A 43911-nucleotide genomic window follows, 5' to 3' on the forward strand; every position below is an offset into this window, starting at 1 on the left:
GGCGACCTCGGTTCCGTCCTGCGCCTCGCCGACGACCTCGAGGTCGGGCTCGGCGTCGAGGATCGCGCGCAGCCCGATGCGGACCAATGGATCGTCGTCGACGACAAGGACGGCGATCATGGCACTGCCTCCGGCCACGGGAGTGTCGCGCGCACCGACCAGCGATCGCTCGAGGCGCCCGCGCGCAGTTCGCCGCCGAGCATGAGGACGCGTTCGCGCATACCGATCAATCCCCGCCCGCTCGCTCCGCGGCCGCGCCCGGCGATCACGCCGTTGGTCACCTCGAGTCGCACGGTGGATGGCGTCGCCCGCACGACGAGGTCGATCGGTCCGCCGTCGCCGTGTCGGACCGCATTGGTCAGAGCCTCCTGGAGCACCCGGAACGCCTCGCGAGAGACCAAGGGCGGCACCGCGTTCAGATCCCCGGTCACTGTGCTGAGCACCTGTGCCCCGGCATAGCCCGCCGTCAGCCGGTCGAGGCCGGCCAGCGTCGAGCCGGACAGTTCCTCATCGACGCCGCGGCGCAGCATGCCCAGCGCCTGGTCGAGTTCGCCGAGAGCGCTGCGGCCGGTCTCCTCGATCAGATGCAGTGCCCGGCGCGCGAATTCCGGATCGTCGTCCAGTACCCGTCCGGCCGCACCCGCCTGCATTGTCATGGCGGTCAGGGCATGGCCGATCGAATCGTGCAGTTCCCGCGCGAGCCGATTGCCCGCGGCCAGTTTGCGCTCCTGCCGCCGCAGCGCGGCAACTTGATCGGCCTGTGTCGGTCCGAGCAGTAGCGGAGCCGCCCTGGCCAGCAGTGCCCCCGCACCCGCGAGCAAATACACCGCGGCACACAGCAACACCGCACCCGCACAGCCCATCAGAATCGCCGCCGGGGTGCTGTGCGCCGCGGGCGCGAACCGCCGGGTCAAGGTCAGGGTCACCGTGTGCGACCGCGCGAACGGCACGAGCAGCATGGTGACCCCCAATGGAATCGCCATGATGACCAGGCTCGACACACAGCCGCCCACCACCAGCGTCAGGAAATAGAAGACCGAGCCGCGCGTCCGCGCCTCCCACGTCTGACGTGACGCCGGGTCCGGATCCGGCAGCTTCACACCCAAAAGCGCTCGTACGGTGACGATTTCGAGTGCGCGCACGCCGGGCAGCAACGTCACGGCCCCGCCCCCGACGACGGCGACGACGGCCAGCGCGAGGATCAGCGCAGTGCCTCCCGCGGTCGCGTCGCGACGCAATCCGATCACGAAAATGACCGCCAGCACTGCGTACGGAATACACACGACTCCGCCGAAGAACACGTACACGCCACGGGCATACGTCGAGGATCGCGCCAGCGGACCCACCGCCCGGCGCAACATCCGCACACCCACGCGCATACGCCGATCATCCCAGAGCGACGGTCACCGCCGATTCCCCCGTGCGAGGGAGGTGAATTCACTCGGTGGCGGGAAGCGCCGCCGAGACCGGTCCGGCGACAGTCGAATCCATGAAAACCAACACCCTCGACAATCCCGGAGCGGTCATGTCGGCCGGACGGCACGCGACCACCGGAGGTGCGCGATGAGAATTCCCACCGATACCCATACCGCCCGGCCATGGCGAATCCATGAGTTCACCCGCGACTTTCGGGTCGAGGACGTGTGGTCGTTCCGCACGCCGGGTGCCGGGCCGGACGACTTCCCGCTGATGCTCGCCGCGCTTCGCGCGTACGCGGGGCCTGCCAAAGACTCTCTCGCGGTGCGGTTTCTGTTCGCGGCCAGGTGGAAGCTCGGCGCCGTGTTCGGATGGGACAAACCCGACAACGGTTTCGACGGGCGAGTTCGTTCTCTGCGCGAAAGCCTGCCGCCCGATATCCCCGCATCCCAGGACAACTACGTCGTCCCCGGCACACCGATGACCGAGTTGTATGTACTCGACAACGAATCTGCCATGGAGCTGGCGAACAAGACCGTCCACACGATCATGCACCTGGGCTGGGTACCGGGTGAGGACGGCGACTACGAGCTGCGGATGGCGGCCCTGGTCAAACCCAATGGAACATTCGGGCGGCTGTACATGGCCGCCATCAAACCGTTCCGCTACCTGATCGTCTACCCGGCGTTGACACGGCAGTGGGAACGGGCTTGGCACGACCGCGACCGACTTGCCGGAGGGCGCGAATCATGACCACGGCCTCAGATTCAGCGCAGCGGGGCCGACCAGCGGAGGCGGGTGCCCGTGTCGTCGGGGTTTCCCAGGATGGCGAATTCGCCGCCGACCTCTTCGGCGCGGCGGGTGAGGTTGGTCAGGCCGCTGGGGGTGATGTCGTCGGGGATGCCGCGGCCGTCGTCGGTGACGACGATGGTGAGGTCGTCGGCGACGTCGATGGCCACGGTGAGGGTTTGGGCTCCCGAGTGGCGGACGGCGTTGCTGACGGCCTCGCGGACGACCGCCTCGGCGTGGTCGGCGAGGATGGGGGCGACGACCGAGAGCGGGCCCGAAATCCGAAGGGAGGTACGGATTTCGGTGTCGGCGGTCTGTTGGGCGATGGCCTGTTCCAGGCGCTGGCGCAGGCGGGTGCTCTGGCCGTTGCCGCCGTGCAGGTCGAAGATCGAGGTGCGGATCTCCTGGACCACGTCCTGCAGATCGTTGACGACATCCGCTAAGCGCTGGCGAATTTCGGGAGTTCGCGCACGGGCGATGGTGCCCTGCAGGCTCAGACCCGCCGCGAACAGGCGCTGAATCACGTGATCGTGCAGATCGCGGGCGATGCGATCGCGGTCGGTGAGCACATCGAGCTCACGCATGCGCTGCTGCGCCTCGGCCAACTGGATGGCGAGTGCGGCCTGATCGGTGAAAGCCGCTGCCAGTTCCAGGATTTCGTCGGAGAACGACAGGGCCGCCAAGGGCCGCACCATGACCAGCACACCGAAGGTCGAACCCTGCGCGTGCAGCGGCAGAAGCAGTGTCGGGCCGGGGCTGTCGAGGGGTTTGCCGAGATCGATGTCGGCGGGATCGTCGAACCGCAATGGGACGCCCTCGGCGAACACCCGCCCGATGGCGGTGCCCTTGGTACGGACCGTAAGGCTGCTCGGCCCGCTCTCGGGACCCGACCACCGGGCGATCCGCAGCTCGATCGTCTCCTCGGGCGGGCTCTCCGGATCGTCGGTGATGGCCAGGAACGCGCGCTCGGCATCGGTCAGCGCCCGCACGTGGTCGACCACGTGGCCCAGCACCTCGTCGGCGTCCGTGCCCGCCAGGAATTCGGTCGAGATATCGCGGGTTGCCTCGATCCACGCCTGCCGCGTGCGCGCCGATTCGTACAGCCGCGCATTGTCGATGGCGATACCGGCCGCGGCGGCCAGCGCCTGCACGATCACCTCGTCGTCCTCGTTGAACGGCAGACCGTTCTTCTTCTCGGTGAGGTACAGGTTGCCGAAGATCTCGGTGCGAATCCGCACGGGCACACCGAGGAAGGAGTGCATGGGCGGGTGATTGCTCGGAAAACCGACCGACGCCGGATGATCGGCGATGTTGTCGAGCCGGATCGGCTCGGGCTGCACGAACAGGACGCCCAGTACACCGCGCCCGGCGGGCAGATCACCGATCAGGGCGGCGGTCTCGTTGTCGATGCCCTCGTGAATGAACTGGGTCAGATGCGCGTCCACACCTCGGACGCCGAGCGCGCCGTAGCGAGCGTCCACCAGGCTGATCGCCGTGCGGACAATGGTGCGCAGCGTTTGGTCCAGGTCGAGCCCGGCGGTCACCGACAACATGGCGTCGACCAGACCGTCCATCCGGTCGCGCGCGTCGATGATCTGATCGACTCGATCCTTGACCTCGGTCAACAATTCCCGCAGCCGGAGCTGTGAAAGCGTGCTCCGAACCGAGTAGGAATTGCCGGGAACCTCGGTCATGTGAAGGGTGTCCTGTACTTCGGAGGGGCGGTACGCACGGATGTGACGTACCGGCTCCTCACAGTGTATTGGGGACGAGGAGTCAACCTCGTATCCTGCACATGGCGGGTTGGATGCACCTTGCCGTTACCGCGCGCCGTTCATGGTGTGGGCGTGTTCCAGCAGAATTCGGCGTTCGGCGGCGGCCACGGCGCGGCGGGTCGCGGCGACGGCGTCGGGGGTCACCGACACCGAGGTGATCCCCATGCGGATCAGGTGTTCGGCGAATTCGGGCCGGGTGGAGGGTGCCTGCCCGCACAGCGAGGACGTGATGCCATTGGCGCGCGCCGTCGCAACGATCTGCTCGATGGCTTCGAGGACGGCGGCATCGGATTCGTCGAAGAGCTCGGCGCATTCCTCTGAATCCCGGTCCACGCCGAGCATCAGCTGCGTCAGGTCATTGCTGCCGATGGAAACCCCGTCGATGCCCAGCCCGATGTATTCGGGCAGCCGGTAGATCACCGATGGCACCTCCGCCATTATCCACCGGTGCAGGCCGCGCTGGCGGCCCAGCGGGCTCGCGTCGACCAGCTCCAGACAGGCCTCCAACTCCCAGCGGGTGCGCACGAAGGGAATCATCAAGTGCAGGTTGGGGGTTCGCTCACGCACCCGGGCCAGCGCCGCCAGCTCGAGCCGGAACATCTCCGGTTCGCGGACGTAGCGGTAGCAGCCGCGGAAGCCAATCATCGGGTTGTGTTCGGCGGGCTCGTAGACGCTTCCGCCTTCCAGCGCACGGAATTCGTTGCTGCGCATATCGGTAGCCCGGTAGATGACCGGTCGTGGCGCGAAGGCGACGGCGATGCGACCCAGCGCCTCCGACATGTGTTCGACGAATCGCTCGCCCTCGCCGCGCGCGATGAGATCGCGGGGGTGGCGGCCGCCCAAGGCCTCGGTGAGCAGGGTTTCGGCCCGCAGCAGCCCGACCCCGTCGACATCCTGACTCGCGACGCGTTCGGCGATCTCGGGCAGCGCGAGATTGACATACACACGCGTGCCGGTGGTTTCGGCCGCCGCCACCGGCGGTGCCGCGGGTCGCGTGGTGACGGCCTGCGGTCGTCCGTCGCGTCCGGCGCGCACCACTCCGGTCGAGCCATCCACGGTGACCTCGGTGCCGGTGGCCAGATCGGTTGTCCCCGTGCGAGTTCCGACCACGCACGGCACTCCTAGCTCACGGGCCACAATGGCGGCGTGGCAGGTCATCCCGCCGCTGTCGGTGACCACGGCGGCGGCCCGGGACAGGGTGGGCAGCCAGTCCGGATTGGTCATCGGCGCGACCAGCACCTCACCGTCGCGCAGCCGCGATCCGTCGGCCGGTGACCGCAGCACCCGCACCGCGCCGAACGCGGTGCCGGGTGCGGCGGCGAGGCCGCGGACAAGCAGGTGACCCGGTTCGGCCACGGCCATGGGGGTGGCCGAACCGGCGTAATCGGGAAGCATGGTGATCGGGCGGGCCTGCACCAGCCATACCGTCTGGTCGTCGTAGGCCCACTCGACATCCTGGGGTCGTCCGTGATGCTGCTGCACCGCCAGCGCCAGCCGCGCGACCTCGACCGCCTCGTCCTCGGTCAGCACCGGTTTGCGGCTCTCGTCGGGATCCAGATCGACCCGGCGGTCACCGTCGTCTCCGGCGACAATGGCGAAACTCTGCTTCCCCTGCCGGGTTTCGAGCAGCGTCGGACCCGAGGCGTCCAGCAGGTAGGTGTCGGGTTCGGTGGCACCGGACACCACGACCTCACCCTGACCCCGGGCGGCGTCGATGACCACGCGGTCGCGGCGGCCGGTGGCAGGATCGGCGGTGAACGCGACGCCCGCACATCGCGCGGCGACCATGCGCTGCACGATGACCGCCATGACGGGACGGTCGTGCATGCCGCGCCGGGCGCGATAGGTGAGCACGCGGGGCGTGAACAGCGAGGCCCAGCAGTCCACGACCGCGGTCATGAGTTCCTCGTCGCCGCGAATATTGGTGCGGGTCACGTTCATTCCAGCGAAGGACGCGGTCGCGCCGTCCTCGCCCACGGCCGACGAACGCACCGCGACCGGCGGCGCATCCCCGAGACCGTGGTAGCCGCCGACGATGGCGTCGCGGATGGCCGCGCCGACGGGCGTGGCGTGCACGAGTTCGCGCATGCGGCGGCACAACTCCTCGAGCTCCTGGCCCGGGGCGGACTCGGCCGCGACGTCGAGCGCCTGGGAGTGCAACCGGTCGAGTTCGTCGCCGTGCGGTCCGGCGCAGACCGCCTCCTCGTAGCAGGACTTGAGTGCCACGAAGCCGGGTGGCACGGGCATCTGCGTCACCACGAGTTCGCCCAGGTTCGCGCCCTTGCCTCCGGCGCGGTCGGCGTCCGCCAGCCGCAGCTCCTTCAGGTCGGCCACATAGTCGCCCATTACCGCTCCGATCGTTCGCGTGCTGAGGTCAGCCGTGCGCGGGTGTTGATTTCAGCGTCGGCGTTGGCGGTCGGTGACGGCAGGGGAGAAGGTCCCGGCCTGGGCGGGCGTTGGGCCCATGCGGGCTGGATGGTGGATACCGCCCGGAATCCTATGACGACCGTCACATCGGTCGATTGCCTTCGCATCTCGTACCGGGAGCCGACCCGGCAACACGCTGAGAGGATCAGCCTTACTTCCGAATTCAGGTAACCGTCATGACCGGACTACGCCCCCTCGACGCGGGCTTTGTCGAACTCGAGGATTCCGATCGCCACATCAGCCTCGGTATCGGTGCCGTCGCAATACTTTCCGGACCGCCGCCCACCCGCGCGGAATTCAGCGCCCTGCTCGCCGAGCGGGTGTCGGGCAATGCCCGGCTGCGAGAACGGATCCACCGGGCCCCACTCGACCTGGCGACGCCGGTCTGGGAAGAGGACCCGGGATTCGATCTGGCACACCACATCCGCTGGGTGGCCCTGCCCGAACCAGCCGACGACGAGGCCCTGTTCGAGCTGATCGCCACGGAGGTGGCCGCACGGCTGGACCGCGACCACCCGCTGTGGCAATGCGTGGTGGTGGAACGGCTGACGCAGGGGCGGTGGGCGCTGCTGTTGAAGGCGCATCACAGTGTCGTGGACGGGATTTCGGGGGTCAATCTGCTGGCGGAGCTGTGCGATCCGGACGGCGCGGGGAACACCGCGGAGGCCGCCGATCCCGAGGCGACGAATGGCGCACGCGGCTGGATGGACTGGACGCGTGCCGCCGTGCGGCTGCCTTTCGACATGCCACGCGTCGCCCTGCGCACCGTGCGCGGCCTCGCTCCGGTCGCCGAGGCGCTGGTCAGCGCGACAGCCCAATCCTCGCTCATCGGTGCGATCGGGCAGCAGCGGCGCTATACGGTCACCCGGGCCTCGCTCGCCGAAATCAAGGAGATAGGAAGCGTTTTCGGCACGACGGTCAACGATGTGGTGCTGACCGCCATCGCCGGTGCCTACCGGGCGCTGCTGCTCCAACGCGGCGAGCAACCCACCCACGACACCTTGCGGATGCTGGTGCCGGTCTCCATGCGAGCGCCCGACGCGATGCACGTGCTCGACAACAGGGTCACCGCGATGCTGTCGTATCTGCCTGTGCACCTGGCGGATCCGGTCGAGCGCCTGGCCGTCGTCCACGAGCGAATCAACCAGCACAAGGGGCGCGGGGAGACCACCGCGGAGGGCCGACTGCTCGCCCTCGCCGGTTGGATCCCGTTCGCGACCGTGGCCTGGACCCTGCGCCTGGTGGCCCGCCTGCCCCAGACCAGCGTCACCGCCCTGGCGACCAATGTGCCCGGGCCCCGAAAGCCGTTGTCCCTGGCCGGTTGTCCCGTCCTGGAACTCCTGCCGGTCCTGCCGATCGCCATGCGCCTGCGCAGCGGCATCGCCATCCTGAGCTACGCCGACCACCTCACCTTCGGCATCACCGGCGACTACGACACCATGCCGGACCTCGGTGTGATCGCCGCGGGGATCGACACCGAGATCCGAGACCTGTTGTCGGCGGCTCGAAATCGATGAAAGCGCCCGCCGCCGAGGACGCTCGGCCGGGCTACCGAAGCGCCCTGGCGGACGGGGCGACCGGCAGCCCGAGGGCCGAGCGATCGGCGGCGAGTACCAGATCGGTGGTGGTGAGCAGGCCGATCAAATGCCCGGCGATATCGACCACCACGATGGCATCGAGGTTGGGGCGCAGCATGACTCGGCACATCACGTCGGACAGCAGCTCGTCGGGGCGGGCGATGGCGGCGGGTGTGAGCTTGCGCGCGAGGGTGGCGAGTTCGACGGTGGGCCGCTGGGATTCGGGTATCGCCGCGAGATCCGACCAGGCCAGCACCCCGAACGGGCGGCCAGCCGCGTCCACGACCGGGAACACCCGATGCGAGGTGTGCGGTGCCGGTGAGGCGAGCAGGTCGGGCAAGGTCCATTGGGTCGATATGGCGATCGGATTGGGGGTCATGGCCGCGCGAACCCTGGTGTCGCCCAGCCGATGCCGCAATCCTGCTCCCACCAGCTCGCTCTGCGCGGCGGTGCGCAGGAACCAGCCCAACAGCACCAGCCACAGGCCGCCGAGCTGACCGAACGCCAAGACCTCGGCGACGCCCAGCAGAACCAGTATGGTTCCGATCATCTGCCCGCTGCGGGCCGCGGTGGTCGCGGCGCGCAACCGGTCGCCGCTGTGCCGCCACAGAATGGCACGCAGCACCCGCCCCCCGTCCAGGGGAGCGCCGGGCAGCAGATTGAACACCGCCAGCACCGCGTTCACCGAAGCCAGCCACACCAGCATGGCGGTGACCACACCCGCGTGGGTGATCAGGTTCGACAGCGCGGCCGCGGCCAGCGCTACCAGCGCGATGGCCAGACTGGTGGCGGGCCCGGCGGCGGCGACGGCCAGGTCGGTGCGCGGGTCCGCGGGTTCCTCTTCGATCTCCGAGACTCCGCCGAGCAGCCAGAGCACGATCCCGCGCACGCGGATTCCCTTGCGGCGTGCGAGAATCGAGTGCGCCAGCTCGTGCGCGAGCAGAGACGCGGTCAGCAGCAGCGCACCGGCGACCGCGGTGACCCACAGGCCCGCGCCGTGTCCGGACCCGGACAGGTATACCCCGAGTATCCAGGTGAACAGCCCGATCGTGACCAGCGCCGACCAGTGCGCGCCGATGCGGACGCCCGCGATCCGGCCGAGTGGGAGGGTTGCCTCGATCATTTCGAATCCTTGGTGTTCGGGAGGAGCAGCAGCAGGAGAATCGGTGCGGCGGTGAACATGACGGCGGCCTGCAGCGCGATGGCGGGTGCTCCGACCATGGCCAGCACGGCAACGGCGACGGGCAGGGCGAGGATGAACAGTGGTGCGTGTCGGATGGTCATGGGCTTACCCCCTGGTGGAAAGGGTTGGCGGACTTCGCGATTCAGGGACGCGCGCGGGATCAGGGATGGGTCGGAATCGCCTGCGGTTCGGGTAGTCGCAGCGAGTCCGCGATCGAATCCGACCAGGCGGTAATCGCGTGCCAGTCGCGCACGTCGCCGTAGCGGGTGCCGCCCATCAGGCGGAACAGGGCCCGGGCCGGTAGCGAGACCCCGGCACGTTCGTAATGCCCTGCGAAGGCCCGGTATTCATGTGTTCCGAGGGAGTCCCGCACGGCGGCGATCTTCTTGGGCACCACTCGGCCGAGGCGGCGGCCGATCGGACCTTTCAGCGCAGGCCCGAGGCCGACACTGAACAGCCAGACGGTACGCGCGTTCAGTTCGTCGCGGTGCGAGCGGACATACTCCTCGATCTCGGGCAGCAACGCCATATTGTGCACGGCGCTGCCGATCACGACGGTGTCGAAACGGGAGAGGTCGGGGGCGTGTTCGGCGTCGGCGACCTCGACGGTCGCGCCGCGCGCGGTGAGGTTCGCGGCCAGGAATTCGGCGATCTCGCGGGTCGATCCCTGCGCGCTGGCGTAGACGACCGAGACCCTGGGTGAAGTGTGCTGTGTCATGCCATCGAGCCTGCTCGCGGCCGTGGAATCCGTTGAGAGGCCAGATGCCTCGGTGCGAAGGCCGATGGTCACGAGATCAACCCGCGGCGGCCGCCGGGCTGTGCAGCGAGTCCAGCGCCGCGACCAGCAGGCGACGGGCCTCGGCCGCGACGGGCAGCAGCTCTGGCTCGGCGAGCACCCGCACCTGGACCTCGGGGTCCGCGGCCTCGACCAGGACCCCGGTCTCATCGCTTCTGAGTACGACCGGGCACGGCAGCATCAGCCCGGCCTGCCGGTCTGCCGCCAGCGCCTGGGCCGCCAGGCGCGGATTGCACACCTCCAGGATGAGGTAGTCCTCGATGTGCTCGCCCACCTTCTCGCGCAGGATGGCCTGCATGTCGAGTTCGCTCAGCACCCCGAATCCCTGTCGGCGCAAGGCTTCCCGGGTCTGCTCGGCGACGGTCGCGAACTCGCCGTCGAGGTGGGTGGCGATCGCGGGAGCCGGAGCGACCGGGATACGAACCTCTGTGATCAATTGCCTCGGGTCGCTGACTTCGTCGGGGCCGATGAGATACGCCTCGGTCGGCGGCCCGATCGGCCGGTAGCCACCGGCGTGCACCCAATCGCGCAGCGCCCGGTAGGCGGCGTCGAGTTCGCCGTAGCTGCCCCGGTGGCAGGTGCGCGCCACCAGCGTCGGAGCCTGCACCACGAGGTCCGCGCCCGAGCGCGGGCCCAGGGTCGGCGCGGCCTCGATGGGCAACCCGAAGTCCACGGTGATCGCGTCGTCGGAGGGCAACTCCCGGTGGAAGGTGATGGTCGGCGCGCCAGAGGCGGTGAGCCCGGCCTGCTCGGCGACCTGCGCGACCCGGACCATGCCGGCGACAATGCCCTCGCTCAGTTTGTCGGGGCGAATCTCGAGCGGAATCCGCAGCACCGTCTGCGGCGCCGTCTCGCACAAACCCACTCGGTACTTCATCACATGTCTCCTTCGGTCCGATATCTCCCCAGCGTCGGCTCGGCGCGCGGTGTGCCACAGAGGAGAAAGTCCTGCCCGAGCGGGCAAAACCGCAGTAGCACAAGGGGACCGGAGGAGGGGTCGCGGGACGGCGACCGAGGACCGCCGAAGGACCATCGCAGGCCGCCGAAGGGCCATCGAGAGAATGACCTTCGATTCTGTGGCGGGTTCCAGTGCGGGCGGACGATCGGTACATGGAACGAGCGAAGCGAACGGGCGTCAATGGCGTCGCCCGGGAGAGTGAGACCACCCCGATGTCGTGGTGGTCGATCTTTCGTTTCGCATTGAATTGGGCGAACGTCCGGAAGAAAGCGCTGTTGAGGACCTTCGGCCCTGTTGAGCGCGGCGAGTTCGGTGCTGACATGGAGGTCGTTACCGAACCATCCGATGTCGTCGAGAAGGGGGCGCCACACCGTGCGTTCGTTCGAACCGTCGCGCCGGGGCCGCCCCGGATTCTCCGCGCGCCCGCTCGGCGCGCGCGATCTACGGGCGATGGCGCGGTGAGCGGCTTCCCCTCCGGCGACCTGGTCCGCGGCGTCGTGGATCTCTCGCGCGGTGAATCCCTACGCCTGCTGGCCAGCGTGCCTTTCGGTCGCGTGGTCTTCACCCGCGACGCCATGCCCGCGATCCGGCCGGTCAACCATTTCGTCGATGAGGGCGAAATAGTGATCGTACGAACGAGATTGACTTCCCGACTCACCTCCACCGTGCGGGCCGACCACCATGTCGTCGTCGCCTACGAGGCCGACGACATCGACAACGGCACCCAGCTCGGCTGGTCGGTCGTCGTCACCGGCATCGCCCGCACGGTCACCGACCCGGAACGGGTGGCGCGCTACGAGGCCCGCCTGCGCCCCTGGGTGGAGGGCGTCATGGATGCCGTCGTCGCCATCGAACCCACCCTGGTCACCGGGGTTCGACTGATCGAGAAGGGCGCACCGGACGCCCGCCCCGCCGCGAGCTGAACCGTGCCGGGGACGAAATCCCTTGTCTCGTTGGCTCTTCGGCCCTAACGGCGCGATCGCGGAGCGGCAATTCTCGGTACATGACAAGTGAGATCGCCGCGGCCTTGTCCGCCTTCCGGGATACCCTGCGACGCCGGATCTCTGGGCCCGTCGCACTCGTGACACTGACCGGTGTGCTCACCGCTATCGGGCTGGCACTGCGACCGGTGAGCCGGGAAATCGCCGACGGCCTATGGCTGGCGGCCACCGCCCTCGCGTTGCTGCCCGCGGTCTTATGGGTGTGGCACGACTTGCGCAAGGGTCGTTACGGCGCGGACCTTTTGGCCCTGCTGGCGCTGGCGGGGTCGGCCGCGGTTGGCGAGTATTTCGCCGGTGCGCTGATCGCGCTCATGGTCGCGACGGGCCGGGTCCTGGAGGCGTACGCGGCACGCCGCGCGGGCGCAGATCTGTCCGAGCTATTGCGACGCGCGCCCGCGCAGGTGCACCGCCGGACCGCCGACGGCGTCGAGACCGTGCGCGCGGATGCCGTCGCGGTCGGGGACACCGTGGTCGTGCTCCCCGGCGAGGTGGTTCCGGTCGACGGAATGCTTGCCACCCCTGGCGTTTTCGACGAGTCGGCGCTGACCGGCGAATCCGCGCCGGTGGTGCGGCGGGTGGGCACGCCCGTCCGCAGCGGGGTGGTGAATGCCGGTGCGGCGGTGGATATTCGCGCGACCGCCGTGGCGGAGGCGAGCACCTACGCCGGTATCACGGCCCTGGCGCGGCAGGCGGCCGCGGAGGTGGCCCCGGTCGCCCGACTCGCCGATCGGGTGGCGGTGTGGTTTCTGCCGCTGGCGCTCGGTGTCGCGGGCGCGGCCTGGGCCTTCAGCGGCAGCGCGGTACGCGCGGTCGCGGTCATCGTGACGGCCACCCCGTGCCCGCTGCTGCTGGCCGTACCGGTGGCCATTACCGCGGGCATGTCCCGGACGGCTCGCGCCGGTGTGGTGGTCAAGAACGGCGCGGCACTCGAAACGCTCGGGCGCGCCAGCACTTTGGTGATGGACAAGACCGGAACCGTCACCGTCGGCCGCCCGGAGGTCATTGATATTCGCACCGCACCCGGCGTGAGCACCGAGGACGTGCTGCGGCAGGCGGCCGCCGTGGAACACCTCTCGCCGCATGTCCTGGCCCATGCAGTGACGACCGCGGCGGCGCTGCGGGAAATCCCTATCGTGGTCGCGGACAACGTTTCCGAGATCCCGGGTGAAGGTGCCACGGGAACCGTTGCAGGAAAACGTATCCGGGTCGGCAAGCGGCCCGCCGACACCCCTCTCGCACCCTGGGTGGAAGCGGCGGCGCGCCAGGCCCGCCTGGATCTCGCCAGCATCGTCTGGGTGTGCGTCGATGAAATCCCGGTGGGCGCGTTGCTGGTTCGGGACCGGCTGCGCAACGATGCGGCCCGCACCATGCGCCGGCTGCGCGCGGCGGGTCTGCGTCGGCTGGTGCTGCTCACCGGTGATCGGGTCGAGAACGCCGCCGACGCGGCCTCGGCACTACAGTTGACCGAGGTGATCGCGGAGGCCGATCCCGCCGACAAGATCGCGGCCATCCGCGCGGAACGACAGGCGGCGGTGACGGTCATGGTCGGCGACGGCGTCAACGACGCCCCGGCGTTGGCGGCCGCGGATGTCGGAATCGCCTTGGGCGCACGGGGTTCGACGGCCGCTGTGCAGGCGGCCGACGCCGTTATCGTCGACGACCGCATCGACCGGCTCGCGGACGCCGTGGACATCGCCCAGCGTTCGCACCGGCTGGCCGTACAGAGCGCCGCCGCGGGCATGGCCATGTCATTGGCGGCCATGATCGCCGCCGCGACCGGGTACCTCGCGCCCAGCGTCGGCGCGCTGGTCCAGGAGGCCATCGACATCGCGGTCATTCTGAATGCCCTGCGCGCCTTGCGAACCGGGGCGCACGGCCGGGCCACGACCGCCATCGACCCGCTGGTCGCGCGCTTCGAACGCGAACACGACCGCATGCACACCGCGCGGGAATCGGTCCGCCAGGCCGCCGACGCTCTCGCCGACGGCCCCACCTCGCGTGCCGAGGACGCTGTGCGGCGCGCGGCCACGCTCCTCACCGAGCAGGTTCTCCCACACGAGCACGCCGAGGAGCATGAGCTCTACCCCGCCCTGTCCGGTTATCTGCGCGACCCGGAGGCCTTGGTCACCATGAGTCGTGAGCACACCGAGATCGAGCGGCTGATCGCGCGTCTCCACCGCCACCTCGACAGTGCCACCAGCGGCTTGCGGGCCGACCAGATCGACGACCTGCGAGCCACGCTCTACGGTCTGGACGCCATCCTGACACTGCATTTCGCCCAGGAGGACGAGGCCCTGTTCACCCTCGCCCGGTGATCGTGAAGCGGGCGGCGCGGCGGCGGACCCGATGGCCGGGGCGGCGGGGACGCTGGGCGGGGGTTTGCGGTTGGGCGCGGAAGAACCAGTGTTTGGCGGTCTCGGCCAGGGCCAGATAGACCACGATCATGAGGGTCAGCGCCAGGAAGAAGGTGCCGGGCAGGGGAGTGAAACCGAGGTCCCGGGCCAGTGGGGTCGAGGGCAGGAGTGCGCCGACACCGACCGCGGTCAGACCCGCCAGCAGCAGCGGGGTCGACGGGTGGCTGCGGAAGAAGGGGGTGCGGCGGGTGCGGATGACGAACAGCACCAGGGTCTGGGTGGCCAGCGATTCGACGAACCACGCGGTGTGGAAAAGGGTTTCGCCAGCGTGGAAGAGCCACAGCATGATTCCGAAGGTGGCGAAGTCGAACAGCGAGCTGATCGGCCCGAAGACGAGCATGAAGCGCTGGATCAGGCCGATGTCCCAGCGCGAGGGCCGGGCCAGTTGCTCGGCGTCGACGGTGTCGGTGGGTATGGCGAGCTGGCTGGCGTCGTAGAGCAGGTTGTTGAGCAGGATCTGCGAAGGCAGCATGGGCAGGAACGGCAGGAAGGCCGAGGCCCCGGCGGCGCTGAACATATTGCCGAAATTGCTCGAGGTGCCCATGAGGACGTACTTCATGGTGTTGGCGAAGACGCGGCGGCCCTGGGTGACACCATCGGCCAGCACGTGCAGATCCTTTTCCAGCAGCACCACATCCGCGGCGTCCTTGGCCACATCGGTGGCGGAGTCGACCGAGATGCCGACGTCGGCGGCGTGCAGGGCGAGCGCGTCGTTGACGCCGTCGCCCAGGAACGCGACATCCACGCCCAGCCCGCGCTGGGCGCGCACGATACGGGCCTTCTGCTCGGGGCCGACGCGGGCGAAAACCGTTGTGGTGGGCAGCTGTTCGGCGATCTGGGTATCGGTCATCCGCTCGAGATCCGCGCCGGTGAGCGCGCCGCCCGGCGGCAGCCCGAGTTGGGCGCACACCCGGGTGGCCACGGCCGGGTTGTCGCCGGTGATCACCTTGACCGCGATGCCGAGCGCGGTGAGGCGGTCGAGGGCGTCGCGGGCGGTGGTCTTCGGCGGGTCGAGGAATACCAGGAATCCGCGCAGGGTGAGCCCGGATTCGTCAGCGGCGGTGAGGGATTGGCTATCGGGCACGGTGCGGGAGGCGACCGCCACCACGCGGTGACCGGCCTCGAATTCCGCCCGCACGACGCGGGCGGCACCCTCGGGCGTGCTCGGGCAGCGCGAAAGCACTTCCTCGGGTGCCCCTTTGGTGATGATCGTCCGCTCCCCGTCGTGCTCCACCAGCACCGAGACCAAGCGGCGTTCATGATCGAAGGGCAGCACGGAGATTCGGGTGTAGTCGGCGACCATGTGCCGGGGTGCCGTCGGGGCGGCCCACAATGCCGTGTCCAGTGGATCGCCGCCCGCCAAGGTCTCGCCCTCGATGAGGGCATCGGTGCACACCAGGCCGAGCACGGCCGCCGCGTCGCAGGCCGCGCCGTCCGGGCCGATCGCCCGCATGAACTCGATGCGACCCTCGGTGAGGGTGCCGGTCTTGTCGGTGAACAAGACCTCCACATCGCCCAGATCCTCGATGCACACCAGCCTTTTCACCAGCACCTTCTGCCGTGCCAGCTGCCGCGATCCGGCGGCGAGGCTGGTGGAGACGACCGCGGGCAGCAACTGCGGTGAGATGCCGACCGCGATCGCCAGCGAGAACATCAGCGCGTCGAGCAGCGGCCGGTGCAAAAGCAGGTTCACCGCGAAGATCCCGACGGTCAGCGCGGCCGCCACCCGCACCAGCAGCATGGAGAAGCGCCGCAGCCCGACCTGGAATTCGGTCTCCGGCTCCCGATGCGCCAATCCCAGTGCGATCCGGCCGAATTCGGTGCGGCCGCCGGTGGCCACCACGACCCCGCGCCCGTTGCCGCCCGCGATCACCGTGCCCATCAGCACACAGCTGTCGAGTTCGGCCACCGCGGACCCGCTCGCCACCGGACCGACACTCTTTTCCACCGGCTCGGATTCACCGGTAAGCACGGACTCGTCGCAGTGCAGCCCGTTCACCGTGAGTAACCGGATATCGGCGGGAACCAGTTCCCCCGAACGCAATTCGACAACATCGCCGGGCACCAACTCGGCCAAATCCAACGGCCGCGTCGCCCCGTCGCGCCACACCACCACCCGATGCCGAATCCGTTCGTGCAGGGCGTCGGCGGCCCGCTCCGCGCGGTACTCGTTGAGCACGCCCAACCCCACCGACATGGCGACAATAACCCCGATCACGATGGCGTCGGTCCGCTCACCGAGAAAGAACGACACGATCGCGGTGCCCACCAACAACAGCAACAGCGGAGACCGCAACTGCCGCACCAACACCGGCAGTATGCGGGCCCGATGCGACCGCACCGCATTGGGCCCGTACCGCTGCAACCGGCGCTCACTCTCCTGCGTCGTGAGCCCATCCTCCGAAACGGCCAGGGCGGCCAGCACATCGGCCCCGGCCCGTGCAGCCGCGTCCTGCGCGGTGAGCATGCCCTCGGCGCTCGGGGTAGTCGGTGTGCCGGCCGCCATGCGGGTCATGGCCGACCCCACAGTCGTAGCGCGGCGGCCAGGGTGTCGGCGATCGGTGTGCCGGTGTCGATGTCGGTGGCACCGGGCCAGTCCGCCGCGGTGGCCGCCATGGCTGCGGCGATTTCGGGTGTCGCTTCGGAATCGCCGTGCGTGCGAGCAAATATGCGGGCGGTGGCGACCTGTGGCGGGCAGTGGCAGCGCAGGGCGAGGAGATCGCTGGCGGTATCGGCGGCGAGTGCGGCTGCGCGACGGCGGTATTCGTCGTCGGTCTAGCTGGCGTCGAGAATGACCGATCGGCCCAGTTCGAGTTCGGTCCGGGCGCGTTCGAGGAGTTGGTCGTAGACGAGTGCGCGGGCGGCGGGCCGGTAGGCGCCCGTGCCGTAGTGGCCGCCCTGGCCGGTGATCGTTCCGGCCGCGCGTAGTTCCGCGCGCACGGTGTCGCTGGAGATGACGCGTGCGCCGGTCGCGGCGGCCAATCGTGTTGCCACGGTGGATTTTCCGGTACCTGGCAGTCCGCCGACCAGGGCGAGCCGGACCGCGCCGCGCTCGAGATGCGCCACCGTGAGGTCCAGATGCCGCCGGGCGTGCTCGGCCGCGTCGGGATCACCCTGGGCGGCGCGAATGCGATCGGTCTTGGCGCGCACCAGCGATCGGTAGGCGATGTAGTGGTGGCGCAGCGAATCCGGGGGCTCGTCGCGAGCGACCTCGAGGTAGGCGTCGAGGAAGCCGGCGGCGAGGTCGGCGCGGCCGAGGAATTCGAGATCCATGGCCAGGAACGCGGCGTCGTCGAGGACGTCCACGGAACGGAGGGTGTCGTCGAAGTCGAGGCAGTCCAGGATTCGGAGACCGTCGGGGAGCGCGAAGATGTCCTCGGCCAGGAGATCTCCGTGGCCGTCGACAATGCGGCCGGCGTGGATTCGGGCGGTGAACAGCCGGTCGCGGCCGTCGAGGAATCGCATCGCCAGGCGATCGGCGCGGAGCAGCCGGTCGGGATCGATGGCCCCGGGTGGCTGTTCGGCCAGACTGTGCAGCAGAACCCGCCACCGGCGGCGCACCGCCGCGGCCGTGCCCTGCTGATCGATCGCGTCCCCGCGCAGGGCCGTGCGATGAAAGTCGGCGAGTGTCCGTGCCAGCGTCCGCAATTCGACGTCGGTCAGCGTGCCCGCGTCGAGCATGGCCGACAATCGCCGGTCCTCCGGCATTCGTCGCATGACCAGGATCGGTTCGCTCGGCCTGCCCGCCGGATCGGACAGGTGGGCTATGCCCACATATACGTCGGGTGCCAGCCGTCGATTGAGTTCGAGCTCGCGTCGGCACGCCCGTTCGCGCCGGTCCGCGGTGGAGAAATCGAGAAAGTCGGTGACGATGGGCTTCTTGGTCTTGTAGGCGCGATCGCCGTAGAGCACGACCACTCCCGAATGCGTTTCATGAACCCTCACGAATGGCGTGTACCCGAGGATATTTCGGGCAAGCGCCCGCTCCTCGACCCTCATCGCGCCACCGTCCGGGTGTCCTCGGCGGTGGCGGCCGCGCTCGGCCGATCCGGGACCACCAGCACCGGGCACGGCGCGTACCGGACCAGATCCTGGGTCACCGGGCCGAGGCGATCCGGGTGCCCGGGCTCGCTGTCGTGCGCCACGACGACGAGTCGTGCTGTCGTGGCGAAGGTTTCGACCGCGGAGACCAGGTCGCCCACGATCGTGACCGGGCGGACCGCGATATCGGGAAACGCCCGCAGACAGTGCTCGATCTGAGCGTCGGAGACCACCGCCGCGGGCGGATTCCACGCCGGTCCCGCCGACCACGAGCGACCATGCCAGATCCGCGCCACGGTCACCTCCCCGCCCCGCGTGCTCGCGGCCTCGAATCCGGCCCGCAGCGCGGCCGGGGCGGTGTTCCAGTCGTCGACGATCACCAATACCGAGCCGTGCTCGGCCCGGGGCTTGCGCACCAGCACCACCGGGCACGCGGCCGCCCGCGTCACCGCCAGCGCCGTCGAACCCAGCACCAGCTGCGACAGGAACCCGGCCCCCGAGCAGCCCAGCGCGAGCAGGCTCGCGGACCGTGATTGGTGAACCAGCACGTGTTCGGGCTGTCCGCGCACCACCAGCACATCGATGCCGAGACGCTCTGGCCCGTCGCCGCGCGGCAGCTCGGTGAGCACGGCCCGCCGGGCCCGTTCGAGGGACTCCTCGGCCTCCCGATACCGCAACCCACCCGGCTGGAACGCGGGTTTGTCGATCTCGGCGACCACCTGTATCAGTCGCAGCGGCACACCGCGTGCGAGGGCCTCACCGCCCGCCCAGACGGCCGCGCGCACGGCGGCCGGGGACCCGTCGATTCCGGCGACGACCGGCAGTGCGGGTCCGCCCGCACTGCTTCGAGATGCGTTGGTGTGCATGTCATTCAGCGTCTACCGCGACCTATGCGCGCGATAGGGGCCGCCCGCACGTACCGGTAGGGTCCTAAGGCCCGTCGAGGAGGGGCGCGCGGGCTCTGGCCACGATCGGAGCGCGTGCCGCACAGTGAGCGGTGCCGACCCACCGAGCCGCGGGTCGGCACCCATTCCATCCCGGGAGACGGCATGTCGATCGTGACGCTGACGATGAATCCGGCGATCGATATCGCCGCGACCGCGGAGCATATTCGCCCCACCGACAAGATCCGCTGTGCCGCACCGCGATTCGATCCGGGCGGCGGTGGCATCAATGTCGCGCGGACCGTCGGTGCGCTGGGCGAGCCGGTGACCGCGGTCATCCCCGCGGGCGGGCCGTCCGGCGCGCTGCTGGAACAACTGGTCGCCGACGCCGATGTCCCCGCCCGGCCGGTCCGGGTGGCCGGTGCGACCCGGGAGAGTCTGGCGGTGACCGACACCGGTACGGGCGAGCAGTTCCGCTTCGTCTTCCCCGGCCCCCGCCTCACCGCACCGGAAGTCCACCGCTGCCTGGCCGAATTGGAGCGCGCCGCGGTGGGCGCTCGGCTCGTGGTGGCCAGCGGCTCCCTGCCGCCCGGAGTGCCGGACGATTTCTATCAGACGGTGTCGGATCTCTTGGCCGATCGGAATATCGGCTTCGTGCTGGATGCCTCGGGCGCGCCCCTGCGGGCCATGCGGCGCGGAGTGCGTGTGCTCAAGCCCAGCGTGCGGGAGCTCGGCGAGTATGTCGGCCATCCGCTGGCGGACTCGGAAACCCGGCTCGCGGCGGTGCGCGAGGTCATCTCGGCCGGGGTCGCGGAGGCGGTCGTGCTGTCACTGGGCGGCGAGGGAGCGTTGGTTGCCACCGCCGAGGGCGCGGAATGGTTCGCGCCGGTGGAGGTGGCGGTGCGCAGCGGGATCGGGGCCGGTGACGCCATGGTCGGCGGCATCTGCGTGGGCCTGGTGCGCGGCTATGTCCTGGGCGACGCCGTCCGGCTCGGATTGGCTTCGGCGGCAGCGGCTTTGGAGACGCCCGGAACTCGGCCCGGGCGTCCGGCCCGAATCATGGAGCGATTCGAGACCGTCGCTCGGGCGCGGGCCTGACACTCAGCCGCGGGACTGGTCGCCGCGCAGTTTGGAGGCGTAGACCGCGGCCTGGGTGCGGCGTTCCATACCGAGCTTGGCGAGCAGGCGGGAGACGTAGTTCTTGACGGTCTTCTCGGCCAGGAACATGCGTTCGGCGATCTGCCGGTTGGTGAGGCCCTCGCCGAGCAGGTCGAGGAGTTTGCGTTCCTGTTCGGTGAGGCCCGCGAGGGGGCCGTCGGGTTCCGCGCTGCGGCGCAGCCGGTCCATCAGGGCGGCGGCGGCGCGGTTGTCCAGCAGGGAGCGGCCGGAGCCGACTTCCTTGACGGCCTTGGCCAGTTCCATGCCCTTGATGTCCTTCACCACGTAGCCGCTGGCACCGGCCAGGATGGCGTCCATCATGGCCTGTTCGTCGGTGAAGGAGGTGAGGATCAGGCAGCGCAGGCCGTCGTTGCGGGAGAGCAGGTCGCGGCAGAGTTCGATGCCATTGCCGTCGGGCAGGCGCACATCGAGGACGGCCACGTCGGGGCGGAGGGCGGGAATGCGGGCGAGAGCGTGCGCCACATCGCCCGACTCGCCGACGACCGTGAGTTCCGGGTCGCTTTCGAGCAGGTCGACAAGGCCGCGGCGGACGATCTCGTGATCGTCGACAAGAAATACCTTGATCATGGCCGGAATCCGATCAGAGAAGGGCTGTGAGGACAAACATAGCGCGCCGTGGGCACGGCAAATGGGGCCTAAGGTCCCGGAAACAAGTGCCCGCGGCGGTGACCTTGGGACACCGAAGGTCACCGTGGCGAACCGGGCTACCAGCGGGCGGGCGGCGGCACGGTACGCAGGATCTCCGCGAGCGGCAGACGCGGTGTCGGCGCGGGGTTCTCGCCCCCGGGCCCGGCGGCCCCGATCCGCACCATGACCTGGGGTTGGGCGTCGAGCCCGGTGAGGGTGCGCACGATGGCCCGGCTGCGCGGCACCTCGGTGATATGGGTGAGCGGACAGGTCGCGTACCCGGCCGCGGTGCTCTCCAACAGCACGTTCGACAGCGCTACACCGCACCGCACCAGGCCTTCGGGGGTATCGCGGTCGGTGGACAGCACCAGGATTCTCGAACGGTCGACCCCGAGTTCGGGACGGCGCGGCGATCCGACCACGGTCGGCAGGGAACGGCCGATGTCGACCCGCTCGCGTTCCTCGGCGGTGATCAGCGCGGCGGCGGGTATTCCGGCGGAGACGAAGGAATGCCCTGTCCACCAGTGCAATTCGGCTTGATAGGACGAGTCGTAGCGGCGCAGCGTGGCGGTCAGCCGGGAGGCGCGGGCCAATTCCGGCCGCGTGCTGTCGGGCAGGACGGTCAGTGTGGCGTCGGCCGGATCGACGACGGTGCGCAGGACGGTGTCGAATTCCGCCCAGCCGGGCGGTGTCTCGAACGGCAGCCGGTCGGTGTGGCGGTGTTCGATGGCCTGGGCGCGGTCGCGATCGGCGTCGGAGATCACCGCGGCCGGTTCGAAGGTCACATTCGCCAGGTGATCGCGTCGGGTCGGATTCGGGAAGTAGGCGACGCGGATGCGCCAGCCGTCCGCGGCCAGCGCGGCCCGCAGATGCCCCAGCGCGACACCGCAGCTGAGCAGCATCTGCCGCCCGGCGGTATCGGTGGCGGGCAGCAGCCGGGCGGGCACGGAGAACAGTCGCAGGGTGGTGCCGTCGAACTCCCAGCGCCAGGGCTGGCTGTTGTGCAGCGACGGTGCGCGCCCGGCCAGTCGCACCGCCCGTTCGATGACCTCACCGGTGGGTATGTCGCTCATATCCCCACGCTAGGCGGCGGTTTCGCGGCGGGGAGGGGTCCAAGGTCCCCGCTCGCGCGGACTCCGGACCCCGGCGGGTCGATATTGGATCGATTCGGGGACCTGTGGCCCTTGGGCTGCCCGGCCCGTCACTTCAGGCTCAGAGGGTGGAATGGGATGCGGCTGGGCCGCTGATCGATTCGCGGCGCTACGACGCTGTCCTCTTCGACATGGACGGGGTGGTCACCGACAGCGCGTCCATGCACGCGGCGGCGTGGACCGAACTGTTCGACGAATTTCTCGCGCTACGGCCCGCCGCACCGGGCGAGGATCACACGCCGTTCACCCCGGCCGACTACCTGCGCAGCGTGGACGGCAAGCCACGATACGACGGCGTGCGCGATTTCCTTGCCGCACGCGGTATTTCGCTGCCCGAAGGCGATCCCTCCGATCCACCGGGAATGGAGACGGTCTGCGCGCTCGGCAATCGCAAGGACCGGCTGTTCCTGGAACGCGTTGCCCGCGATGGAGTTCCGGTGTTCGACACCACCGTCGATCTTGTGCGTGCCCTGCAGGCCGCCGGAATCGGCACCGCGATCTTCTCGGCGAGCCGCAATTGCGCCGAGGTGCTGAGCGCGGCGGGGGTCTCCGAGCTGTTCCCGGTCCGGGTGGACGGCCTGGTGGCCGAGCGGCTGGGGCTGGCGGGCAAACCCGATCCGGCGATGCTGCTCGAGGCGGCCCGGCGATTGGGTGCCGCGCCCGAACGCGCTGTGGTGGTGGAGGATTCCGAAGCGGGGGTGCAGGCCGGACGCACCGGTGGTTTCGGACTGGTGATCGGGGTGAACCGGGGAGGGCACGCGGAAGCGCTGCGCGCGAGCGGAGCGGATGTCGTCGTGTCCGACGCGCGCGAGGTGCGGGTGAACGGCGGCTTCGAACGCATGTCGGCGCTGGCGAACGCGCTGGACTCCTGGGCGCGGCTCGGCGACCAGCTCGATACCGAGAAGATCGCGGTGCTCCTGGATTTCGACGGCACCCTGGCCGAGATCGTGCCGGATCCGGGCGCGGCCACGCTCTCCGAGGACACGGCGGCGGCGCTGCGGAGCCTGTCCGCGCAGTGCCCGGTCGCGATCATAAGCGGCCGCGAATTGGCGGATCTGCGTGCGCATGTCGGGGTGGACGGCATCTGGTACGCGGGCTGCCACGGCTTCGAGTTGCAGGCCCCGGACGGCAGCGTGCACCTGCACGAGGCCGCGCCGGAGGCCGAACGCGCCCTGGCCGAGGCCGCCGAGGGATTGCGCGCCGAGCTGGCCGGGGTGCCCGGAGTTCGGCTGGAGCACAAGCGATTCGCCGTCGCCGTGCACTACCGGCAGGTGCCCGAGGACCGGGTGGGCACGGTGGTGTCGGCCGCGCACGCGGCGGCCGGACGGCTGGGTCTGCGGGCCGGTGAGGGCCGCAAGGTGGTGGAATTGCGACCGGACCTGGACTGGGACAAGGGCACCGCGCTGCGCTGGATTCTCGACCATCTGACCGTCTCGGTGCTGCCGATCTATCTCGGTGACGATCTCACCGACGAGGACGCCTTCGACGCCGTCGCCTCCGACGGGCTGGGCATCGTGGTGTGCCACCGGGAATCCGGCGACCGGCGCACCGCGGCCCGGTACTCGCTCGGCGACCCGGACCAGGTGCGAGAATTCCTCGACGGCCTGGTCACCCTGCTGTACGCCGAACCCGATACGGCCGCCTCGGATTCCTGGCTGCTGACCTTCGACGGCTACGACCCGGCGCGGGAACGACTGCGCGAGGCGCTGTGCGCCGTCGGCAACGGCTATCTCGCCACGCGTGGCGCGGGACCGGAAAGCGTTGCCGGGCAGCACCATTACCCGGGAACCTATGTCGCCGGGGTGTACAACCGACTCTACGACGAGGTCGGCGGGCGCGGCGTCGACAATGAGAGCCTGGTCAATCTGCCCAACTGGCTGCCGGTGACCTTCCGGATCGACGGCAGCCCGTGGTTCGACCTCGACGCTGTCGAAATCCTGTCCTACCGCCAGCAATTCGACCTGCGTCGCGCCGTACTGATGCGCGAAATGCGGTTCCGGGACGCTGCCGGCCGGATTACCTCGGTACGGCAGCGCCGGTTCGCGGCCATGCACGATCCGCACCTGTGTGCGCTGGAAACCGTTGTCACCGCGGAGAACTGGTCCGGACGACTGGTGATGCGCTCGGTGCTGGATTGCACCGTGCGCAATACTCTGGTGGCCCGCTACCAGGGTTTGTCGGATCGGCATCTGCAGCCGGTGCTGGCGCGTGAACTGACGGCCGACTCGGTGCTGGCGACGGTGTGCACCAACCAGTCTCGGATTCCGGTGGCCATGGCCGCGCGGGACCGGCTGTACCAACAGAATGTATCCATCTGCCCGACAGGCGAATTGGTCGACCGCGCCGGTCTGATCGGACACGACCGCGCCGTCTCGATGACACCGGGCGACGAGGTCGCGCTGGAGAAGACCGTCCTCGTCGTCACCGGGCGCGATCACGGCGTCTCGGCACCGGACGAGGACGCGGCTCGCTGGCTGGTCGGCGTCGGACGGTTCGCGGAGCTGCTCGCCGCCCATACCGTCGCCTGGGATCAGCTGTGGGACCGGCTGCGGATCGACCTCGACGACGGCCCGCACGCGGTGCGGGTGCTGCGCCTGCACCTGCTGCACCTGATCCAGACGCTCTCGCCGCATACGGCGGACCTGGATGTCGGTGTGCCCGCTCGCGGTTTGAACGGGGAGGCGTATCGCGGGCACATCTTCTGGGACGAGCTGTTCGTCTTCCCGATCCTCAATCCGCGCTTCCCGTCGCTGACGCGGTCGCTGCTGCGGTATCGGTATCGCCGTCTGCCCGAGGCCCGGCGCAGTGCCGCCGCGGCCGGTCTGAGCGGGGCGGCCTTCCCGTGGCAGTCGGGCACCGACGGGCGCGAGGAAAGCCAGCGCATGCACCTGAATCCGCTGTCGGGACACTGGCATCCGGACCCGAGCTGGCGGGCCCGGCACATCGGCAGCGCGGTCGCCTACAACGTCTGGCAGTACTTCCAGGTGACCGGCGATATCGAATTCCTCACCGAGTACGGCGCGGAGATCCTGGTCGAGGTCGCGCGGTTCTGGGCGAGCGTGGCCGAATACGACCCCGCCGCCGACCGCTACCACCTGCGCGGCGTCATCGGGCCCGACGAATTCCACTCCGGCTATCCGCACGCGCCCCAGGACGGCGTCGACGACAACGCCTACACGAATGTCATGGCGGCGTGGACGATTCGGCGCGCCCAGGAGGCGCTGGCCCGGCTCGCACCGCGCGACCGGGCCCGGCTGCTCGAATCGCTCGGCGTCCAGGCCGAGGAGCCCACGCGCTGGGAAGCGGTGGGCCGCCGCCTTTTCGTGCCCTTCCACGACGGCGTGATCAGCCAGTTCGCCGGATACGATCAACTGGCGGAACTGGATTGGGACCACTACCACGAGGTCTATCCCGACATCGCCCGCCTGGACCGCATCCTCGAATCCGAGGGCGACGACATCAACCGCTACCGGGCGGGCAAACAGGCCGACGTCCTCATGCTGTTCTACCTGCTGTCCGCCGACGAATTGCGCGAGCTCCTCGCCCATCTCGGCTACGAGCTCCCCGGCGAGATGATCCCCCGCACCATCGACTACTACCTGGCCCGCACCTCCCACGGCTCCACCCTCAGCGCCCTGGTGCACGCCTGGGTGCTGGCCCGCGCCCACCGCGCCGACGCCATGACCTACTTCGACCGCGTCCTCGACTCGGATATCGCCGACATCCAGGGCGGCACCACCGAGGAGGGAATCCACCTCGCCGCCATGGCGGGCAGCATCGATCTGGTCCAACGCTGTTTCACCGGCCTCGAACTCCGCGCCGACCGCCTCATCCTCAACCCCCGCTGGCCCGCCGAACTCGGCCCCCTCACCTTCCCCGTCATCTACCGCGGCCACCGCCTGACCATCCGCATCACCACCACCGAGGTCGAGCTCCGCTCCGATCCCGGCAACGCCGCCCCCGTCGAAATCCATTGTGGTGAACGACAAGCCGCCCTCGCGCCGGGGCGCGTGATTCGCCTCGCGATAGATCCCAAGCCGCACTAGGAGGTGAGATCAATGGATATGAACCATGCGGTGGCGCACGGCCCCTCTCGAAGAGGGCCGTGCGCCGATGTTGTGTCGCGGGATTCGCCGGTTACGCCTGGGCCGCGAGGGCGAGGTTGGCGCGGCGTTCGATCAGCAGCGGCACGAAGTTGCGGACCGGGGCGTCGGCGAGGGCCTCGCGGGCGCTGGTAACGATGGCGACCACCGTGGTCGCGGGCACCTCGGGGTGGCGCTGGATCAGGCGTTCCAGGGCGAATTGGATCTGGGTGTCTTCGTCGTTTCGCATGGCGTTCAGTGCTCCGGGGCGGTGACGACGACCTTCAGGGCACCGGTCTGGTCGGCGTTGGCGAAGGTGTCGTAGGCGGTTTCGAATTCGGCCATGGGGTAGTGGTGGGTGATCATGGCGGCTGGGTCGAGGCGGCCGCTGGCGACCAGCTGGATCAGGCGCGGGGTGGAGTAGGTGTCGACCAGGCCGGTGGTGATGGTGAGGTCGCTGATCCAGATCTTCTCCAGATGCAGGGTGGCGGGCTTGCCGTGGACGCCGATATTGGCGACATGGCCGCCGGGACGCGCCAATTCGACCGCGGTTTCGAAGGTTTCGGGGATTCCGACTGCCTCGATGGTCACGTCCGCGCCGAGACCCGCGGTGAGGCGGTGCACGATGTCGAGGGGGTTGTCGCGACCGGCGTTGATGGTGACGTCCGCACCGAGTTTCGCGGCGGCCTGCAAGCGGGCGTCGGCGAGGTCGACGGCGACGATGTGGCCGGGGGAGTAGAGGCGGGCCGTGGCGATGGCGGCCAGGCCGATCGGGCCCGCGCCGACGATGACCACGGTGTCGCCCGGTTCGACGCGCCCGTTGAGCACGCCGACCTCGTAGCTGGTGGGCAGGATGTCGGCGAGCATGAGCATCTGCTCGTCGCTGATCGATTCCGGAATCGGGTGGGTGGAGGTGTCGGCGAACGGGACGCGCACGTATTCCGCCTGGGTGCCGTCGATCAGGTGACCGAAGATCCAGCCACCGCCGCCCAGACACTGGCCGTAGCGGCCCTCCCGGCAGAACCGGCACGCGCCGCAGGAACTGATGCAGGACAACAGCACCCGCTCCCCGACGCGGCGGGTGTGCACACCGGATCCGACCTCGACAATGGTGCCGACGGCCTCGTGACCGAGGATGCGGCCGGGGGTGAACTCGGGGACATCGCCCTTCATGATGTGCAGGTCGGTGCCGCAGATGGTGACCGCGTCGACCCGGACGATGGCGTCGGTGGGAGTCTGGATGATGGGGTCGGGGACCTCGTCCCAGGACTTCTGGCCCGGACCGTGAAAGACCATCGCGTGCATGGTGAATCCTCCTTTGTCGGTTCACCACGAACGCTAGAAGCGCAGGTCGGCGGGCCGCTGCGGTCGTAGGTCCCGAATCGAGGGGCCGTATGCGGGCAGGTTCGCGGCGGCGGTCTTTGGACCCTCACGGCGGTGACGATCGGCCGCAGTGCCCGACTCGCCGGGATTTCTACCGTGGGGGTGGCGGCTCGCCGAGCATGCCTGACCCTCACGCTGGGAGAAGACCATGACAGAGCGCGACTACGACGATCCGCACACCCTCGCCTCCGCGGAAGTGGTTGTGGGCGTGGATGGTTCGCCCGGCGCGGCGATCGCCCTGCGGTGGGCCGCGGACTACGCGGTGCGGCACGGGCGGGCCTTGCGGATCGTGAACGGGCTCAATCTCGCGGGGACGAGCAGTGCCGCCGGTCCCTATACGGTCATCACGCCGCAGATCATCGACATCGCGCGGGCCCAGGGTCGCTCGCTGCTGCGCCATGCCTCGGAATCGGTCCGGGCCAGCCATCCGGACTTGCGGATCACCACCCATATGACCGCCGACACCGCGGCGGCGCTGCTCATCGCCGAGAGCGCCGAGGCGAATACGGTGGTGCTCGGCGCGACCGGAAGCGTCGGCACCCTGGGGCATCTGGGTTCCACGCTGCTGGGCGTGACCGCCCACGCACAGGGGTCGGTGATCGTGGTGCGACCGGATCCGGAGGCGGACGGTGCCGTCCACGAGACCGGCCCGGTGGTGGTCGGCATCGACGGCAGCAAGGTCAGCGAGCCCGCCATCGCCGCGGCCTTCGCCGAGGCCTCCGAGCGCGGCGCGGAGCTGATCGCGGTCCATGTGTGGAGCGATTGGAACGCGGGCACTTTCGCGGGCCAGTTCCCCGAGCCCGGCCTGGACGAACTCGAGGGCGTCGAGGAGGCGCTGCTCGCCGAGCGACTGGCGGGCTGGCGCGAGAAGTACCCGGACGTGCCGGTTCAGCAGCGCGTCTATTTCACCTCCCCCTCGGCACAGCTGCTCGAGTGGTCCAAACACGCGCAACTGGTGGTCGTCGGCAACCGGGGCCGCGGCGGGTTCCTGGGCATGCTGCTGGGCTCCACCGCGTTTGCGCTGGTGCAGCACGGGCAGTGCCCCGTCATGGTCGTACACGCGGCCGAGTGAATCCGTCGAGCACAGGAGCGAGACGATGACCACAGGAGCGAGACGATGACGCAGACCTTGCCCGGCCGCTATCTCGGCGGCAGCGCCCTCGACGATCTGGACGCCTGGTGGCGTGCCGCGAACTATCTCGCCGCGGGCCAGATCTACCTGCTGGACAACCCGTTGCTGACCGAGCCGCTGCGGCCCGAACACATCAAGCCGCGCCTGATCGGGCACTGGGGCACGGTCCCGGGCGTGACCCTGACCTACGCGCATCTCAATCGGGTGATCGCACGGACCGGTCAGCGCATGATGTTCGTGCTCGGCCCCGGCCACGGCGCGGCGGCATTGACCGCCGCCACCTGGCTGGAGGGCACCTACTCGCTGCGTCACCCCGAGGTGAGTCAGGATCTGGCCGGGATGCGCGAACTGTTCCGGCAGTTCTCGTTTCCGGGCGGGGTGCCCAGCCACGCCGCACCGAACGTGCCCGGCTCGATTCACGAGGGCGGCGAACTGGGGTACTCGCTTGCCCATGCCACCGGGGCCGCGCTCGACAATCCGGATCTGGTGGTGGCCTGCATGATCGGTGACGGGGAAGCCGAAACGGCCGCGCTGTCGGCGAGTTGGACCGCGCCGATGTTCCTGGATCGGCTCAGCGACGGCACCGTGCTGCCGATTCTGCACCTCAATGGCTACAAGATCGCCAATCCGACGCTGTTGTCCCGCATGGCCCGCGAGGATCTGGACCGCATGCTCACCGCCTACGGCTGGGAGCCGATGTATGTGGAGGGCAACGACCCGTTCGAGGTACATCAGCGTTACGCGGCCGTCCTCGACGAGGCGTTCGAGCGGATCGCGGAGATTCGGGAGCACGCCCGGCTCGGGATGGGGCCGCGGGTGCCGTGTCGCCCGATGATCGTGCTCCGGACGCCCAAGGGGTGGACCGGGCCCGATGTCGTCGACGGGGTGCGGGTGGAGGGCACCTTCCGGGCACACCAGGTGCCGCTGACCAGCGTGCGGCAGAATCCCGAACACCTTGCGCAGCTGGAGAATTGGCTGCTGTCCTACCGCCCGAGCGAGCTGTTCCAGGACGACGGCCGTCCGGTCGACCGGATTGCCCGCCTGCATCCCGAACACCTACGGATGAGCGCCGATCCGAGCGCGCACGGCCACGACAGCGTCGATCTGAGGATGCCGAACGCCGGCGACTACACCGTCGGATTCGCCACGCCCGGAACCGAAGTCGCCGAGGCCACCCGTGTACTCGGCGGATTTCTGCGCGATGTGCTGGTCGAGAATCCGCGCAATATGCTGTTCTTCGCGCCCGACGAGCACACCTCCAATCGGCTCGATGCGGTGCTCGAGGTGACCGGTAGGCGCTGGCGGCTACCGCGTCTGGTCGGTGACGATCGGCTCTCGGCCGACGGGCGGGTCTTCGAGGTGCTGTCCGAGCATCTGTGCCAGGGCTGGCTGGAGGGTTATCTGCTCACCGGCCGTCACGGCGTGTTCTCCACCTACGAGGCCTTCGCCCACATCGTCGACTCCATGGTGGTGCAGCATGCCAAGTGGATGCACACGGCCGCCGAGTTCCCCTGGCGCACACCGATACCCAGCCTGAACTACCTGATCACCTCGCACGTGTGGCGGCAGGATCACAACGGCGCCTCTCATCAGGATCCCGGCTTCATCGACCATGTGCTGAACAAGCGGCCTGAGGTGAGCCGCGTCTATCTGCCGCCGGACGCCAACTGCCTGCTGCACGTGTTCGATCACTGCCTGCGCAGCCGCGGGCGCGTGAATGTCGTTGTGGCAGGCAAACAGCCCGCCTTGCAGTATCTCGACGACCGGTCGGCCCGCGAGCACTGCGCACGGGGGCTGGGCGTGTGGGAGTGGGCGAGCACCGATCAGGACCGGGCCACCGAGGTCGTCTTGGCCTGCGCCGGTGACGTTCCCACCCAGGAGACCCTCGTCGCCGCGGCCCTGCTGCGAGAACTGGTGCCGGACTTGGCCGTTCGCGTGGTGAACGTCGTCGACCTGGCCCGCCTGTTCCCGCCGGACCGCCACCCGCACGGCATCTCCGACGCGGATTACCGCGACATCTTCACCGACGCCCCGGTCATCTTCGCCTTCCACGGCTACCCCTGGCTCATCCACCGCATCGCCTACCGCCGCCCCGGCCACGACGTCATGCACGTCCACGGCTTCACCGACAACGGCACCACCACAACACCTTTCGACATGTGCGCCATGAACGGCATCGACCGCTTCGACCTGGCCGCCGCCGCCGTCGCCGAGGTCCCCCGCTTGGCAGGCAGCCTGGACGCCCTCACCGAAGAGTTGATGTCCCGCCTCGAAGTCGCCCGTGCCTACCTGCGCCGCGACGGCGAGGACCCGCCGGAGATCCAGCACTGGCGCTGGCCGGGCAGCCCGGTGAGCTGAGGACACGGTGGCCACGAGGTACCAGACGCCCGGAATCGGGTCGGCGGCAATGCTATTGGCCCTGCGGCTGCCGACTGGCTTGCCGCATTCGGTGGGGGAGTTGCGCTATGAGGGGCGTCGCTCGGGTCGGCACATCGCGTTGCCGGTGGGTTATGTACTCGACGGCGATACCGTGGTGATCCGGGTCGGCCACGCCGGGGCCAAGACGTGGTGGCGGAACTTCCGCTCACCGCGGGCGGCCTCGATCCGCATCGACGGTGCGTGGCGCGGCGGGCTCGCCGCGGTGGCGATGCCGGACACGCTCGCTCACGAACGCCTGGACGCCGTCTACCGCCGGGCGCATCCGCGCACGCCCGCCTCGGGGCGCGACCCGTATATGGTGATCGACCTCGCGACGACGACGCACCCCGCACACACCGACCGGGAATTCCGCCGCCGTTGGTTCACGACCGTGACGGCGGGAGAATTCCTCGGCTTTCTCGCGCCCGCCGTCGCCGGAGCCCTCACCGCGCACGCGAGTGCGGCGGTTGTCGCGGTCGCGATGTTGGCGGCCGGAGCCGTCGAGGGCGCGGTGCTGGGCCGGTTCCAGGCGGGGGTACTGCGGATGCGGCTGTCCCGGTTGCGGATTCGCGACTGGACGGCGGCCACGTCGGCCGGTGCCGTGGTGGCCTGGATGGTGGGCGTGCTGCCCATGCTCTACGGCGAGCAGTTCGGTTCCTGGCCCACCTGGGCGCAGGTTCCCGCGGCCGTCGCGGGCTCGCTGGTCATCGTCTTCTCCCTCGTCGTCGCCCAGTGGATGGTGTTGCACCGCTTCACCGATCGGGCGGGGCTGTGGATTCTCGCGAACGCGGCGGCGTGGGCCGCGGGTCTCGCGGGCTTCATGGTGGTCGCGCCGCCGCTGTGGCAGCCGGGTCAGCCGCCGTTCCTGGTCGCCGCGATCGGTGCGCTGGGCGGCGTGGTCATGGCGGCCGCGATGGCGTGGGTCACCGGCGCCTTTCAAACCCGGGTGCTCGCCGACGGGCACCTTGTCACTACCGAAGAGGAACCGAGATGAACCCCGAACCCGCCGTATATCCCGACGCCGCCACACCGGCCAGACCCCCAATCCGGGCGGTGCGCCTGCGCGGCGACCTGGACGAACCGCTCTCCCGCTGGCTGTGGCTGGTGAAATGGGTGCTGGCCATACCGCATTACGTGGTGCTGTTCTTCCTGTGGATCGCGTTCTGGGTGGTCACGGTGGTGGCGTGGTTCGCGATTCTGTTCACCGAGCGGTACCCGCGGTCCCTGTTCGACTTCAGCGTGGGCGTCATGCGCTGGTCGTGGCGTGTGCAGTTCTACACCTACGCCGCGCTGGGCACCGACCGCTATCCACCGTTCACGCTGCGGCCGGCGGACTATCCCGCGGATCTGGAAGTCGACTACCCGCAACGGCTTTCGCGTGGTCTGGTGCTGGTGAAGTGGTGGCTGTTGGCCATTCCGCACTACCTGATCCTGGCCGCCCTGCTCAGCGGCGGCGTGGTCCTGGGCGGGAATTCCGGTAATGGCAACGGCAACAACACGATTCCGCTGCTCGGCGTGCTGGTGCTCATCGCGGCCGTGGCGCTGCTGTTCACCGGCCGCTATCCGAGCGGGTTGTTCGGCTTCGTCGTCGGCGTCAACCGGTGGTTCTATCGAGTCCTGGCGTATTCGGCCCTGCTGACCGACGAGTACCCGCCCTTCCGGCTGGATCAAGGCGCGCGGGAGCCCGAGGCGGACGCGGAGCACCAGGTGAACCCGGCGCTATGAGCCCCTTCGACAAGCCCTCGGACTGGGAGAAAACAATGACAGAGCAGGAATACGACGAGCCGCACCGCCTGGTCTCGGCGGGTGTCGTCGTAGGCGTGGACGGGTCGCCCGGTTCGGATATCGCGGTGCGCTGGGCGGCCGGGTTCGCGCAGCGCCGCGGTCGGGATCTGCAGATCGTGCATGGACTGGACCTGATCGGCGCGGCCGGTAGGGTCGGACCGCACTCGGCCATCACCCCGGAGATCATCGACGCCGTGAAATCCAAGGGGCAGGCGGTGATTCGGCACGCGCGCAAGATCGTGCAGTTCGAGTACCCGCAGGTGCGGGTGACCGCGCACCTGTTCCAGGATGCGGCCGGCGGGCTGCTGATCGACCTGGCCGCGCGGGCCTACGCGGTGGTGCTCGGCGCGACCGGGAACGCCGGGACACTGGTGCATCTGGGTTCCACCCTCTTGTCCGTCACCGCGCACGCGCCGGGCGCCGTGATCGTCGTGCGCCCCGAGGGCCAGGACTCCACCGCCGTCCGGGACTCGGGCCCCGTCGTGGTCGGCGTGGATGGCAGCTCGATCAGCGAGCCCGCCATTGCCGCGGCCTTCGCCGAAGCCTCCGAGCGCGGCGCGGATCTCGTCGCCGTCCACGTCTGGAGTGACTGGAGCGCAGGCAAATTCGCCGGTGACCATCCCACCCCCATGCTCGACGACGTCGAAACCGTCGAGGAATCCGTCCTCGCCGAACGCCTCGCGGGCTGGCAGGAGAAGTACCCCGACGTGAAAGTCGTACGCCGCGTGTACCTCTCGTCACCAGCCGCCCAACTCCGCGAGTGGTCACAGGCGGCCCAACTGGTTGTGGTCGGCAACCGAGGCCGCGGGGGCTTCCTGGGCATGGTCCTCGGCTCCACCGCCCACTCCCTGGTCCAACACGCCCACTGCCCCGTCATGGTCGTCCACCCCGCCACCTGAGTGCGCGAACTCCGATCAGGCTCGGGCGCAGGCCCGGGCCTGATCGCGGGCGAGGGAGCGGTCGCGGTGTTCTTCGAAGCGGGGGATTTGGATGTGGGCGAGGTTGTCGAGGTAGGCGGCCAGGCGGTCGCGGGCGGCTTCGCCGCGGGGGCCGAAGTCGGTGCGGCCGAAGACGTTCCACTGGCGTAGGACCGGCATGAGGACGTCCTCGTAGTGTTGGCGCAGATCGTAGATGCCGTGTTTGGCCATGAGGACGCCATTGCGGCGGAAGTTGGGCATGCCGGTGCCGGGCATGCGGAAGTTCTCGACGATCAGGTCGATGGCCTCCATGGCCTGGTCGGGGACGAGTTCGAGGGCCGCACCGCAGAGGGTGCGGTAGAAGATCATGTGGAGGTTCTCGTCGAGGGCCAGGCGTTGCAGCATGCGGTCGGCGATCGGGTCGTCGCAGACCTTGGCGGTATTGCGGTGGCTGATGCGGGTCGCCAGTTCCTGGAAGCTGACGTATGCCACCGAGTACAGGAATCCGGCGTGCGCGGCGGCGGTGGCGGGATCCACGGGTGCGGCGAAACCGTTGGTCATGTGCGCCATTCGGTCGTTCTCTAGCGCGACCGGGTCTACGCCGCGTGTCACCACCAGGTAATCCCGCAGGACGACACTGTGCCGGTTCTCCTCGGCGGTCCAGCGCCCCACCCAGGTGCCCCACGCCCCATCGCGCGAGAAGTTCTCCGCGATCTCCCGGTGATAGGAAGGCAGATTGTCCTCGGTGAGCAGGTTGGTGACCAGCGCGGCCTTCGCCACCTCCGACAGCCGCGATTGCTCCGGATCCCAGTCGATTCCGCCCAGCGCCGCGAAATTCCGCCCGTCGTCCCAGGGCACGTAGTCGTGCGGGTGCCAGTCCTTGAATACCGACAGATGCCGATCGAGCGCCTGCCCGGCGACCGGCTCGAGTTCGACGAGAATCTCACGCTGAGTCAGCTCACGCGCCACGGGTGATGTCCGCCTTCCCTGTCCGAGGTTGGAGGCCGTCCGGCCACCGACCACCGTTCCGGCTGGCGGCGGCCGGCAACAGGGGCGAAAGTCCCGAGCGGGCAGGGATCTTCGATCTTGCTTCAGCGGGTGGTGAAGAACTCCGACAGCAGGCGGCGCGGGGTGGACTGCCACGGCTCGTCGGCGGGCGCCTTGCCGATGCGGATCATGAGCTGCGGCTTGTAGGTCGGGTGGGTCAGGCTGGTGAGCAGATGCCGTCCCGTCGGAAGCTCGGTGATATGGGTGAGGGCACAGGTCGACTGGCCCGCCACGGTGCATTCCAGCAGGACCGCCGAGAGCGCCTCACCGGTGTGCAGCCAGTCGGCGGGTGAGTCGAACTCGGTGCTGAGCACCACGACTCGCGCCCGATCCTCGGTGTCGGCGCGCCGCATGGAATGCGGGGCCGACGGGAAGCGGCGGCCGAGCGAGACCTGCGCGGCCTCGGCGTCCGAGGGCAGCGCGGTCGGCGGAATTCCCTCCGGGGCCCCGGAATGCCCTGCCCACCAGCCGATCTCGGCCTGATACATCATGTCGTGATGCCGCAGCGCCGTGGCCTGCTCGGTGGCGGCGGCCAGCCGCGGCCGCAGATCGTCGGTCAAGGCGTCCAGCTCCACATAGTGGGGTGAGGTGAGCATCCGCAGATGCGGCAGCAGCGCCTCCCAGTCCTCGGGCGGGTTCATGGGCAGGCGGTCGGTGTGCCGCTCGGTCATGGCCGCGGCCCGCGAGATCAATCCGGCGGGCGGGGAATCCCAAGGGCGGAAGCGGATTTCGGCGAGATGCGTCGGATCCGAGGGTGTCGGCATGCGCAGCGTGTCGGTGTGCCAGCCGCGCGCCCCGAAGGCGGTGCGCACGTGATGCAATATCGCACCGCAACTGATGATCAGCTGCCGACCGAGCGGATCCGCCGCGGTGAGCAACCGGTCGGTATCGGCATAGAGGTTCAGGACGTCGCCGTCGAGCACCCAACGCCAGGGCTGAGTGTTGTGCACCGACGGCGCGCGCGAGGCCCGACGCATCGCCTCCAGCAGGGTGTGGCGGTCCGGGATCGCGACGGAGGGAACGTTCATGGCGGTCATGGTTAGAGTCTTCGCCCCGGCTCGACCCGTCGATACGGGCTTAGCGACACTGCGAGCAGGGGATTTGGTCACCTCGGCGCAGGTGTGCCGCAACCGGTTCCGGCCCGGGGCCACACGGCCCACGCGCTCGTGACCTTCGGCCGTGATGTGCCCGCCACCGACGCGGAATCCTGAAATCGACACCGGACTCGAATCGGACGTGGAGGTCGGCCATGACTGGACTATTGGGCAGAAGCATCATCGTCACCGGCGGCGCGCGCGGGATCGGCGCGGCGATCGCGACCGAATTGGTGAAGACGGGAGCGTCGGTGGTGATCGCCGACGTCCGCGACGACGACGGCGCGCAGCTGGCCCACTCCCTGGGCCCGAGTGCGCGGTTCCATCACCTCGACGTCACCGACTCCGACAACTGGGTGCGCGTCCTCGACGAGACCGAGGATGAATTCGGTTCCCTGCTCGCGCTGGTCAACAATGCCGGAATCCTCGATTTCGGCACGATCGAATCCGAGCACCCCGACCTGTTCCGGCACGTCCTGGACGTCAACCTGTTCGGGGCGTGGCTGGGCATGCACCTGGCCGCGCCGCGACTGCGGGTCGCGGGCGGGGGAGTCATCGTCAATATCTCCTCGACGGCCGGACTCACCGGATACGCCGGAATCGGCGGCTATGTCGCCAGCAAGTGGGGCCTGCGCGGGCTCACCAAGGCCGCCGCGGTCGAGCTCGGTGCCGCGAATGTCCGTGTCTGCTCGGTGCATCCGGGCCCGATCCACACCCCGATGACCGCCGGTCTCCCCGAATCCATGGCCGCCGCGCAACCATTGCCGCGCTTCGGCGAGCCCGAAGAGGTCGCCGCCATGGTCCGATTCCTGATCACCGAGGCGACATTCTCCACCGGTTCGGAATTCGTCGCCGACGGCGGCGCGACCGCGGGCCAGGCGCTCGCGCTCGAGTCCGTGGATTGAGGTGCCGTCGTGAAGGGAACGATTCTGGTCGCCTACGCCAGCCGGTACGGCTCCACGCGCGAGGTGGCCGAGCGCATCGCGGATACGTTGCGTGAGTGCGGATATGAGGTCGACTGCCGCGATATGCACGAGATCCGCAGCATCGACGACTACCGCACTATCGTGCTCGGCGCACCGTTCTACTACGGCCGCTGGCCGCGCCCGGCCCGCCACTTCCTGAGCCGGTTCGGCCCGGGCCTCGCGCACCGCGATGTCGCCGTCTTCGCCACGGGCCACATCGCCGCCGACAAGTCCGCCGACACTCGCACCCAGCTCGACATTCTCCTCGAGCGCAATGACTGGCTGCGCCCCTTCGCCTCCGAAATATTCGGCGGCCGTTGGGATCCGGCGGTGCTGCGCGGTCCGCAGCGCCTGATGCTGTGGCTGCCCGTTTCGCCGCTGAAGGCGCTACCCGCCGCGGACCTGCGCGATTGGCCCGCGATCGAGAAGTGGGCACGTTCGGTCGCCGACGAGGTGAAGTCGCGTGCGGCCCAACCGAATCCACCGATCGCGAAACCGCAGCACTCCCGCTCGGGCGCGAGCCTGTCGAGCATCGGCGAATACATCGCCGATCAGCAACGAAGGGAATCACGGCCATGATGTACTGGTACGGCCACGATATGAGCGGCTGGGGATACGCCTGGATGAGCATTGGAATGCTGATCTTCTGGGTCCTGGTGATCGGAGCCATTGTCATCGGCATCCGCTTCGCCATCGGCGAGCGACCCAGCTATCCCCAGCTCCCGACGCCGGAAGAACTACTCGCCCAACGCTTCGCACGCGGTGAGATCGACGACAAGGAATACACCGACCGGCTCACGGCACTGCGCCAGCGTTGACCCGATAGGCCGACGGAAAGGAGCCGCCATAGCCCGATGCCACCCGATGCGATGCCCCCGTGCCGGTACCCCGAACTCCAACCAGTCGACGGGGGCATTCGCCTGTGACCGCTCAGCGCGGGTGGTAGGTGTCGGTGGCGTTGGTGCGGTAGAAGAACTCCGCCTCCTCCTCGGTGGCGTCGGTGCCCACGATGTGGTCGATCGCGGCGACCAGCTCGGTGTAGGTGCCGGCCAGGGAATCGACCGGCATGTTGGAGGCGAACATCAAACGCCGCCAGCCCCACAGCGAAACACTGGACTCCAGCCAGTATTCGAGTGTCGGCCACGTCAGATCGGGGCAGATGAGCCCGAACCCGGACAGCTTGCACAGCCACTGGGTTTCCTTGGCCGCCAACGAGATCGCGTTGTGCCAGGCCGTGCGCGCGTCGGAGGACTGTCCCTGCGGGAAGCCGAGATGTTCGAGCACGACCCGCAGATTCGGGTACCCGGCCAGGAAGTCGATCCAGTCGAGGATCTCCGCGGGCTTGGCCACCAGATCGAAGGCCAGGTCGTGCTCTTGCAGCCACCCGGCAAGGGCGTCGGCCGCAGGCGTATTCGGCGACAGTCCCGTGAAAACCCGCACGCCGCTGAAGCGTTCAGTGCGTGCCTGCTCCTCGAGATGGTCGATCAGGTCGGCCTTGGGCAGTAGCGGGTCGACCGCCCCGACAATGGCGAACGGTCGCGGGTCGCTCTCGGCAATCCCATCCACCCAACGGGTTTCGGGCAGATACGTGTGCGGTGCGGTGGTCGCCGAGACGTGTACCAGCTCGGCCACCTCGATATCTCCGAGTCCCCGATCGAAGTCCGGCAGCAGGAAATTCTGTGCGATGTCCGGCCTTCCGGCCTCGACGAATCTCGCCAGACCCGGATACCAGGGATGGGCGGCCGTGTCCCACAGGTGCATGTGGGCGTCGACGATGGGCATGGTGGGCATGTGTTGGCAACTCCTACTGCATCGTGATGCCGCCGCTGACGCTGATCAGCTGGCCGGTGACGTAGCTGGCTTCCGGGCTCGCCAGCCATGCGATGAGGGAGGCTACTTCGTCCGGTCGACCCAGTCGTTTGAGGGGGATGGCTTTTTCGAGGGCGGTGAGGGTGGCGTGGTGGTCGGCCATGGTGTGGGCGACCATGCGGCCCTCCAACGGGCCGGGACAGACCACATTGACGGTGATGCGGTGGCGGGCCACTTCGCGGGCGAGCGACTTGGCGAAGCCGAACAGGCCGGATTTGGATGCGGCGTAGACGGTTTCACCGGAGGCACCGGCCCGCGCGCCGTCGGAGGCGACGAAGATGATGCGGGCGGCCTCGGCGTCGACCATGCCCGGCAGCAGCAGCTGGGTCAGGCGCATGGGTCCGCGCAGGTTGACCTGGAACATGAGATCCCAGGTCAGGGTTCCGCTGTCCAGGAACGGCTCCACGACCGCCACCCCGGCGCAGTGCACGACGGTCGACACGTTGCCGCCCACCGCCCGAGCCGCCGCTGCGATGCTCTGCTCGCTGGTCAGATCGAGTTCCAGTGCAGTCGCTTCCGACCCCAACTCCGCGGCGCACGCCCGCGCTCCCTCGGCGTCGACATCCGCGACCCACACCGCGCGCCCGGCCTGCGCCAGGCGCCGCGCCACCGCCCGCCCGACATCCCCGGCCCCTCCGGTCACCAGCGCGCCGGACACACCCACCACTGTCTCACCCTGTTCCGCTGTCCATGAATTCTCTTCGGATTCAATCAATAGTCGGTCAAAGGGAATTGCGCGAGACAATGTCCGCTATTCGAATGTCGAATGCGGGATGGGTGGGGGAGTCAGGAAGGCAGACGGCGTGGTGCGGCGGTGCGGCGCAGTGCCGGGGCCACGGGGCGACCGTGGAGCAGACCGTCGACGCTGCCCTGTTCGAGGGCCGTGCGGTAGGTCTTGGCGGCGGCCCGGCAGGCGTCGACGGTCAGCTCGAGATCGGCGTCGGTGTGCGCGGCGGAATTGACGAACGACTGCCCCAGGACGCCGCCCTCGAGGAGTTCCTGGAGGAACAGGGTCCGATACGGCTGGGAGGGGACGCCTTTCGGGTCCCGGGTGAGGAAGACCTGGCAGGAGGGGCGGCCGGTGACCTCGAGGTGATCGGCGATGCCGAGGTCGGCGGCAATGGCATTGACCGCGGCGGCCAGGCGGCGGCCGGACTCCTCCATCCGCGCGACCGGGTCCGAGCTTTGGTAGACCTCGACCACGGCGCGGAAGGCGGCCAGCGAGGCGGTCTCGGGCCCGTGCGTGGTCGACAGCAGGAAGACCCGGTCCGCGTCGGTACGCAGGCCCCCGAGCTCCATGAACTCGCGCTTGCCGGCCAGGGCGGAGAGGGGGAAGCCATTGGCCATCGCCTTGCCCCAGCACGAGAGATCGGGCGTGACGCCGTAAAGGTGTTGGGCCCCACCGGCGGACCAGCGGAAGCCGGTGATCATCTCGTCGAACACCAGCAGTGCGCCGAAGCGGTCGCAGAGGGCGCGGACGCCCGCGAGGAATCCGGGTGCGGGTTCGGCCAGGGCGGTGGCCTGCTCCAGGAACACGCACGCGATCTCGTTGTCGCGCAAGACCGTTTCGAGCGATTCGAGGTCGTTGTAGCGGAACCGCACGGTCGATTGGGCCGGAATGCCCGCATTCATATCGGTCATGCCGATGAACCAGTCGTCGACGGAGAAGAACGGCTGATCGCAGATGGCCACGGTCTCCCGTCCGGTGACCGCCCGCGCCAACCGCACCGCGGCCGTCGTGGTGTCGGACCCGTTCTTGGCGAACTTCACCATGTCGGCCCCGGGCACCAGGCTCAGAAAATCCTCGGCGGCAAGCAGTTCCAACTCGGTCGGCCGCGAGAAGTTGACCCCGTCGGCGATGGTCCGCGCCACCGTGTCCACGACCGGCTCGAACCCGTGCCCCAGCGTGACCGACCGCAACCCCATCCCGTACTCGACGTACTCGTTGCCGTCCGCGTCCCACACCCGAGCACCCTTGCCCCGCACCAGAACCGGCGCCATCCCCTCGGGATACTGATCCGCGCCCCGCGCATACGTGTGCGCCCCACCCGGCACCAGTTCGTGCAGCCGAGCCTGAACAGCGTTACTCCGCCGGAAATCGCGCATCCCAGTCACCCCTCCGCCCCCCTTCGCAGCGCAAGTGTACCTACCATGTAGCCCATGGCAATTCGTCACATCATCTCGATCCGGGTGGCGGCAGGCCGGGCCGCGGAGTTCGCCGCCGCCTTCAACGCAGTCCGCGCCCACACCCTCCGCGAAGAGGGCTGCGAACAATACGACCTGTACCAAAACACCACCGACCCCGACGCCCTCGTCATGCTGGAACGCTGGACCGACCAGCAAACCCTCGAAAAACACATGGCCACCGAACACACAGAATCCGCCGACCTCCTAAACCCCCTGATCTCCCTCTGGGAACCCGGCTCCACCCCCACAGTCGAACGCTACGAAGACTGACCCCTGGCCCCAATGGGCCTAATCACCCCCAAACGGCACCGATTCGGCAGTTTCCCGCCATTCCAGCCTCCTTCGGGAGCGCTCAGGCCCATTCGATATCCGGCAGGTCGGCGTTGCTCGCCTCGCTCGCCGTCTCCTCGGAGAGGGATGCACAGTCGTGGACATTGAGCCCGAGATCCGCACGGCAGCGGGAGTCGTGCGCGGGAGGTGGGAAACCTCCGTCGCGGTCTTTCGGGGAATTCGTTATGCGGAGCCGCCGGTCGGCCCGCGCCGGTTCGCGGGTCCGATTCCCGCGCGGCGATGGGACGGGGTCCGGGACGCGGGGGTGTTCGGTCCGCCGGTTCCTCAAGTGAACAATGGCGGAGCGGTGATGTCCTCGGTGTCCGGGGAAGTCGACGATGGCTCCGAGGATTGTTTGACCCTCAACGTCTGGTCGCCCGACCTCGGTGGCGCGAATCTTCCTGTGATGGTGTGGATCCAGGGCGGAACCTATCTGGAGAACAACACCGCCAATCCACACTGCGATGGCGCGACCCTGGCCCGTGCGGGCGTCGTCGTGGTGAGCATGAACTACCGTGTTGGCGCGGACGGGTTCGCACGCATTGCCGGTGCTCCGAACAATCGCGGCATTCTGGATCAGATAGCAGCCCTGTGCTGGGTTCAAGACAACATTGCCGCGTTCGGTGGTGACCCAGCCAATGTCACCGTCTTCGGGCAATCCGCCGGTGCTGCGTCCATCGCCGCCCTGCTCGTAATGCCGAGCGCTGCGGGGCTATTTCGACGGGCGATCAGTCAGAGCATGCCCGGAACCTACTTCACCCCAGGACTCGCCGACGCGATCTCGACCACGATTGCCGCACAACTCGGTGTGCGGGCCACAGTCTCCGACCTCGCGCGACTTCCGCCGCGCGCTCTGACGAACGCGACCACCGCTCTGATTGCGAAGCTGCCGGAGTTCGTTGACGTCTGGGGCCCGATGGCACTGACACCAACGCCCTTCTCACCCATCGTCGATGGGGATGCCCTTCCGTACGCGCCATGGACCGCACTCGCCCGTGGTGCCGCGCGCAACGTGGACCTACTCATCGGCCACACCCGCGACGAGTTCCGGCTCTACACATCCCGGCCCGGGTATGAACGGACCCCGCAACAAATGGCAATGGCCTTTCACCACCTGTGCCCTGGCCCAGACGGTGAAAGGCGCTATCGCACTGCCTATCCGGATGCCACGCCCGCCCAACGATTCGAAATTCTCAACAGCGACTGGCTCTTCCGCATGCCGAGCCTCCACCTGGCCGACGCTGCCCACGTCGGCGGCGGGCCCGTGCGGTTCTACGAACTGGCCTGGAGCTTCAACGCGGAACAAGGTGCCTCGCACTGTCTGGACTTCTTGCTGCTGTTCGGCACCCTCAGCCCGGACGAGGTCCGCGACCACCGCTCCGCCCACGCCAACGCCGCGGAGGAAATCGCCTATGTCGGTCAGTGCATTCGAACCGACTGGGTGAGCTTCGCGGCGACCGGGAATCCTGGGTGGGCGGCTTATGATCCGCGCGCTCGATCGACTCGCGTCTATCACGCTGAAGCGGTTACCCGGCCGTACCTCGAGGAAGCTTCGCGGCGTATCTGGGCTGGCTACCGATTCGACACACTGGATCTGACGAGCTGAAAAGCTCAAAGACGAAAGAGCAAAAGATCAAAAGATGCCTGGAGGAGGGGGAGGGGCTGGCTGGGTTGGTCGGCTCGGTTGCGGTTCCAGCCACCTCGGGGATGGGGCCGCCACGACATCCCGGCGTGAAGTTGGGATGGTTGGTCTGTAGAACGTAATGCGTGCGGTCCGGGGGCTGGGATCGGCGGGTGCGGCACCCGGGTCGCGTCAGCTCAGGTCCGGTAGGGCTGGCGACGCAACCACACTTCCGGTGCATGCCGGCTTGAGGTAATTCCGTTGTGGCGCAATAACCGGAGGAGTCTTCGCTCGGGTTACCTGGCCTCGAGTGTCCGAATCACATGTTGGGTGGGCCGGGGCACGCGCGAGCCCGGCGGGTTATGCGGCTCGCGCGCCCCATTGCTGGCAACTGATTTCTATCTCGGTGGCGATTTGCCCTGCGAGGTGGTGTTTTTCGTTGACGCGGGGTGTTCCGGTGGGGTCGAGGGATGTGGGGGCGATCCATCCGATGCGTCCGCGATGCGGGGAGTCTTTACCCAGCATGACTGTCTTCCAACCGTGTTCGCTGTCGTTGACCATGGCGTGGTGGTGATCGCAGACGAGGGCGAGGTTGTTCAGGTCGGTGGGTCCGCCTTTGGCCCAGTCGATCACATGATGGGCGGCGCACATGGTCGCCGGGACGTCGCAGCCGGGGTGGGTGCAGCCCTTGTCGCGGGCGATCAGGGCCAGGCGTTGGCCGGGGGTGGCGATGCGTTCGCCGTAGCCCAGGTAGAGCGGGATGCCGTTGTCGTCGAGGACTGCGAGCACCGGGCGAGTACCCGAGGCCATCTTCAACGCCTCGTTGATCGACAGGTGAGTGCCCGAGGCGGTGGTGGCGATGC

General features: G+C 68.8%; 37 protein-coding genes (1 of these 37 cut by a window edge). 16 read left to right on the forward strand and 21 right to left on the reverse strand.

From position 1 onward, the window contains the following. Together VMT65_RS33030 and VMT65_RS33035 are read right to left on the reverse strand one after the other, a co-directional pair. A protein-coding gene (locus VMT65_RS33030) for a response regulator transcription factor (RefSeq protein ID WP_326312576.1) crosses the window boundary here: on the reverse strand, positions 1–120 show its start. 528 nt of this gene lie to the left of the window's left edge; the window shows 120 of its 648 coding nt (coding positions 1–120); the start codon lies at positions 118–120; its stop codon lies off the left edge, out of view. Further along, positions 117–1379: a sensor histidine kinase gene (locus tag VMT65_RS33035; RefSeq protein WP_326312577.1), complete on the reverse strand. Its 1263-nt coding sequence runs from the start codon at positions 1377–1379 to the stop codon at positions 117–119. The genes VMT65_RS33030 and VMT65_RS33035 overlap by 4 nt, the downstream gene beginning before the upstream one ends. A gap of 184 nt (positions 1380–1563) precedes the next feature. Between VMT65_RS33035 and VMT65_RS33040 the strand changes: the two genes are divergently transcribed. After that, complete coding sequence (locus VMT65_RS33040; protein WP_326312578.1) at positions 1564–2169, forward strand: DUF2867 domain-containing protein; 606 nt, start codon at positions 1564–1566, stop codon at positions 2167–2169. A gap of 14 nt (positions 2170–2183) precedes the next feature. Here VMT65_RS33040 and VMT65_RS33045 read toward each other — a convergent pair whose 3' ends face one another. Together VMT65_RS33045 and ppsA are read right to left on the reverse strand one after the other, a co-directional pair. Next, positions 2184–3899 (reverse strand): sensor histidine kinase, encoded by a 1716-nt coding sequence (locus VMT65_RS33045; protein ID WP_326312579.1) that lies wholly within the window; start codon positions 3897–3899, stop codon positions 2184–2186. Positions 3900–4025: 126 nt separating this feature from the next. Next, on the reverse strand, positions 4026–6326 hold the full coding sequence (gene ppsA, locus VMT65_RS33050; RefSeq protein ID WP_326312580.1) for a phosphoenolpyruvate synthase: 2301 nt from the start codon (positions 6324–6326) through the stop codon (positions 4026–4028). A 257-nt stretch (positions 6327–6583) separates the two neighbouring features. On the opposite strand from ppsA, the gene VMT65_RS33055 reads away from it, so the two are divergent. Then, positions 6584–7924 carry a wax ester/triacylglycerol synthase family O-acyltransferase gene (locus VMT65_RS33055; protein ID WP_326312581.1) on the forward strand — a complete coding sequence of 447 codons (1341 nt, stop codon included), beginning with the start codon at positions 6584–6586 and terminating at the stop codon, positions 7922–7924. Between the two features lie 31 nt (positions 7925–7955). Here VMT65_RS33055 and VMT65_RS33060 read toward each other — a convergent pair whose 3' ends face one another. From VMT65_RS33060 to VMT65_RS33075, 4 genes are all read right to left on the reverse strand, one after another. Beyond that, positions 7956–9107, reverse strand: coding sequence for a site-2 protease family protein (locus tag VMT65_RS33060; protein ID WP_326312582.1), 1152 nt, complete (start codon positions 9105–9107; stop codon positions 7956–7958). Next, positions 9104–9268: a hypothetical protein gene (locus tag VMT65_RS33065; RefSeq protein ID WP_326312583.1), complete on the reverse strand. Its 165-nt coding sequence runs from the start codon at positions 9266–9268 to the stop codon at positions 9104–9106. Before VMT65_RS33065 ends, VMT65_RS33060 begins: the two co-directional genes overlap by 4 nt. Before the next feature lie 59 nt (positions 9269–9327). After that, a complete protein-coding gene (locus VMT65_RS33070; RefSeq protein WP_326312584.1) occupies positions 9328–9885 on the reverse strand; it encodes a flavodoxin domain-containing protein in 558 nt (185 codons plus the stop codon). A gap of 76 nt (positions 9886–9961) precedes the next feature. Beyond that, entirely contained in the window at positions 9962–10840 is an 879-nt protein-coding gene (locus VMT65_RS33075) for a DUF302 domain-containing protein (protein ID WP_326312585.1), read from the reverse strand. 539 nt (positions 10841–11379) lie between these two features. On the opposite strand from VMT65_RS33075, the gene VMT65_RS33080 reads away from it, so the two are divergent. Beyond that, positions 11380–11844, forward strand: a complete 465-nt coding sequence (locus VMT65_RS33080) for a pyridoxamine 5'-phosphate oxidase family protein (RefSeq protein ID WP_326312586.1) — start codon at positions 11380–11382, stop codon at positions 11842–11844. 80 nt (positions 11845–11924) lie between these two features. Next, complete coding sequence (locus VMT65_RS33085; protein ID WP_326312587.1) at positions 11925–14237, forward strand: heavy metal translocating P-type ATPase; 2313 nt, start codon at positions 11925–11927, stop codon at positions 14235–14237. Here the strand turns inward: VMT65_RS33085 and mgtA are convergent. The 3 genes from mgtA to VMT65_RS33100 form a co-directional block, all read right to left on the reverse strand. Next, positions 14221–16842: a magnesium-translocating P-type ATPase gene (gene mgtA, locus VMT65_RS33090; RefSeq protein WP_326312634.1), complete on the reverse strand. Its 2622-nt coding sequence runs from the start codon at positions 16840–16842 to the stop codon at positions 14221–14223. The two genes, VMT65_RS33085 and mgtA, sit on opposite strands and share 17 nt — an antisense overlap. A gap of 269 nt (positions 16843–17111) precedes the next feature. Continuing rightward, on the reverse strand, positions 17112–18281 hold the full coding sequence (locus VMT65_RS33095; RefSeq protein WP_326312588.1) for a bifunctional aminoglycoside phosphotransferase/ATP-binding protein: 1170 nt from the start codon (positions 18279–18281) through the stop codon (positions 17112–17114). 50 nt (positions 18282–18331) lie between these two features. Further along, positions 18332–19243 carry a universal stress protein gene (locus VMT65_RS33100; RefSeq protein ID WP_326312589.1) on the reverse strand — a complete coding sequence of 304 codons (912 nt, stop codon included), beginning with the start codon at positions 19241–19243 and terminating at the stop codon, positions 18332–18334. A gap of 183 nt (positions 19244–19426) precedes the next feature. Between VMT65_RS33100 and VMT65_RS33105 the strand changes: the two genes are divergently transcribed. Continuing rightward, complete coding sequence (locus VMT65_RS33105; RefSeq protein WP_326312590.1) at positions 19427–20359, forward strand: 1-phosphofructokinase family hexose kinase; 933 nt, start codon at positions 19427–19429, stop codon at positions 20357–20359. Positions 20360–20362: 3 nt separating this feature from the next. Here VMT65_RS33105 and VMT65_RS33110 read toward each other — a convergent pair whose 3' ends face one another. Both VMT65_RS33110 and VMT65_RS33115 read right to left on the reverse strand, forming a co-directional pair. Beyond that, positions 20363–21007, reverse strand: coding sequence for a response regulator transcription factor (locus tag VMT65_RS33110; protein ID WP_326312591.1), 645 nt, complete (start codon positions 21005–21007; stop codon positions 20363–20365). A gap of 137 nt (positions 21008–21144) precedes the next feature. Further along, the gene (locus VMT65_RS33115) at positions 21145–22140 is read right to left on the reverse strand and encodes an Acg family FMN-binding oxidoreductase (protein WP_326312592.1); all 996 of its coding nucleotides are present in this window, start codon (positions 22138–22140) and stop codon (positions 21145–21147) included. A gap of 146 nt (positions 22141–22286) precedes the next feature. Between VMT65_RS33115 and otsB the strand changes: the two genes are divergently transcribed. Continuing rightward, positions 22287–26264, forward strand: coding sequence for a trehalose-phosphatase (gene otsB / locus VMT65_RS33120; RefSeq protein ID WP_326312593.1), 3978 nt, complete (start codon positions 22287–22289; stop codon positions 26262–26264). Between the two features lie 91 nt (positions 26265–26355). On the opposite strand, the gene VMT65_RS33125 is transcribed toward otsB, so the two are convergent. Both VMT65_RS33125 and VMT65_RS33130 read right to left on the reverse strand, forming a co-directional pair. Continuing rightward, the gene (locus tag VMT65_RS33125) at positions 26356–26550 is read right to left on the reverse strand and encodes a three-helix bundle dimerization domain-containing protein (protein ID WP_326312594.1); all 195 of its coding nucleotides are present in this window, start codon (positions 26548–26550) and stop codon (positions 26356–26358) included. Positions 26551–26555: 5 nt separating this feature from the next. Then, complete coding sequence (locus tag VMT65_RS33130; protein ID WP_326312595.1) at positions 26556–27605, reverse strand: zinc-dependent alcohol dehydrogenase family protein; 1050 nt, start codon at positions 27603–27605, stop codon at positions 26556–26558. A 226-nt stretch (positions 27606–27831) separates the two neighbouring features. On the opposite strand from VMT65_RS33130, the gene VMT65_RS33135 reads away from it, so the two are divergent. Genes VMT65_RS33135 through VMT65_RS33155 form a run of 5 tightly spaced genes read left to right on the forward strand, consistent with a single transcriptional unit; the run spans position 27832 to position 33917 of the window. Next, complete coding sequence (locus tag VMT65_RS33135; RefSeq protein ID WP_326312596.1) at positions 27832–28755, forward strand: universal stress protein; 924 nt, start codon at positions 27832–27834, stop codon at positions 28753–28755. Between the two features lie 45 nt (positions 28756–28800). Then, positions 28801–31173 (forward strand): phosphoketolase family protein, encoded by a 2373-nt coding sequence (locus tag VMT65_RS33140; RefSeq protein ID WP_326312597.1) that lies wholly within the window; start codon positions 28801–28803, stop codon positions 31171–31173. A gap of 7 nt (positions 31174–31180) precedes the next feature. After that, positions 31181–32227 (forward strand): hypothetical protein, encoded by a 1047-nt coding sequence (locus VMT65_RS33145; RefSeq protein WP_326312598.1) that lies wholly within the window; start codon positions 31181–31183, stop codon positions 32225–32227. Continuing rightward, positions 32224–32958, forward strand: a complete 735-nt coding sequence (locus VMT65_RS33150; protein ID WP_326312599.1) for a DUF4389 domain-containing protein — start codon at positions 32224–32226, stop codon at positions 32956–32958. The genes VMT65_RS33145 and VMT65_RS33150 overlap by 4 nt, the downstream gene beginning before the upstream one ends. 35 nt (positions 32959–32993) lie before the next feature. Next, positions 32994–33917: a universal stress protein gene (locus VMT65_RS33155; protein ID WP_326312600.1), complete on the forward strand. Its 924-nt coding sequence runs from the start codon at positions 32994–32996 to the stop codon at positions 33915–33917. Positions 33918–33932: 15 nt separating this feature from the next. On the opposite strand, the gene VMT65_RS33160 is transcribed toward VMT65_RS33155, so the two are convergent. Both VMT65_RS33160 and VMT65_RS33165 read right to left on the reverse strand, forming a co-directional pair. Continuing rightward, positions 33933–34904 carry an acyl-ACP desaturase gene (locus VMT65_RS33160; RefSeq protein WP_326312601.1) on the reverse strand — a complete coding sequence of 324 codons (972 nt, stop codon included), beginning with the start codon at positions 34902–34904 and terminating at the stop codon, positions 33933–33935. A 122-nt stretch (positions 34905–35026) separates the two neighbouring features. Beyond that, a complete protein-coding gene (locus VMT65_RS33165) occupies positions 35027–36010 on the reverse strand; it encodes an Acg family FMN-binding oxidoreductase (protein WP_326312602.1) in 984 nt (327 codons plus the stop codon). A 221-nt stretch (positions 36011–36231) separates the two neighbouring features. On the opposite strand from VMT65_RS33165, the gene VMT65_RS33170 reads away from it, so the two are divergent. Genes VMT65_RS33170 through VMT65_RS33180 form a run of 3 tightly spaced genes read left to right on the forward strand, consistent with a single transcriptional unit; the run spans position 36232 to position 37859 of the window. Beyond that, positions 36232–36981 (forward strand): SDR family oxidoreductase, encoded by a 750-nt coding sequence (locus VMT65_RS33170; protein ID WP_326312603.1) that lies wholly within the window; start codon positions 36232–36234, stop codon positions 36979–36981. A gap of 9 nt (positions 36982–36990) precedes the next feature. Next, complete coding sequence (locus tag VMT65_RS33175; RefSeq protein WP_326312604.1) at positions 36991–37620, forward strand: flavodoxin domain-containing protein; 630 nt, start codon at positions 36991–36993, stop codon at positions 37618–37620. Continuing rightward, on the forward strand, positions 37617–37859 hold the full coding sequence (locus tag VMT65_RS33180) for an SHOCT domain-containing protein (protein ID WP_326312605.1): 243 nt from the start codon (positions 37617–37619) through the stop codon (positions 37857–37859). The genes VMT65_RS33175 and VMT65_RS33180 overlap by 4 nt, the downstream gene beginning before the upstream one ends. Positions 37860–37971: 112 nt before the next feature. Here the strand turns inward: VMT65_RS33180 and VMT65_RS33185 are convergent, their stop codons facing one another. The 3 genes from VMT65_RS33185 to VMT65_RS33195 all read right to left on the reverse strand — a co-directional run bounded on the left by VMT65_RS33185 (position 37972) and on the right by VMT65_RS33195 (position 41016). Continuing rightward, positions 37972–38832, reverse strand: a complete 861-nt coding sequence (locus VMT65_RS33185; protein WP_326312606.1) for an amidohydrolase family protein — start codon at positions 38830–38832, stop codon at positions 37972–37974. A gap of 13 nt (positions 38833–38845) precedes the next feature. Next, the gene (locus tag VMT65_RS33190; RefSeq protein WP_326312607.1) at positions 38846–39577 is read right to left on the reverse strand and encodes an SDR family NAD(P)-dependent oxidoreductase; all 732 of its coding nucleotides are present in this window, start codon (positions 39575–39577) and stop codon (positions 38846–38848) included. A gap of 119 nt (positions 39578–39696) precedes the next feature. Continuing rightward, positions 39697–41016, reverse strand: a complete 1320-nt coding sequence (locus VMT65_RS33195) for a glutamate-1-semialdehyde 2,1-aminomutase (protein ID WP_326312608.1) — start codon at positions 41014–41016, stop codon at positions 39697–39699. Positions 41017–41070: 54 nt separating this feature from the next. Here VMT65_RS33195 and VMT65_RS33200 point away from each other — a divergent pair, with 54 nt between their 5' ends. Both VMT65_RS33200 and VMT65_RS33205 read left to right on the forward strand, forming a co-directional pair. After that, the gene (locus VMT65_RS33200) at positions 41071–41367 is read left to right on the forward strand and encodes a putative quinol monooxygenase (RefSeq protein WP_326312609.1); all 297 of its coding nucleotides are present in this window, start codon (positions 41071–41073) and stop codon (positions 41365–41367) included. Between the two features lie 157 nt (positions 41368–41524). Beyond that, the gene (locus tag VMT65_RS33205; protein ID WP_326312610.1) at positions 41525–43033 is read left to right on the forward strand and encodes a carboxylesterase/lipase family protein; all 1509 of its coding nucleotides are present in this window, start codon (positions 41525–41527) and stop codon (positions 43031–43033) included. Between the two features lie 375 nt (positions 43034–43408). Here the strand turns inward: VMT65_RS33205 and VMT65_RS33210 are convergent. Further along, positions 43409–43911 (reverse strand): HNH endonuclease signature motif containing protein (locus tag VMT65_RS33210; RefSeq protein ID WP_326312611.1); only part of this gene is annotated, 503 nt, incomplete at its 5' end.

The sequence above is a fragment of the Nocardia sp. CDC153 genome (assembly GCF_035818515.1).
GTDB lineage: Bacteria > Actinomycetota > Actinomycetes > Mycobacteriales > Mycobacteriaceae > Nocardia.

Bases quoted from the DNA above. Each gene is read 5' to 3' on its own strand.
- VMT65_RS33035 (WP_326312577.1), bottom strand. From the start codon at position 1,379: ATGCGCGTGGGTGTGCGGATGTTGCGCCGGGCGGTGGGTCCGCTGGCG.
- VMT65_RS33040 (WP_326312578.1), top strand. From the start codon at position 1,564: ATGAGAATTCCCACCGATACCCATACCGCCCGGCCATGGCGAATCCAT.
- VMT65_RS33045 (WP_326312579.1), bottom strand. From the start codon at position 3,899: ATGACCGAGGTTCCCGGCAATTCCTACTCGGTTCGGAGCACGCTTTCA.
- ppsA (WP_326312580.1), bottom strand. From the start codon at position 6,326: ATGGGCGACTATGTGGCCGACCTGAAGGAGCTGCGGCTGGCGGACGCC.
- VMT65_RS33055 (WP_326312581.1), top strand. From the start codon at position 6,584: ATGACCGGACTACGCCCCCTCGACGCGGGCTTTGTCGAACTCGAGGAT.
- VMT65_RS33060 (WP_326312582.1), bottom strand. From the start codon at position 9,107: ATGATCGAGGCAACCCTCCCACTCGGCCGGATCGCGGGCGTCCGCATC.
- VMT65_RS33065 (WP_326312583.1), bottom strand. From the start codon at position 9,268: ATGACCATCCGACACGCACCACTGTTCATCCTCGCCCTGCCCGTCGCC.
- VMT65_RS33070 (WP_326312584.1), bottom strand. From the start codon at position 9,885: ATGACACAGCACACTTCACCCAGGGTCTCGGTCGTCTACGCCAGCGCG.
- VMT65_RS33075 (WP_326312585.1), bottom strand. From the start codon at position 10,840: ATGAAGTACCGAGTGGGTTTGTGCGAGACGGCGCCGCAGACGGTGCTG.
- VMT65_RS33085 (WP_326312587.1), top strand. From the start codon at position 11,925: ATGACAAGTGAGATCGCCGCGGCCTTGTCCGCCTTCCGGGATACCCTG.
- mgtA (WP_326312634.1), bottom strand. From the start codon at position 16,842: ATGGCGGCCGGCACACCGACTACCCCGAGCGCCGAGGGCATGCTCACC.
- VMT65_RS33100 (WP_326312589.1), bottom strand. From the start codon at position 19,243: ATGCACACCAACGCATCTCGAAGCAGTGCGGGCGGACCCGCACTGCCG.
- VMT65_RS33105 (WP_326312590.1), top strand. From the start codon at position 19,427: ATGTCGATCGTGACGCTGACGATGAATCCGGCGATCGATATCGCCGCG.
- VMT65_RS33110 (WP_326312591.1), bottom strand. From the start codon at position 21,007: ATGATCAAGGTATTTCTTGTCGACGATCACGAGATCGTCCGCCGCGGC.
- VMT65_RS33115 (WP_326312592.1), bottom strand. From the start codon at position 22,140: ATGAGCGACATACCCACCGGTGAGGTCATCGAACGGGCGGTGCGACTG.
- VMT65_RS33125 (WP_326312594.1), bottom strand. From the start codon at position 26,550: ATGCGAAACGACGAAGACACCCAGATCCAATTCGCCCTGGAACGCCTG.
- VMT65_RS33130 (WP_326312595.1), bottom strand. From the start codon at position 27,605: ATGCACGCGATGGTCTTTCACGGTCCGGGCCAGAAGTCCTGGGACGAG.
- VMT65_RS33135 (WP_326312596.1), top strand. From the start codon at position 27,832: ATGACAGAGCGCGACTACGACGATCCGCACACCCTCGCCTCCGCGGAA.
- VMT65_RS33140 (WP_326312597.1), top strand. From the start codon at position 28,801: ATGACGCAGACCTTGCCCGGCCGCTATCTCGGCGGCAGCGCCCTCGAC.
- VMT65_RS33150 (WP_326312599.1), top strand. From the start codon at position 32,224: ATGAACCCCGAACCCGCCGTATATCCCGACGCCGCCACACCGGCCAGA.
- VMT65_RS33155 (WP_326312600.1), top strand. From the start codon at position 32,994: ATGACAGAGCAGGAATACGACGAGCCGCACCGCCTGGTCTCGGCGGGT.
- VMT65_RS33165 (WP_326312602.1), bottom strand. From the start codon at position 36,010: ATGAACGTTCCCTCCGTCGCGATCCCGGACCGCCACACCCTGCTGGAG.
- VMT65_RS33170 (WP_326312603.1), top strand. From the start codon at position 36,232: ATGACTGGACTATTGGGCAGAAGCATCATCGTCACCGGCGGCGCGCGC.
- VMT65_RS33180 (WP_326312605.1), top strand. From the start codon at position 37,617: ATGATGTACTGGTACGGCCACGATATGAGCGGCTGGGGATACGCCTGG.
- VMT65_RS33185 (WP_326312606.1), bottom strand. From the start codon at position 38,832: ATGCCCACCATGCCCATCGTCGACGCCCACATGCACCTGTGGGACACG.
- VMT65_RS33195 (WP_326312608.1), bottom strand. From the start codon at position 41,016: ATGCGCGATTTCCGGCGGAGTAACGCTGTTCAGGCTCGGCTGCACGAA.
- VMT65_RS33200 (WP_326312609.1), top strand. From the start codon at position 41,071: ATGGCAATTCGTCACATCATCTCGATCCGGGTGGCGGCAGGCCGGGCC.